The 49162-nt window shown below is 71.8% G+C and carries 43 protein-coding genes and 5 tRNA genes (1 of these 48 running past the window's edge); 24 read left to right on the top strand and 24 right to left on the bottom strand.

Annotated elements, in window-relative coordinates:
- Together BMY89_RS02380 and BMY89_RS02375 are read right to left on the bottom strand one after the other, a co-directional pair.
- On the bottom strand, nucleotides 1–310 hold a 310-nt coding region (locus tag BMY89_RS02380), incomplete at its 3' end, for a LacI family DNA-binding transcriptional regulator (protein ID WP_139217899.1).
- Between the two features lie 88 nt (nucleotides 311–398).
- A complete protein-coding gene (locus tag BMY89_RS02375) occupies nucleotides 399–1691 on the bottom strand; it encodes an extracellular solute-binding protein (RefSeq protein ID WP_092374100.1) in 1293 nt (430 codons plus the stop codon).
- A 257-nt stretch (nucleotides 1692–1948) separates the two neighbouring features.
- Between BMY89_RS02375 and BMY89_RS02370 the strand changes: the two genes are divergently transcribed.
- The 3 genes from BMY89_RS02370 to BMY89_RS02360 all read left to right on the top strand — a co-directional run bounded on the left by BMY89_RS02370 (nucleotide 1949) and on the right by BMY89_RS02360 (nucleotide 5886).
- Nucleotides 1949–3571: a glycoside hydrolase family 43 protein gene (locus BMY89_RS02370; RefSeq protein WP_092375420.1), complete on the top strand. Its 1623-nt coding sequence runs from the start codon at nucleotides 1949–1951 to the stop codon at nucleotides 3569–3571.
- A gap of 357 nt (nucleotides 3572–3928) precedes the next feature.
- Nucleotides 3929–5122 carry an endo-1,4-beta-xylanase gene (locus BMY89_RS02365; protein WP_092374098.1) on the top strand — a complete coding sequence of 398 codons (1194 nt, stop codon included), beginning with the start codon at nucleotides 3929–3931 and terminating at the stop codon, nucleotides 5120–5122.
- 98 nt (nucleotides 5123–5220) lie between these two features.
- Entirely contained in the window at nucleotides 5221–5886 is a 666-nt protein-coding gene (locus BMY89_RS02360) for a polysaccharide deacetylase family protein (RefSeq protein ID WP_092374095.1), read from the top strand.
- 33 nt (nucleotides 5887–5919) lie between these two features.
- Here BMY89_RS02360 and BMY89_RS02355 read toward each other — a convergent pair whose 3' ends face one another.
- From BMY89_RS02355 to BMY89_RS02345, 3 genes are all read right to left on the bottom strand, one after another.
- Nucleotides 5920–6342, bottom strand: a complete 423-nt coding sequence (locus BMY89_RS02355; RefSeq protein WP_092374091.1) for a zinc finger domain-containing protein — start codon at nucleotides 6340–6342, stop codon at nucleotides 5920–5922.
- Between the two features lie 11 nt (nucleotides 6343–6353).
- Nucleotides 6354–6428: transfer RNA gene (locus BMY89_RS02350), tRNA-Val, on the bottom strand.
- Nucleotides 6429–6465: 37 nt separating this feature from the next.
- Nucleotides 6466–6538: transfer RNA gene (locus BMY89_RS02345), tRNA-Gly, on the bottom strand.
- 150 nt (nucleotides 6539–6688) lie between these two features.
- Here BMY89_RS02345 and BMY89_RS02340 point away from each other — a divergent pair.
- Nucleotides 6689–6931, top strand: a complete 243-nt coding sequence (locus BMY89_RS02340) for a DUF6458 family protein (protein ID WP_092374088.1) — start codon at nucleotides 6689–6691, stop codon at nucleotides 6929–6931.
- A gap of 61 nt (nucleotides 6932–6992) precedes the next feature.
- Here BMY89_RS02340 and BMY89_RS02335 read toward each other — a convergent pair whose 3' ends face one another.
- Nucleotides 6993–8222, bottom strand: a complete 1230-nt coding sequence (locus BMY89_RS02335) for an FAD-dependent monooxygenase (RefSeq protein WP_092374085.1) — start codon at nucleotides 8220–8222, stop codon at nucleotides 6993–6995.
- Nucleotides 8219–8815 carry a PadR family transcriptional regulator gene (locus BMY89_RS02330; RefSeq protein WP_092374082.1) on the bottom strand — a complete coding sequence of 199 codons (597 nt, stop codon included), beginning with the start codon at nucleotides 8813–8815 and terminating at the stop codon, nucleotides 8219–8221. The genes BMY89_RS02335 and BMY89_RS02330 overlap by 4 nt, the downstream gene beginning before the upstream one ends.
- Nucleotides 8816–8939: 124 nt before the next feature.
- Between BMY89_RS02330 and BMY89_RS02325 the strand changes: the two genes are divergently transcribed.
- Complete coding sequence (locus BMY89_RS02325) at nucleotides 8940–9272, top strand: nuclear transport factor 2 family protein (protein WP_092374079.1); 333 nt, start codon at nucleotides 8940–8942, stop codon at nucleotides 9270–9272.
- A gap of 65 nt (nucleotides 9273–9337) precedes the next feature.
- Here BMY89_RS02325 and BMY89_RS02320 read toward each other — a convergent pair.
- The 3 genes from BMY89_RS02320 to BMY89_RS02310 all read right to left on the bottom strand — a co-directional run bounded on the left by BMY89_RS02320 (nucleotide 9338) and on the right by BMY89_RS02310 (nucleotide 9602).
- Nucleotides 9338–9412: transfer RNA gene (locus BMY89_RS02320), tRNA-Val, on the bottom strand.
- Between the two features lie 12 nt (nucleotides 9413–9424).
- Nucleotides 9425–9495: transfer RNA gene (locus BMY89_RS02315), tRNA-Cys, on the bottom strand.
- 34 nt (nucleotides 9496–9529) lie between these two features.
- A tRNA-Gly gene (locus BMY89_RS02310) sits at nucleotides 9530–9602 on the bottom strand.
- 313 nt (nucleotides 9603–9915) lie between these two features.
- On the opposite strand from BMY89_RS02310, the gene BMY89_RS02305 reads away from it, so the two are divergent.
- A complete protein-coding gene (locus tag BMY89_RS02305) occupies nucleotides 9916–10518 on the top strand; it encodes a TetR/AcrR family transcriptional regulator (RefSeq protein ID WP_092375417.1) in 603 nt (200 codons plus the stop codon).
- Nucleotides 10519–10599: 81 nt separating this feature from the next.
- On the top strand, nucleotides 10600–11175 hold the full coding sequence (locus tag BMY89_RS02300) for a TIGR03086 family metal-binding protein (RefSeq protein WP_092374076.1): 576 nt from the start codon (nucleotides 10600–10602) through the stop codon (nucleotides 11173–11175).
- Between the two features lie 81 nt (nucleotides 11176–11256).
- Here BMY89_RS02300 and BMY89_RS02295 read toward each other — a convergent pair whose 3' ends face one another.
- Nucleotides 11257–12171, bottom strand: a complete 915-nt coding sequence (locus BMY89_RS02295) for a hypothetical protein (protein ID WP_232521007.1) — start codon at nucleotides 12169–12171, stop codon at nucleotides 11257–11259.
- A 176-nt stretch (nucleotides 12172–12347) separates the two neighbouring features.
- On the opposite strand from BMY89_RS02295, the gene BMY89_RS02290 reads away from it, so the two are divergent.
- The 4 genes from BMY89_RS02290 (at nucleotide 12348) to BMY89_RS02275 (ending at nucleotide 15983) form a co-directional block, all read left to right on the top strand.
- Nucleotides 12348–13016 (top strand): class I SAM-dependent methyltransferase, encoded by a 669-nt coding sequence (locus BMY89_RS02290; protein WP_092375412.1) that lies wholly within the window; start codon nucleotides 12348–12350, stop codon nucleotides 13014–13016.
- Nucleotides 13017–13025: 9 nt separating this feature from the next.
- Nucleotides 13026–14219, top strand: coding sequence for a cytochrome P450 (locus tag BMY89_RS02285; protein WP_372433333.1), 1194 nt, complete (start codon nucleotides 13026–13028; stop codon nucleotides 14217–14219).
- Nucleotides 14220–14304: 85 nt separating this feature from the next.
- Complete coding sequence (locus BMY89_RS02280) at nucleotides 14305–15234, top strand: ATP-binding cassette domain-containing protein (protein WP_092375409.1); 930 nt, start codon at nucleotides 14305–14307, stop codon at nucleotides 15232–15234.
- The gene (locus BMY89_RS02275) at nucleotides 15231–15983 is read left to right on the top strand and encodes an ABC transporter permease (RefSeq protein WP_092374073.1); all 753 of its coding nucleotides are present in this window, start codon (nucleotides 15231–15233) and stop codon (nucleotides 15981–15983) included. The genes BMY89_RS02280 and BMY89_RS02275 overlap by 4 nt, the downstream gene beginning before the upstream one ends.
- A gap of 21 nt (nucleotides 15984–16004) precedes the next feature.
- On the opposite strand, the gene BMY89_RS02270 is transcribed toward BMY89_RS02275, so the two are convergent.
- The 4 genes from BMY89_RS02270 to BMY89_RS02255 are packed head-to-tail and all read right to left on the bottom strand — an operon-like array spanning nucleotide 16005 to nucleotide 20295.
- On the bottom strand, nucleotides 16005–16682 hold the full coding sequence (locus BMY89_RS02270; RefSeq protein WP_092374070.1) for a response regulator: 678 nt from the start codon (nucleotides 16680–16682) through the stop codon (nucleotides 16005–16007).
- Nucleotides 16679–18373 carry a sensor histidine kinase gene (locus tag BMY89_RS02265; RefSeq protein WP_232521006.1) on the bottom strand — a complete coding sequence of 565 codons (1695 nt, stop codon included), beginning with the start codon at nucleotides 18371–18373 and terminating at the stop codon, nucleotides 16679–16681. The genes BMY89_RS02270 and BMY89_RS02265 overlap by 4 nt, the downstream gene beginning before the upstream one ends.
- A 60-nt stretch (nucleotides 18374–18433) precedes the next feature.
- On the bottom strand, nucleotides 18434–19171 hold the full coding sequence (bioD, locus tag BMY89_RS02260; protein ID WP_175510264.1) for a dethiobiotin synthase: 738 nt from the start codon (nucleotides 19169–19171) through the stop codon (nucleotides 18434–18436).
- Nucleotides 19159–20295, bottom strand: coding sequence for an 8-amino-7-oxononanoate synthase (locus BMY89_RS02255; RefSeq protein WP_092375403.1), 1137 nt, complete (start codon nucleotides 20293–20295; stop codon nucleotides 19159–19161). The genes bioD and BMY89_RS02255 overlap by 13 nt, the downstream gene beginning before the upstream one ends.
- A 179-nt stretch (nucleotides 20296–20474) precedes the next feature.
- Between BMY89_RS02255 and bioB the strand changes: the two genes are divergently transcribed.
- The 4 genes from bioB to BMY89_RS02235 all read left to right on the top strand — a co-directional run bounded on the left by bioB (nucleotide 20475) and on the right by BMY89_RS02235 (nucleotide 23264).
- Nucleotides 20475–21470: a biotin synthase BioB gene (gene bioB / locus BMY89_RS02250; protein WP_092374064.1), complete on the top strand. Its 996-nt coding sequence runs from the start codon at nucleotides 20475–20477 to the stop codon at nucleotides 21468–21470.
- Between the two features lie 5 nt (nucleotides 21471–21475).
- Complete coding sequence (gene bsaP, locus BMY89_RS31435; RefSeq protein ID WP_092375400.1) at nucleotides 21476–21676, top strand: biotin synthase auxiliary protein BsaP; 201 nt, start codon at nucleotides 21476–21478, stop codon at nucleotides 21674–21676.
- Between the two features lie 2 nt (nucleotides 21677–21678).
- The gene (locus BMY89_RS02240; protein ID WP_092374061.1) at nucleotides 21679–22188 is read left to right on the top strand and encodes a GNAT family N-acetyltransferase; all 510 of its coding nucleotides are present in this window, start codon (nucleotides 21679–21681) and stop codon (nucleotides 22186–22188) included.
- 116 nt (nucleotides 22189–22304) lie between these two features.
- Nucleotides 22305–23264, top strand: a complete 960-nt coding sequence (locus BMY89_RS02235) for an endonuclease domain-containing protein (RefSeq protein ID WP_092374057.1) — start codon at nucleotides 22305–22307, stop codon at nucleotides 23262–23264.
- Nucleotides 23265–23399: 135 nt separating this feature from the next.
- On the opposite strand, the gene BMY89_RS02230 is transcribed toward BMY89_RS02235, so the two are convergent.
- Nucleotides 23400–26366: a glycoside hydrolase family 9 protein gene (locus BMY89_RS02230; RefSeq protein WP_092374054.1), complete on the bottom strand. Its 2967-nt coding sequence runs from the start codon at nucleotides 26364–26366 to the stop codon at nucleotides 23400–23402.
- 388 nt (nucleotides 26367–26754) lie between these two features.
- On the opposite strand from BMY89_RS02230, the gene BMY89_RS02225 reads away from it, so the two are divergent.
- Nucleotides 26755–28323 carry an aldehyde dehydrogenase family protein gene (locus tag BMY89_RS02225; RefSeq protein ID WP_092374051.1) on the top strand — a complete coding sequence of 523 codons (1569 nt, stop codon included), beginning with the start codon at nucleotides 26755–26757 and terminating at the stop codon, nucleotides 28321–28323.
- 95 nt (nucleotides 28324–28418) lie between these two features.
- Here the strand turns inward: BMY89_RS02225 and BMY89_RS02220 are convergent, their stop codons facing one another.
- Nucleotides 28419–29480 (bottom strand): GNAT family N-acetyltransferase, encoded by a 1062-nt coding sequence (locus BMY89_RS02220; RefSeq protein ID WP_092374048.1) that lies wholly within the window; start codon nucleotides 29478–29480, stop codon nucleotides 28419–28421.
- 105 nt (nucleotides 29481–29585) lie between these two features.
- Complete coding sequence (locus tag BMY89_RS02215; protein WP_092374045.1) at nucleotides 29586–30287, bottom strand: ACT domain-containing protein; 702 nt, start codon at nucleotides 30285–30287, stop codon at nucleotides 29586–29588.
- Between the two features lie 148 nt (nucleotides 30288–30435).
- On the opposite strand from BMY89_RS02215, the gene BMY89_RS02210 reads away from it, so the two are divergent.
- Nucleotides 30436–31509, top strand: coding sequence for a phosphotransferase family protein (locus BMY89_RS02210; protein WP_092374042.1), 1074 nt, complete (start codon nucleotides 30436–30438; stop codon nucleotides 31507–31509).
- Nucleotides 31509–32729: an acyl-CoA dehydrogenase family protein gene (locus tag BMY89_RS02205; RefSeq protein WP_092374039.1), complete on the top strand. Its 1221-nt coding sequence runs from the start codon at nucleotides 31509–31511 to the stop codon at nucleotides 32727–32729. The genes BMY89_RS02210 and BMY89_RS02205 overlap by 1 nt, the downstream gene beginning before the upstream one ends.
- Nucleotides 32730–32769: 40 nt before the next feature.
- On the opposite strand, the gene BMY89_RS02200 is transcribed toward BMY89_RS02205, so the two are convergent.
- The 6 genes from BMY89_RS02200 to BMY89_RS02175 all read right to left on the bottom strand — a co-directional run bounded on the left by BMY89_RS02200 (nucleotide 32770) and on the right by BMY89_RS02175 (nucleotide 39356).
- Nucleotides 32770–33816 (bottom strand): LacI family DNA-binding transcriptional regulator, encoded by a 1047-nt coding sequence (locus BMY89_RS02200; RefSeq protein WP_092374035.1) that lies wholly within the window; start codon nucleotides 33814–33816, stop codon nucleotides 32770–32772.
- An 82-nt stretch (nucleotides 33817–33898) separates the two neighbouring features.
- Nucleotides 33899–35332: a GH1 family beta-glucosidase gene (locus BMY89_RS02195; RefSeq protein WP_092374032.1), complete on the bottom strand. Its 1434-nt coding sequence runs from the start codon at nucleotides 35330–35332 to the stop codon at nucleotides 33899–33901.
- On the bottom strand, nucleotides 35329–36171 hold the full coding sequence (locus BMY89_RS02190) for a carbohydrate ABC transporter permease (protein ID WP_092374029.1): 843 nt from the start codon (nucleotides 36169–36171) through the stop codon (nucleotides 35329–35331). Before BMY89_RS02190 ends, BMY89_RS02195 begins: the two co-directional genes overlap by 4 nt.
- Nucleotides 36172–36181: 10 nt before the next feature.
- A complete protein-coding gene (locus BMY89_RS02185) occupies nucleotides 36182–37153 on the bottom strand; it encodes a carbohydrate ABC transporter permease (RefSeq protein ID WP_092374026.1) in 972 nt (323 codons plus the stop codon).
- Between the two features lie 111 nt (nucleotides 37154–37264).
- Nucleotides 37265–38554 carry an ABC transporter substrate-binding protein gene (locus tag BMY89_RS02180; protein ID WP_092374023.1) on the bottom strand — a complete coding sequence of 430 codons (1290 nt, stop codon included), beginning with the start codon at nucleotides 38552–38554 and terminating at the stop codon, nucleotides 37265–37267.
- Between the two features lie 256 nt (nucleotides 38555–38810).
- Entirely contained in the window at nucleotides 38811–39356 is a 546-nt protein-coding gene (locus BMY89_RS02175) for a plasmid pRiA4b ORF-3 family protein (protein ID WP_092374020.1), read from the bottom strand.
- Nucleotides 39357–39507: 151 nt separating this feature from the next.
- On the opposite strand from BMY89_RS02175, the gene BMY89_RS02170 reads away from it, so the two are divergent.
- The 6 genes from BMY89_RS02170 to BMY89_RS02145 all read left to right on the top strand — a co-directional run.
- Nucleotides 39508–40254, top strand: a complete 747-nt coding sequence (locus tag BMY89_RS02170) for a pyrimidine reductase family protein (protein ID WP_092374017.1) — start codon at nucleotides 39508–39510, stop codon at nucleotides 40252–40254.
- A gap of 111 nt (nucleotides 40255–40365) precedes the next feature.
- Nucleotides 40366–42648: a hypothetical protein gene (locus tag BMY89_RS02165; protein ID WP_232521005.1), complete on the top strand. Its 2283-nt coding sequence runs from the start codon at nucleotides 40366–40368 to the stop codon at nucleotides 42646–42648.
- A gap of 183 nt (nucleotides 42649–42831) precedes the next feature.
- Nucleotides 42832–44583, top strand: a complete 1752-nt coding sequence (locus BMY89_RS02160; RefSeq protein ID WP_092374014.1) for an ATP-binding protein — start codon at nucleotides 42832–42834, stop codon at nucleotides 44581–44583.
- Nucleotides 44584–44595: 12 nt separating this feature from the next.
- Nucleotides 44596–45744 (top strand): exonuclease SbcCD subunit D, encoded by a 1149-nt coding sequence (locus BMY89_RS02155; RefSeq protein ID WP_092374011.1) that lies wholly within the window; start codon nucleotides 44596–44598, stop codon nucleotides 45742–45744.
- Nucleotides 45744–48218, top strand: coding sequence for an AAA family ATPase (locus BMY89_RS02150; RefSeq protein WP_092374008.1), 2475 nt, complete (start codon nucleotides 45744–45746; stop codon nucleotides 48216–48218). The genes BMY89_RS02155 and BMY89_RS02150 overlap by 1 nt, the downstream gene beginning before the upstream one ends.
- Nucleotides 48219–48225: 7 nt before the next feature.
- A protein-coding gene (locus tag BMY89_RS02145; RefSeq protein WP_092374005.1) for a hypothetical protein crosses the window boundary here: on the top strand, nucleotides 48226–49162 show its 5' portion. Its footprint extends 32 nt past the window's final position; the window shows 937 of its 969 coding nt (coding positions 1–937); the start codon lies at nucleotides 48226–48228; its stop codon lies off the right edge, out of view.

Raw genomic sequence — 49162 nt, 5'->3', positions numbered from 1 at the left:
GGCGGTGGATGGCCGAGACCACCGTGCCGACCCCAGAGGCGTGCGCCACGTCCTCCACACCCCGAATGATCTCCACCGCCCACGGGCTGTCCAGATCGTTGAACACCAGATCCACCAGACCCGAACTCGCCCGCATGCTCGGCGGACGACGCCGATAACCATGCCGCGTCAGCAGCTCCTCCACCCGCTCCCGGGTCTGCGGAGCCACATCCGAACGACCATTGATCACCCGCGACACCGTCGGCACCGACACCCCGGCCAGGCGCGCTATCGCCGCGATGGTCACCGTACGGTTGTCGTTGGTGGCCATGCGTCCTCCCTTTTCTCGCTCATCCTCGACGCCGGCGGACCGCCTCGCCGACAAGCTGTCGTTCGGCGACGGCGTAGACCTCGCGGGATCACTGCCGTTTCGCCACCCTGGTGATGTCCTTGACGATCTGGGCCGGCCCCTTGGTGCCGGCGACCAACTCGGCCGCGCTGTTGTTGATCTGCTGGCCCACCGCCGGCGGGTACGCCTGGTCGAGGTAGAGCTGGAAGCCGGTGGCGATGCCCAGGTTGGCGGCCACGACCTGGTTGTTCAGGTCCTTGATGCCGCCGGTCGCAGCCTGGTTGGTGGGCAGCACCGCGCCGGTCTGTGCGGCCCTGCGCTGGTTCTTGGCCTGCAGCAGGGTGCGCAGGAACTCCACCGTCGACGCCGGTGCGTCGCGACCGACCGCGAAGCCGTTGCCGCCGCCGAACGCGTCCGTCGCCGCGCCTTTGCCGCCCTCGACGGCCGGGAAGGGGAAGAAGGCGAGCCGGTCACCGAGACCTCGCTGGCTGGTCGACGACGACGCCTGCACCGACGGGGCCCACTGCCCCATCAGCTCCATGGCGGCGCCCTCGTTGCCCATCGTGGCGGCCTGCCCGTTCTCGGATCCGTACTCCGCGCGGAGGAAGCCCGGCTGGAACGGCTGCATGTCGACCAGTTCCTTGAAGTGTTCGCCGGCGGCGACGAAGTCCGGGGTGTCGAAGTTCCGGTCCTCGGCCGCGCGCGCCAGCGCCTCGAGGCCGCCGATGCGCATCGCCAGGTACGCCCAGTAGTAGTGCCCGGGCCACTTGTCCTTGCCGCCGAGCGCGATCGGGACGATGCCGGCCGACTTGAGTTTGCCGACGGCCACCAGCAGCTGGGCCCAGGTTGCCGGCGGCGTCTCGATGCCGGCCTTGGCGAAGTGGTCCCGGTTGTACCAGAAGCCGACCATGCCGATGTCGAACGGAATCCCATAGATCCGGTTGTCCACCGTGTACGGCTGCACCGCGGCGGGCAGCAGCTGCCCGATCCACTCCTTGACGTCCTCGGTGATGTCCTTGACCAGGCCGGCCTCGACCTGCTGCTGCAGCGCGCCGCCGCCCCACGACTGGAACAGGTCCGGCGGCGTCTTCTTCTCGACAGCGGCGTCCAGCTTGGTCTTGAACGCCTCGACCTCCAGTGGCTGGACCTCGATGGTGACGTTGGTGTGGCTGCCTTCGTACTGCTTTGCGAAGTCCGCCCAGACGCTGAGCATCGGTTCGGCGTCCTGGACATGCCACCAGTTGATCGTCTGCGGATCGCCCGGCGTGTCGGTTCCGTCATCCCCACAGGCGCCGAGCAGGAGCGTGCCGGCGCCCAGGCCGGCCAGACCCAGCAGCGACCGGCGGGAGATGTGCGCTGTCATGGTTCGTCCCTTCGAGAAACGGAGGAGGAACACGGAGCACCGCCGAGATCGACGGCAGGCTATAGGACTGCGAGTCGCAAGTTTCGGTTCAGTACCGATATTTTCGATGTGATGGCGGGCACGTTACGACGCGTTTGCGTCGGCGGTCAAGGGGCTGTCGCGAGCGAACGCCAGCCGATACCGTGAGCGCAATCTTGAGGCTCCCGGTACGCATATTTCCGGGAATGCACCGGGATCAGAACATGAAGGAGTCGAACATGTCGACCGAGATCGCAGACGTGGCCACCGCCCGGTCGATCCGCAACCCTGTGCTCACCGGCTTCCACCCAGACCCGTCCATCCTGCGGGTCGACGACGACTATTACCTGGCCACGTCGACCTTTGAGTGGTACCCGGGGGTGCGGGTACACCACTCGAAGGACCTTGTGCACTGGCAGGCACTGGGTGGCATCGTCACCGAACGTCGCCTGCTCGACCTGCGCGGCTGCGGCGACTCCAACGGGATCTGGGCACCGGACCTCACCTACCACGACGGGTTGTTCCATCTCGTCTACAGCGATGTGGCCAGCTTCGCCAGCGGCTACTGGGACGCGCAGAACTTCCTCACCACCGCCCCCGCCATCACCGGCCCGTGGTCGGACCCGGTGCGGCTGCACTCGCACGGCTTCGACGCCGCGCTGTTCCACGACGACGACGGCACCACCTGGCTGCTGGCGATGAGCGCCGACTGGCGGCCCGGGCGCGACCGCTTCGGCGGCATCGAGATCCAGCAGTACGACCGGGCCCGAGGACAACTGGTCGGCAAGCCCCGGATCATCTTCACCGGCACCGAGGTCGGTCTCACCGAGGGACCGCACATCTACCGACACGACGGCTGGTACTGGCTGGTCACCGCCGAGGGCGGCACCAGTTGGGAGCATCAGGTCACGGTTGCCCGGTCCCGGGATCTGTTCGGGCCGTATGAGGTCGACCCGGCCGGTCCGCTGCTCACCTCCGTCGGCCGGCCCGATCTCACCCTGCAGAAGGCCGGCCACGGCAGCCTGGTCCGCACCCCGCAGGGCGACTGGTACCTCGCCCACCTGGTGGGCCGCCCCTACACCCCGCTGGGCAACTGCGTGCTGGGCCGGGAGACCGCGTTGCAGAAGGTCGACTGGTCACCCGGAGGCTGGCCGACCATCCCCGGCGGCGTTCCGGCCGACGAGATCGCCGCTCCGGACCTGCCGGCCCACCCGTGGCCCGACGAGCCGGCCACCGACGACTTCGACGCCCCGGAGCTGGCCACCTGGTGGTCGACCCTGCGCCGGCCGGCCACCGACGACTGGATCGACCTCCGCTCGCGCCCGTCGCACCTGCGCGTACACGGTGGCCAGTCCCCGGTCGGCCTGCAGACGCCGAGCCTGGTGGCGCGGCGGGTGGGGGCGACGCGCTGCTCACTGGAGACCGTGGTGGAGTTCGAGCCGGGCGACCATCGGCACCTGGCCGGGATCACCGGCTACTACAACACCCAGAACTGGCACTACCTCTACCTGACCCGCGCCGATGACGAGCGGGTCGTGCTGGAACTGCTCAGCTGCGACAGTGGCCGCCGTACCGCGTACCCGCAGCACACCGTCGACACCGGCGACGCCGGCCGGGTCGGCCTGCGGGTGAGCTTCGACGGCCCGGCGCTGCGCTTCGCGTACGACCTGGGGGACGGCTGGCAGCAGGTGCCCGTCGAACTGGACGCCACCATCCTCTCCGACGAGCACGCGGCCCAGATCATCGACGGTGAACCGGCCGCCTGGGGCTTCACCGGTTCGCTGCTCGGGCTGTGGGTGCAGGACATCGGCGGCGACGGCCGCTATGCCGACTTCGACCACGCCACCTATCTCGAGCACTGATCCGGCGTCGGTCACGCCCGCCACCCGCACCACCCGCCACCCGCCCGGCCGTCCTGATCGGCCTGGCGGGTGGCGGTGTCATGCCCGCCAGATCCGGAAGTTCCCGGTTCGGGGGTGGATGGCACGAGCAGGGCACACGGCCGAGTTCCGGAAGTATTCGCGGTTGACTGTGGTCATCGATGGCCTTAACGTTTCGGCAAAGTTACCGATCGCTCTCCGGAAGATATCGGCGCCGCCGCGACCGACTCGACTCGTCCGAGCCTCGACGCCGATCACCACTGCCAACGCGCTCAACCCCGGACCCGGACCCTGCACTTCATGATCGACGGATGTCGATCAGACACGAAAGGACGGCAGATGAAGGTGAGACGGTGGATGACCGCCGGCGCGGTCGCCGTCGCGACCGTGGCGGCGTTGAACACGGTGCCGGCCACCGCTGGCAAGCCGTACGACCCGACCGCGCAGACGCTCGGCGCGCTCGGCCTCCGCCATGGCCTCCAGGTCGGCACCGCGGTCAACATGGACGCCCTCAACGACGCCGACGATCCGCAGTACCGCAAGATCGCCGCGACCGAGTTCGCCTCGGTCACCGCCGAGAACGTGATGAAGTGGGAGAGCCTCGAACCCACCCGCGGCAACTACAACTGGGGCCCTGCCGACCAGTTGGTCGACTTCGCCAAGCGCAACAGGCAGAGCGTACGCGGCCACGTCCTGGTCTGGCACAACCAGCTGCCCGCGTGGCTCACCAGCGGCGTCGCCGACGGCTCCATCAGCAAGCAGGAGCTGCGCGAGCTGCTGCGCAAGCACATCACCACGGTTGCCAAGCGCTACAAGGGCAAGATCTGGCAGTGGGACGTGGTCAACGAGGCGGTGAGCGACCCCTGGGACACCCCACCCACCCTGCACTACAAGGGCTTCTGGGCGGAGAACCTCGGGCCGGGCTACATCGCCGACGCGTTCCGCTGGGCCCGCGCCGCCGACCCGAAGGCACTGCTGTTCTACAACGACTACAACATCGAGGCGTTCGGCTCCGGCAACCCGGCCGACGACAAGACCCAGTTCGTCTACGACATGGTCAAGAAGCTGCGCGCCCAGGGCGTGCCGATCGACGGTGTCGGCGCCCAGGGTCACCTCGGCACCCAGTACGGCAACTTCAACACCTTCCAGGTCACCGAGGCGCTGAAGAAGTTCACCTCGCTCGGGGTCGCCACCGCGTTCACCGAGGTCGACGTCCGCAGCCAGATGACCGAGGGCGTGCAGGCCGGCAACTCGGAGGAGATCAACCCCAGATTGCAGGCGTCCGCGGCCAACTTCAGCGTGCTGATGAAGGCCTGCCTCGCGGTACGCAGCTGCCTGTCGTACACCGTCTGGGGCTTCAGCGACAACCACTCCTGGGTGCCGGGCTGGTTCGACGACCCGCCGGAGGGCCTGGCCACCATCTACGACGAGAACTACCAGCCCAAGCTCGCGTACCACGAGATCAAGTCCGATCTGATCTTCGCGGGTCCGCCGTTCGTCCTGCCCCGCCTCGCACCCAAGCCCCGCCGCTGACCCTCGTCACGACGGGCGGACCAGCCATCCACCACCAGCGGGCCGTGTGGGGCGCGTCGAGCGCCCCACACGGCCCACCCACCCGGAAGGTCCGACCGATGTCGTCAACCACGCAGCCCCTACGACTCCCGCGTGCCGCCGCCGGGTTCGGGCCGGGCGCCGGACCGCCACCGGTACGCCCCACCGAGGTGATCGGCACCGACCGTGCGGTCTGCCTCACCTTCGACGACGGACCACACCCGGAACACACCCTCCGACTGCTCGATGTGCTGGCCGCCCAGCAGGTCCGGGCGGTCTTCTTCCTGCAGGGCAATCACGTCATCGAACACCCCGAGGTGGTGCGCCGGATCGTCGCGGCCGGCCACGCGCTGGGCAACCACGGGATGCGTCACGACGACATGGGCACCTGGACCGCCGGACGGATCGCCTCGGACCTGCTGGAGACCAACGCGGTGATCCGGCACGCGGTGCCGCACGCCCGCATCCCCTACTTCCGGGCACCGTACGGGGCCTGGGGGCAGACCCCGTCGGTGGCGACCGCGCTCGGGATGCGGCCGATGGGGTGGCGGCTCGCCGTTACCGACTGGGAGCCGCCCGGCACCGACGAACTGCTGCGGAGGATCACCGAGGGCGTCGCGCCGGGTGCGGTGGTGCTGCTGCACGACGGCGGCGGCGACCGCAGCCAGACAGTCGACGCCGTCGAGCGCGCGATCCCCGTGCTGCGGGCGCACAGCTGGCGTTTCGCGCTGCCCGACGGCGACTGAACCCCCTCCTGCGACAGTCGCGGCTCGGGGGCTTTAGAGCCTGTTCCGTTCCGGGTGCGTCCCGTCGACCATCTTGTGGCCCGGCATGTTCACGCAGTGCGACGCGGGCTCGGCCCCGCAGACCGGGCACGGCCGCCACTCCTGGACCGGGCCGGCGTCATGGCCCAACATCATGGCGATCTCGCTGATCTCGTCGGCCAGGTTGTGCAGGCGGGGATCACGGTGCCGGACGGCAGCCTGGTGGATCTCTTGAACCGTCTGTCGCGCCCGCTCCAGCCTGTGCCGCGCCGTGCGCCCAGGGTCAGAAGACATGCGCGCCGGCTTCCCGGGAGGGCAGGAATGAAACCGACCGACTCGGGACAACGCGTGGTGCTCGGCCTGCTTGTCAGTGATCTTGAGCGGCCAGGTCAAAGACTGAATGCCCGGCTCGAAGAGCGGGCATTCAGTCGACAGCATCCGAATTGTCTTGGTGGGCGATACTGGGTTTGAACCAGTGACCTCTTCCGTGTCAAGGAAGCGCGCTCCCACTGCGCCAATCGCCCGTGGTGATCGCCACACCCCAAGGTGTGACTAACCGCGAGCGGACGACGGGATTCGAACCCGCGACCCTCACCTTGGCAAGGTGATGCGCTACCAGCTGCGCTACGTCCGCCTGCCCCGGCTGGCGGGGACGGGGCAACTCTACCCGATGACAAGATCGCCCGGGCGACGGCCCCGGCGTTGCCGTGATTGCGCCGCTCACCGCCGGGGTACAGACATCCCTCGACAGCACACCGCATCCCCTGCTCATTAGGAGGCTGTCATGGGTATCGGCACCAGTATCTTCCTGCTGGCGCTCGGCGCCATCCTCACCTTCGCGGTCAACGCCAGCATCGGCGGGCTCGACCTGGACGTGGTCGGGTGGATCCTGATGGCCGCCGGCGTGCTCGGCCTGATCTTGACGACCCTGGTCTGGGGCCGCCGCCGTCAGGTGGTCGCCGCACCGGAGGAGCCGGTGGAGTACCGCCGGGTCGAGGAGCGCCGGGACGTCACGCCGCCGCTGTGACCAGCCTGAAAAGGTCGCGCCGCAGATGATGGTGCCGGTCACCGGACGGTGACCGGCACCATCATCTGTCGACTCGGGAGGGCCGGCCGGCCAGCTCCGTGGCCACCGTGGTCTCCCAGTCGATCCGGTACCGCTGCTCCGGGCCGAGTGTCCGTTCCGGATTGAGGAACGTACGCAACGCCAACGGCATCATGATCCGCATCATCCGCGTCGCGATCGGCCCGGCCGTCTTGGTGGAGGTGGTCTGCCGGCCCCGCCGGACGACCTTCTCCACCCGCGCCCGACGCAGCCGCTCGTAGGCGGCGAACGCGGCCGGCACCTCGGGAAAGTCGCGCAGGCACCGGGACAGTTGCACCGCGCTCTCCACGGCCAGTGACGCGCCCTGGCCGGAGCTGGGCGAGGGCGCGTGCACCGCGTCACCGACCAGGACCATCCGGCCGGCGTGCCAGCGTGGCACGGGGGGCATGCTCTCGATGGACCCGATGGCGACCAGGTCCTCGGGGTCGGTGTGGGCGAGCACCTGCCGGGCCGGCACGTCGTCGGCGAACACCGCGCGCAGTCGGCGCAGCCACTGCTGCCTCGGGATCTGGTTCGCCTCCGCGTAGCTGACCGGCTGCCGGTCCGGCACGTTGGCGAACCAGGCGGTCCGGCCGTCGGGCTGCACCCAGTAGCCGAAGAACGCCCGGGATCCGAAGACGAAGTACATCGCCTCCGGGTCGGCGTCGGGCACCGCGTACCGGGCGGCTCCACCGAGGTTGAGCAGCGGCAGCACCTGCGGCTCGGGTGCCTGAGGGTCGATCAGGGTACGCACCCGGGACCGGATGCCGTCCGCGCCGATCAGCACGTCGGCGGTGGCGGTGGAGCCGTCGGCGAACCGGGCGAGCACGCCGTCGTGGCTCTGCTCGGCGTCGACCAACCGCTTGTCGTACCCGATCCGTACACCCTGTGCCTGCGCCCGCTCGCGCAGCACCCGGGCCAGGTCGTCGCGCCAGAGCCCGAGCGTCACCGGCTCGACGGCGACGTGCGGGAACGCGCCGATACGGCCGCCCCGGCCGTCGGTGACGACGGTGCGCCGCATGGGTAGGCCGACGCCCCGGACGGCCTGCTCGGCGTCGACGCAGCGCAGCGCGGCCAGCCCGTTGGGCGCCAGGGTCAGGGTGACACCTCCATCGGCGGCCGGCGGGTACGCCTCGTGGACTGTCGCCTCGATCCCGGCGCGGCGCAGCGCCATCGCGGTCACCGGACCGGCGATCCCTCCGCCGATCACCAGCGCGGTTCGGACAGTGGTCATGTACGACCCCCCATGGTCTCCTGCCAGGACTGTGCGTAGTCCGGCTGCTTGAGTGACTCGACGAGTTCGGCGACGAACCGGCGCTCCGCCTCCAGCAGTGCGAGCGCGTACTGCTCCTCGACCAGGAAGATCCACGCGACGCCGTCGGCACGGGCGTCGTCCATGGTCGTGCGGGTCTCCTCGATCCGGCCGGCCAGCGCCGCGCTGCGGCGACGGAGCACCTCGACGGCCTCGTCGGGCGGGAGCAGGCTGAGCAGCGACAGGGCGACAGCGAAGTGCGGATACTCCTCGCGCGGCTGGGCCAGCAGGGCACGCAGCCAGTCGTGCACCTCGTGCCGGCCCTCGTCGGTGATCGCGTAGACCGTGCGCTCGGGGCGGGCGCTGTCCCGGACCGTCTCCTGTGGCGCGACGAAGCCGGCCCGGGTGAGCTGCTCGATGACCATGTAGAGCGAGCTGCGGGTGTACCGGATGTGCCGGTCCTTGCCGGTCTGCTTCAGCCGTCGCCCCAGCTCGTACGGGTGCATCGGCTCCCACAGCAGCCAGGCCAGCACGGCCAGGGCGAGCGGGTTGGGGACCCTCCGGCGTCGTTCCAACGAGAACTCCTTTAGTCAGTACTGACTATGCGGCGTTGACTATCTGGTGTCAATCTCCGCGAAAGTCGGAGCGGTCATGAAGGATCAGCACCGTCCACCGTCTGGACTCACGAGGAGGTCACCGATGCCCGAGACCACGAACGCACCCGAGATCATCCGTCGGTACTTCGAGCTGGCGTCCCAGCCGGATGCCGAGACGTACTTCGCGCTCTTCGCCGACGACGCCGTCGTCCAGGACGAGGGCCGGACGCACGTCGGCCTCGACGCGATCCGGGCCTGGCGTGCCGACGTGCCGCTGGTGACGTACGAGATCACCGACGTCGAGCAGACCCCGGTCGGCACGGTCGTGACGGCCACCATCAGCGGCGACTTCCCCGGCAGCCCGGTTGCCGGCCTGCGGTTCCGCTTCGAGGACTACGACGACCGGCGTATCCGTCGGCTCCGCATCGCGCCCTGACCGCAAACGGCGCGAAGGCCCGGCTCGGTGAGCCAGACCTTCGCGCCGTACCGATATCCATCTTGTGGTGGGCGATACTGGGTTTGAACCAGTGACCTCTTCCGTGTCAAGGAAGCGCGCTCCCACTGCGCCAATCGCCCTAGCTATTACCGAGGTGGGGACGGGATTTGAACCCGCGTACACGGCTTTGCAGGCCGTTGCCTCGCCTCTCGGCCACCCCACCGAGGTTGCCCCCGTCATGCGTGGCGGCAGCTCCGAGCGGACGACGGGATTCGAACCCGCGACCCTCACCTTGGCAAGGTGATGCGCTACCAGCTGCGCTACGTCCGCACGCCCCCGAGTTAACCGGGTGACGGATGAGAACTCTAGCCGAGGGGCCGAACGGTTGCCAAATCGGGTTCCGCCCCCGGCGAGTCCGAAATCCCCGAGTTGGTGAGCGGAATCCCGCCCCTATAGCTTCCTAGGCAGCTGGGTCACTTTCTGGCGGACGCCCTTTCCCGGGTCGGCGAAACGCCGCCGCCCGCAACCCAGGCCAGGTGGAATATGAGTGCTCGGCAACTGTCCGGCTTCCGACTGTCGCAAGCTGGATCTACCGAGGTTCGGTGACGGCCCGTGTCCGTTTCGATGGGCTACGGTGACGGACGTGACGAGACGTGCGGCCGAGATCCGCCTGGATGCCCTGCTGCGCACCGCATGTGACGTGATCGCGCAACGCGGGTTGGCGAACACCCGCACGGCGGACGTGGCCCAGGCCGCCGGCGTGAGCCAGGCCCTGGTCTTCTACCACTTCGCAACGAAGGAACGGCTGCTCGCCCAGGCGTTCGCGTACGCCGTCGAGCAGGACCTTGCCCGCCTCGACGCGGTGACCCGTTCCAACGCCCCGCCCCTGACCAAGCTCCGGCGGATCCTGCGCCTCTACACCCCGGCCGGGCGACCCACCTCCTGGTCGATGTGGATCGACGGCTGGTCGGAGTCGTTGCGCACCCCCGAGTTGGAGAAGGTCTCCCGCAAGCTCGACCTGCGCTGGCGGCAGGATCTCGCCACGGTGATCTCCGACGGGGTCCGCGAGGGCATCTTCGACTGCGCCGATCCGGCCGGCGCGGCCTGGCGGATCAGCGCCGTGATGGACGGCCTGGCGGTGCAGCTCGCGGTGCACGACCGGGTCATCTCCCGCCGACAGTTCACCGACTGGGTGCGCCTGGTGACCGCGCGCGAACTGGGGCTCGAACCCGCCCAGCTGGAGTAGCCCACCGCCCGGATCCGGCAGGGCCTGTCCCGATGGGCCGAACCGGCCGCCGACCGCTCCGCTGACGGCAACAATGGCGGCATGGAGCTGCTGGAGACGTACCGCCGCAGCCTGGCCGAGTTCATCGACCGGGTGGAACAGGTCAGCCCTGCCCAGTGGTCGGCCCCCACCCCCTGCCCCGGCTGGGACGTGCGCACGGTGGTCGATCACGTGGTCAGCGAGGAGCGCTGGAGTGTGCCGCTGCTCGCCGGACGCACCATAGAGCAGGTCGGCGACCGGTACGACGGCGACCAGCTCGGTGCCGACCCGGTCGAGGCCGCCCGTGACGCCGCGGCGCAGGCCGAGCTGGCCGCCGCCCACCCCGGTGCCCTGGCCCGGACCGTGCACCTGTCGGCCGGTGACACCCCCGCCGAGGAGTACCTGCACCAGCTGCTGGCCGAGCACCTCGTGCACGGTTGGGACCTGGCCGTGGCGATCGGTGTGGACCCCGTGATGGACGCCGACGCGGTCTCCCTGGCCGCCCGCTGGTTCTCCCGCCACGTCACCGACTACCAGCGCGACGGGCTGGTCGAACCCGAGACCGAAGTGTCCGCCGGGGCCGGCGAGCAGGACCGGCTCATCGCCGCCTTCGGCCGCGACCCCGACTGGGCCCCATGACCGTCCCGACCGGCGACCATTGCCGTCCTGACGGAGGCCCCGGCGGGACGGCCGCAGCCGACCGCTCCGCCGGGGCCGATGTCAACTGAGGTAGCCGCCGTCCCGGGGCACCGTCCGCCACCGGCTCCGCGCGCCGGGTTGGCGCTCCCAGCGACCGGCGGTGGCGGCGACACCGACGCCGTCGACCACCGGCTCGGGTTCCCGGGTCAGCTGCCGCAACCGCAGCAGCAGGCCGACCCCGAGGAACAACAGCAGACCACCGAGCAGGAAGGCGGCCTCGGTGAGGCCGATCCCGCCGTTGCGGGACACCTGGTTGCCGGCCGCGCCCGCGTCCGGCGGGTCGGCCGCGCCACCGGCCGCCGCCACGTCGTCGGCGGAGCCGCTCTCCTCCTCGGCCGGATCCACCGTCGGCACCTCGACCGGCTCATCGGTCGGGTCGACCGTCGGCACCGACGACGGGGTCGGCGCCGCGGTCGTGGGACGGGCCGCACCGCCGCGACCGACCACCTCGCGGGTCGCCGTCTGGCGGGACAGCAGCTGCAGGTTCTGGTCGTACGCCTCGGCGGCCAGGCTGACCCGGCCCTGGTCGACGTCACCGGCGAACGCGATCCGGTACTGGGCGGTGACCGTCCGGCCCGGACAGAGCGTGCCCGGATCCAACTCACGGTCGGTCAGCCGCGCCGCGGCACCCTCGGTCCGCACCTCCACCGGGAACGAACCGGTCTCCTCGATCCGGTCCACCCGCACCTGGTCCAGCCGCAGCCCCCGCACGCTCATCACCATCGACCAGCGAACCTTGATGCAGCCACCCTGATCCGTGCGGGACACCACGGCGGAGACCGTCTCCACCCGCCCGCCGGCGGTGAACTGGTCCGGCAGGCCGCCGAGTTCGGTGGCGAACGCCGCCTGCGCCGGCGCGGCCATGGCGACGTCCACCCCGGTGAGACATGCCAGTACCACTCCGATCCGTAGCGCGTTCCGCCACAGCCTCTTCACGATCAGTCCTCCCGTTGGTTGCCTCCATTCGCAACGCTAGGAGCGCGCAAGGCCACCCGGTAGACGGGCGTGTTGGCACGGACCGTGAAGCAAGATGCCCGATTTCACGCACGGTATTGAACCGACTACCAACAACCCGCGACACGCCGTCCCGGGTGACGGTGCACAATCAGCCGGTGTCCGCGCTCTCCGCTGCCTTTGTCCGACTGCACGCCCGGCTGGCGCCCGTCGCCTTCGTACCCGAGGTGCGGCTGCACCAGGCGGACGAGCCGATCGGCCTGTGGGAGCTGACCGAGGGCGAGTTCCGCAGCGACCGGCCGCCACCGTTCTGGGCCTTCGCCTGGGCCGGCGGTCAGGGCCTCGCCCGCCATGTCACCGACCATCCGCAGGTGGTCGCCGGCCGCCGGGTGCTCGACCTGGCCTCGGGCTCCGGCCTGGTGGCCATCGCCGCCGCCCGGGCCGGCGCGGCCCACGTCCGCGCCGTGGAGGTCGACGAGCTGGCCGTCGCGGCGGTCACCCTCAACGCCGAGGCCAACGGGGTACGCGTCGACGCCGAACTCGGCGACATCCTCGACGGCGACGCGGGAGACGCCGAGGTGGTCCTCGCCGGTGACGTGTTCTACAGCGCGGCGATGGCCAACCGGGTACTGCGGTTCCTGCTGCGCGCCGCCCGGTCCGGTGCCTCGGTGCTGGTCGGCGACCCGGGACGGGCCTTCCTGCCCCGGGACCGCTTCGACGAACTCGCCCGCTACGAGGTGCCGGTCAGCGAGGCGCTGGAGAGCGTACGGGTGAAGCGCACCACGGTGTGGCAGCTGCGCGCGGGCCGGCCGAAGTCGGACGGCTAGCGTGACGCCGTGCTGTTCCGCAGCTGGGAGCAGGCCCCGCAGGCCACCGAGGGTGCCGGGGCCGGTAGCGACATGCTCCGGTGGCCCGACGTGGCCCGCGTCGCCGACCAGGTGGGCGTCGAACACCTGCTGGTGACCCGGCACGCGCTGGTCCGCCAGGTGCTCACCGATGCCGCGACGTTCCGGCCGGACAACGCCCTGGACGCGATCACCCCGATGCCGGTGGCCGCGCTGCGGGTGCTCGCCGCCCACCGCTTCCGGTTGCCACCGACGCTGGCCAACAACGGCGACGCCACCCATCCCGGCATCCGCGCGCTGGTCGCCGATGCCCTACACCCCACGCGGGTGGCCGCCCAGCGGGACTGGTTGGCCGGGCTGGTCCGGCAGCGGGTGAGCGAGCTGACCGCCGCCCTGGACCGGGGTACGCCGGTGGACCTGCACGCCGACCTCGCCGCCGACCTGCCGCTGCTGGTGCTGGCCCGGCTGGTCGAGCTGCCCGACGCCCCGGTGACGGCGGTCAAGCAGTTCGCCCGCGCGGCGCTGGAGCTGTTCTGGGCACCGCTGGACGCCGACCGGCAGCAGGTCCTCGCCGCCGAGGTGGGCCACTTCCACCAGGTGCTGCGGGAGTTCGCGGCCACCGGCGGCGGGCTGGCCGGGGAGCTACGGGCCGCCGGCCACCCGCCCGACGTGCTGGTCGGCGCGCTGTTCTTCCTGCTGGTTGCCGGCCAGGAGACCACCTCGCAGTTCCTCACCCTGCTGCTGCACCGGCTCACCGGGGAACCGGCCGTCCTGGCCGGGCTGCGTGACGGCTCGGTGAACGTCGGCGATGTGGTCGAGGAGGGGCTGCGACTCGAACCACCGATCGTCACCTGGCGGCGGGTCGCCGCCGTCGACACCACGCTGGGCGGGATCGCGGTGCCGGCGGGCACCAGTGTGGTGCTGTGGCTGGCCCGAGCCGGACGGGACCCGGCGGTCGTGCAGTCGCCGGACGAACTCCGCCCAGGGCAGCGTGGGTCGCGCCGGCACCTGGCCTTCGGGGCGGGCGTACACCGCTGCGTCGGCGACCAACTCGCCCGGATGGAAGCCGCCACGCTGGTGACCGCGGCCGCACCGCTGCTGAGCGGGGTACGCGTGGTTCGCCCGCCCCACTATCCCGACAATCTCACCTTCCGGATGCCCGACACCTTCGTTGTCCGCCGCTGAACAAGGCGTGAGTTGACGAAAGTCAGTGCCGGGTGGTGCCTTTCGGGCACGGCGGGCCGAGCCGTCGCGGACCTACCGTCCGGACATGATTACGTTACGTGCGTTGACCAAGCGGTTCGGGGAGACCACCGCGGTCGACGAGCTGACCGTCGACATCGGTCCCGGCCGGGTCACCGGCTTCCTCGGGCCCAACGGCGCCGGCAAGTCGACCACCATGCGGCTGATCCTGGGCCTGGACCGCCCCACCGGCGGCCAGGCGCTGATCGGCGGGCAGCCGTACCGCAAGCTGCGCCGGCCGCTGCACGAGATCGGTGCGCTGCTGGACGCGCGGACCCTGCATCCCGCCCGGTCCGGCCGGGCTCACCTGTCCGCGATGGCCGCCAGCAACGGCATACCCGACCGCCGGGTGGAGGAGGTACTCGCCACCGTCGGGCTCGACGATCGGGCCGCGGCAAAACCGGCCCGCGCGCTCTCGCTCGGCATGGGTCAGCGGCTCGGCATCGCCGGTGCCCTGCTCGGCGACCCGCCGGTGCTGATGTTCGACGAACCGGTCAACGGCCTCGACCCGGACGGCGTGCGCTGGATCCGGCAGCTCAGCCGGTCCCTGGCAGCCGAGGGCCGGACCGTGCTGATCTCCAGCCACCTGATGAGCGAGATGCAGCAGACCGCGGACTGGTTGGTGGTGCTGGGCCAGGGCCGGCTGATCGCCGACGCGCCGACCGCTCAGGTGATCGCCGGCAGCGGGCTCGCCGTGCGGGTCCGCAGCCCGCGACCGACCGAGCTGGCTGCCCTCGCCGATCGGCTGACCGCCGCCGGTGCGGTGGTCGAGTCCGGCGGAACGGGCGAGCTGACCGTCACCGGCAGCACCGTCGAGCGCGTCGGCGAGCTGGCGTACGAGCTCGGGGTGCCGCTGCACGAGTTGGCCTCGCACGAGGCATCCCTGGAGCGGGCCTTCATGGCGCTGACCGCCGACCACGTCGAGTACCCGGCCGGCACGGGAGGTGCGTCGGCATGACCACGATCCGCGCGGAGTGGACCAAGCTCCGGACGGTACGCGCCACCTGGTGGACGGTGCTCGCCGCGGTGGTGCTCATGGCCGCCACCGCCGGACAGCTGGCGATCTACGTCGCCAACGGCAACACCAACGACGATCCGAGCGACGACGCCGGGGTGGTCCCGCTGGGCAGCGTCCTGATCGATTCGCTGGAGCTGGTCCAGTACGCCGTACTGGCCCTCGGCCTACTCATGATCACCAGCGAGTTCACCACCGGGACGATCCGCACCACCCTGCAGTGCACGCCGTCGCGGGGTCGCGTACTGCTGGCCAAGGCGGCGGTGGCGGCGGCCGTGACCTTCGTGCTCGGGTTGCTGCTCGGCGCGGTCGGCGCGCTGGTCGCCTCGCTGGTGCTCGGTGAGTGGGGTGCCGCGCCGGTGGCCGGCACCCTCCGCGACGTCGTCGCCCTGGCCACCTACCTGGCGTTGATCGGTGTCCTCGCGCTCGGACTCGGCGCCGTGCTGCGCAGCGCGGTGCTGACGTTGACGGTGCTCCTCGCGGTGCTGATGATCGTGCCGCTGTCGTTGCGTGAGCCGGACATCACCGCGCTGCACCGGATCGCCGACGCCTTCCCGGGCGAGGCCGGGCAACACCTCCTGGCCGGCGACGGGCAACCGTACCCACCGGCGGTCGGGCTGCTGCTGCTCGCCGGCTGGGCCGCCGTGGCGCTGCTGGGCGGGCGAGCGGCGCTGCGCAGACGCGACGCGTGAGAGGTCGGGCGGGGCTGGTTCCTACTCGACCGGTTCGACCAGCCCCGCCTCGTACGCGAGGATCGCCGCCTGCACCCGGTTACGCACCTCAAGCCGGGTGAAGATGCTGGTCAGGTAGGTCTTCACGGTGCCCTCGACCAGATGCAGCCGGCGGGCGATCTCGGCGTTGGACAGTCCCGCCCCGACCAGCGCCAGCACCTCCCGTTCCCGGCTGGTCAGCCCGACCAGCCGGTCCCGCGCCAGCGGTCGGCGGGCGACCCGGTCGCCGCCCAGCTCGATCACCCGGCGGGCCACCGTTGGGGACAGGTACGCGCCGCCACCAGCGACCGCGTGCACCCCGGCGATCAGTTCCCGCGGATCGCCGGACTTGAGCAGGAAGCCGCTGGCCCCGTGCCCCAGCGCCCGGGCCACCTGGTCGTCCTCGCCGAACGTGGTGAGCATGATGGTGGCCGTCTGCGGCACCGACCGGCGGATCTCGGCAGCAGCGGCGAGCCCGTCCAGCTTCGGCATCCGGATGTCCAGCAGGGCCAGCCGAGGCCGGTGGGCACGGACCAGTTCCACGGCCGTCCGGCCGTCGCCGGCCTCGGCGACGACCTCGATGCCGGGGTCGGTGGCCAGGATCGCCCGGACCCCTGCCCGGATCATCGCCTCGTCGTCGGCCAGCAGCACCCGTACCGGCTCCAACGGGATACCCGTCATTCGTTCATCCGCTCCTTGCTGACCAGCCGCCCGTCGGCGAAGCACAACCGCCACGTCGGCTGGGCCAGCGGGAAGTTGCCGTCGGTGTAGTACTCGCAGTCCGGCCGCGCCCCGGCGGGCCGGTCGACCTGCCGGGGCGGCAGGCCAGCCAGGTCGCCCCGGGCCGCACCCACCGGCAGTTGCTCGAAGGTGCTCCGGTCCAGCACCGCGCCGACGGTGGCGACCGGGTAGTAGATCAGCGACAGTGCCAGCGCGAGGCCGACCGGTGCGCCGAGCGCCACCAGCAGGCTGCGCCGGACCTGCCGGCGGGCTGCCGCGCCGACCGGCTGGCCGCCGGCAGCAGCACCCGAGCCGGCCAGGCCACCGGCCGGAGCCACATCGGGCCGGTCAGCCACGTCGGGCCGGTCGGCCACATCGGGCCGGTCAGCCATATCGGGCCGGTCGGTCACGTCGGGCCGGGCCACCGTTGCGGCGTCATGGTCAGTAGCGGTGGGGGTCGGCACGGGTAGCCGGGCTCGGACGGCGAAGCCGCCCTGCGGGCATGCCCCGGCACTGAGCGAGCCACCGGCGAGCCGGACCCGTTCGGCCAGGGCGAGCAGGCCGGAGCCGGTGGCGGGCGGTCCCGGCAGCGGACCGGCCGGCGGCGACCCGTTCACCACCTCGACCACCACGCCGTCCACTCGCCGGACCAGGCTGACCGTCACCTCGGCTCCGGGCGCGTACCGGGCGGCGTTGGTCAGCGCCTCGCGGACCAGCCCGTACGCGGCGTGCCCCGTCAACTCCGGCAGGGCCTGCGGTACGTCCAACCGGCCCGGCGGCACCTGACGCGGATTCGGCGGCATGTCTCGCAGGTCCAGCCGCACCGCCATGCCGGCCTCCCGCGCGCCGTCGACCAGGTCGGCGATGCCCTCCCCGGCGGGACGGGTGGTGACCGCAGCGGTCTCCTCACGGAGCACCCCGATGATTCCGTGCAGCCGCTCGGTCGCCTCGGCCACACTGGCCCGCAGCTCACCGGCGGCGGCGCGGTGCCGGGGATCGAGGCCGTCGGCGAGTTCCAGCGCGGCGGCACGCAGCGCGATCAGGCTCAGCGCGTGCCCGAGCGAGTCGTGCATCTCCCGCGCGATCCGGGCCCGCTCACGCAACCGGATCCGTTCCGCCTCCCCCTGTCGCTCGTGCGCGCGGGCCTGCTCGTAGCGGCGACCGGCGTCGACCAGAGCAGTCTGTTGCCGCCGGTACCTGCCGATCAGCCAGGGGAAAACGCCCGCGAAGAGCAGCACCGTGGCGAGCAGGAACCAGGTGGCCATGCCGGTACCGAGCAGCCCGAGGTTGAGCACCGTGCCACCGGCCGCGATCACCGCGAACACCACGGCCACCGGCAGCGTACGCGGACTGCGTCGGCCGGCCAGATAGCTGAACACCGGGATGGCGAAGACGAAGTTTCCGTCGAGCAGCGTACCGAGCACCACCACGATCAGGGCGGCTAGCGGCAGCCGTCGACTGACCGCGACCGCGACACCGGCCCCGCCCAGGCCGATGAGCAGCGACACCACGGCGTCGCGGGAGTACGGCGGAGTGGCACCGACGTACCCGAACGGCGCCGCCAGCACCGCCCAGAGCAGCAGGTCACGCCACCTCTCGAAGCTTCTGCCCGGATTCAGGCGGCTCCGCCACCGGTTTCGCACGGGGGTCACGCTACCCACCCCCGGGCCGGGGTCGACACTGACGAAAGTCAGCAGGTCGGCGGGTTCGGTTCAGGTGGTCTCGTCGGCCCAGGAGCGCCAGTCGTCGAGCACGCCGTACAGGGCCGGGGTCAGCCAGCCCGGCGCGGAGCGCCGGAACACTCCCGGGTCCATCGACCCGGCGCCGGCCGGCAGGGCGCCGAGCAGGTTGGGCAGCAGGTCGCCCAGGTTGGCCCAGTGCACCAGCTCGGGTTCGGCCGGCCACGCACCGATCACCACGCCAGCCGGTACGGCCCGCCGGTCCAGGGCCTCGAGGGTGAGCGCGGTGTGGTTGAGGGTGCCGAGCCCGGCACGCGCCACCACCACGGCCGGCGCGCCCAGCGACACGGCCAGGTCGGCCACCGTCCACGCCTCGCCCGACGGCCGCAGCCCCATCGGTACGAGCAGCCCGCCGGCCCCCTCGACCAGCACCAGGTCGTGCTTGTCGGCCTCCTCGCGGACGGCGTCGACCGCGCTGTACAGCTCCAACGGCGGTAGTTCGGCGACCCGGGCGGCGGCCAGCGGGGCGAGCGGGTCGGGAAAACTGGCCAGGGTACGCCCGGTCATCGGGGCGGCCAGCCGGGTGACCGCCTCCACGTCGCCGGGTACCCCGGTTGCCGTACCGGTCTGGCCGGGTTTGACCACCGCGACCCGCAGCCCCGCCGCCTGCGCGGCCGCGGTTATCGCCGCGGTCACCACGGTCTTGCCGACCTCGGTGTCGGTCCCGGTGACCAGCACCGGTCCCCGCCACTGATCCGTCATGGGGCACATTCCACGATGACCTCCAGGGCCCGTTCGAACTCCGCCTGCGACACCCCGGCACTGATGGTCAGCCGCAACCGGGACCGGCTGTCCGGGGTGGAGGGCGGGCGGAAGCAACCGACCGCCACCGCCCGGTCCCGGCAGGCGGCGGCCCAACCGGTCGCCGCCTCGGGGCCGGGGGCGGTGACCGAGACGACGGCGGCGTCGGGGGTGGAGACGTCGAGGCCGGCGGCGCGCAGCCGACGCACCGCGAGGGCGGCCCGCCGCGACAGGTCGGCGCGCAGGTCGTCGCGGGTGCGGGCCAGCCCGACGGCGGCGTGCACCCCGGCGGCCACCGCCGGTGGCAGGGCCGTGTCGTAGATGAAGGTCCGCGCGGTCTCCACCAGATGCCGGACGAACTCGGCCGGGCCGGCCACCACGCCGCCCGCCCCGCCGAGCGCCTTGGACAGGGTGGCGGTGAGCACCACGTCCGGCTCACCGGCCAGCCCGGCGGCGGCCACCGCACCGGCCCCGGCCGGACCGGTCACGCCGAGCGCGTGCGCGTCGTCGACCAGCAGCAACGCGCCGTGTTCGCGGGCGGTGGCGTGCAGGCGCGCCAGCGGAGCCAGGTCACCGTCGACGGAGAAGACCGACTCGGTGACCACCACCGCGGGGCGGCCCGGCGCGGCTGCCAGAGCCGCCGCGACCGCGGTGACGTCGGCGTGCGGGGTCACCACCGTCTCCGCGCCGGAGACCCGGCAACCGTCGATCAGCGAGGCGTGGTTGTGCGCGTCGGAGACCAGCAGCGTGCGGGGGCGTACCAACGCCCGGACCGCACCGACGTTGGCCAGGTAGCCGGAGGAGAACACCAGCGCCCGGTCGGTACCGAGCCACCCGGCGAGCGCGTCCTCCAGCGCGTGGTGCGCATCGGTCGAGCCGCGGACCAGCCGCGATCCGGTCGCCCCCAGCCCGTACGCGGACAACGCCCGAGCCGCGGCGGCGACCACCTCGGGATGCGTGGCCAGGCCCAGGTAGTCGTTGCCGGCCAGGTCGACCACGTCGTCGCCGGCGGCGCGCGGATGTAGCCGGCGGGTCAGTCCCGCCTTCGCCCGCAGCGCGGCACGGCGGTCCAGTGCCGCCAGCCAGTCCGCCACCGCCACGTCCCTTCCCCGCCGGTCCCCGCCCGTCAGGCGCTTCCGCCGGGCGAAGTTACCACCCGGCCGGCCTCCCCCGGCGTGGCGTGGTGCGGCTCGCCGCAGCACGCCGACCCGGGTCCGGGCCCGCCGCCCGCGCTCGTTTCCCGCCCGCAAAGTGGCCTTGTAGGGTACGTGCCATGCCAGAGATCCTCGACCAGGCCCGGGACCAGGTGCTGCACAACGGCGTCGGTCTCGACGAGGCCGGTGTCCTCGCCGTGCTGAACCTGCCCGACGAGCATCTGCCCGCCGCCCTCCAGCTCGCCCACGAGGTGCGGATGCGCTGGTGCGGCCCGGAGGTCGAGGTCGAGGGCATCGTGTCGCTGAAGACCGGCGGCTGTCCGGAGGACTGCCACTTCTGCTCACAGTCCGGCCTGTTCACCTCGCCGGTACGCTCGGTCTGGCTGGACATCCCCTCGCTGGTCAAGGCGGCGAAGCAGACCGCCGCGACCGGGGCGACCGAGTTCTGCATCGTGGCCGCGGTGCGCGGTCCGGACGCCCGGCTGATGAAGCAGATGCGCGAGGGCGTCGCCGCGATCAGGGCCGAGGTCGACATCCAGGTGGCCGCCTCGCTCGGCATGCTCACCCAGCAGCAGGTCGACGAGCTGGTGGAGATGGGCGTGCACCGCTACAACCACAACCTGGAGACCTGCCGGTCACACTTCCCGAAGGTGGTCACCACGCACTCGTGGGAGGAGCGCTGGGAGACCCTGCGGATGGTCCGGGAATCCGGCATGGAGGTCTGCTGCGGCGGCATCCTCGGCCTCGGCGAGACGGTGGAGCAGCGGGCGGAGTTCGCCGCGCAGCTTGCCGAGTTGGACCCGCACGAGGTGCCGCTGAACTTCCTGAACCCCCGCCCCGGCACCCCGCTCGGCGACCAGCCGGTGGTCGAGGGCAAGGACGCGCTGCGGGCCATCGCCGCGTTCCGGTTGGCCATGCCGCGCACCATCCTGCGGTACGCGGGCGGCCGGGAGATCACCCTGGGTGACCTCGGCACCCGGGACGGGCTGCTCGGTGGCATCAACGCCGTGATCGTCGGTAACTACCTCACCACCCTGGGCCGGCCGGCGACCGACGACCTCAAGCTGCTCGACGAGCTGAAGATGCCGGTCAAGGCGCTCTCGGCGACCCTGTGACGCTGATGGGCGATCGCCAGCCGCCGGCCCCGTGGTGCGACCGGTGCGGTGCAGCCGCCGCGACCGGTACGCACGACAGGTGCGCGGCTGCCCGGTCGTTGGAGCCGCCGCGCTTCTGCTCCCACTGCCGACGCCGGATGAAGGTGCAGGTGCTGCCGGTCGGCTGGACCGCGGCCTGCGTCGAGCACGGAGAGTCACGGGGTTGAGCATGGAGCTGCGCGGACAGACGGTGACGCTGCGGCCGGCGGGCCCCGAGGACGTACCCGCGCTGGCGGCGATCCGCGCCACGCCTGAGGTACGCCGCTGGTGGCGCGGCGGCGACGACCTGGTCGCGGCCGTCGAGGAGAGCCTTGCCGAGGAGGACACGTCGGTCTACGTGATCGAGCACGGCGGCCGGGTGGTCGGGGCGATCCAGTGGCACGCCGAGGAGGACCCGGACTACCGACACGCCGGCATCGACATCTTCCTGGATCCGTCGGTACACGGCCGCGGGCTCGCCGGAGACGCCATCCGCACCGTCATCCGGCACCTGATCGACGCCGACGGCCACCACCGCTTCACCATCGACCCGGCGGCGGCCAACACCGCCGCGATCAGGGCGTACGCGAAGATCGGTTTCCGTCCGGTCGGCATCCTGCGCCACTACGAGCGCGGCGAGGACGGCCGCTGGCACGACGGCCTGCTGATGGACCTGCTCGCCGCCGACCTGTCCGACTGACCGGCCCGCCAGGGTCGTGCCCACCCGGCGAATCTTGGAGAGTTTCCGTCAGGACGTGACGGAAACTGTCCAAGATCTGGTGGCACCGGGTGTGGTGGCGCGGCCAGAGTCGCCAGATGCCTCCCGCCATCCCCGACGATCGGTCCGATCCCCTGCAGTGGCTGGCGTTCGAGCAGGCCGGCGTCCTCACCAGCACCCAGGCCCTCAGCGTCCTGCCCGAGGGAAAGGTGCGCGGCAGGATCCGCACGGGCGGGTGGCGCTCGATCAGTCACGGTCTGCTGCTCACCGGCAACGGGCGGCTCACTCGGGACCAGCAACTGTGGGTTGCGGTCCTCGCCGCCGGGCCGGGTGCGGTGCTCGCCGGTGTCACCGCAGCCCTCGAAGCGGGGGTACGAGGCTTGCGTTCCGAGCCTCTGCACGTGCTCATGCCGGCGGCCCGACGCGTCAGCCGTAGCGTCCTGCGTCGGTTGCCGATCGACATGCCCGCGGTGTTGGTGCACCGGACGTCGGTGCTGCCCGAGGCGCATCTCCAGGTCGGCCGGCCGCCCCGGACCACGACCGCACGCGCGTTGGTCGACGCGGCCAGCTGGGCACCGTCGGCGCGGGCGGCGCAGGAGGTACTCGCCGCGGGCTGCCAGCAGCGGCGGGTGCTGCCCGAGGAGCTAGCCGCCGTGCTCGACGTACTGCCCCGGGCGCGCCGACGGGCGTTGATCCGGCAGACCATCGACGACATCGCCGGGGGCGCCCAGGCGCTCAGTGAGATCGACTTTGTCCGGCTCTGCCGCCGCGCTGGTCTGCCCCGCCCCGATCTGCAGGAACCTCGGACCGACGCGGCCGGACGCACCCGCTGGTTGGACGCGTACTGGCGGGAATGGGGGTTGCACGTGGAGATCGACGGGGCGCATCACATGGACGTACGCCAGTGGGCGGACGACATGCGGCGACAGAACGACGTCTGGACGACGGGCGACCGCATCCTTCGCTTCCCCGCGTGGCTGGTCCGGTCCCGACCGGACGAGGTCGCCGACGCCGTCCGCCGCGCCCTGCTCGCTGCCGGCTGGCGGCCGGACGGGTAGGAGCCCGCGCTGTCTGCGCGGCTCCAATCTTGGAAAATTTCCGTCAGGAGCTGACGGAAACCTTCCAAGATCTGGTCGACACGCCCAACGGGCGGCGGGTCCGGGTGGGTGCACCCGGACCCGCCGTCGCTGAGGTCAGGAGATGGTGCAGGTGGAGCCGTTGAGCGTGAAGGTGGTGGGCCTCGGGTTGCTGCCGGTGTGGGTGCCGTTGAAGCCGATACCGACCGACGCGCCCGGAGCCAGGTTGCCGTTGTACGACAGGTTGGTGGCGGTCACCGCCGCCCCGGTCTGGGCGTAGGTGGCCGACCAGCCCTGGCCGACCCGCTGCCCGGCGTTGGGGAAGCTGAACGCCAGGGTCCAGCCGTTGATCGCGGTCGTGCCGGTGTTGGTGATGGTGATGTTCGCGGTGAAGCCGGTGCTCCAGTCGTTGCTGCCGTAGGAGACCCGGCAGGGCGAGGTGGGCAGCGGCGCCGAGGTGGTCACCGTCACCCGTTGCGACGGCGGCGAGGTGTTGCCCGCGGCGTCGACCGCCACCACGTAGAAGGAGTACGTGCTCTGGGGTTGCAGGTCGGTCGCCGCGTACGTGGTTCCGGTGACCGTGGCGACCAGCACGTCACCCAGCGCCGGCCCCCGGTAGACCCGGTACCCGGTCACCCCCACGTTGTCGGTCGACGGGGCCCAGCTCAGCGTGGCACCGGTCGTGGTGATCGCCGAGACCGTCGGCGAGCCCGGCGTTGTCGGCGGGACGGTGTCACCGTCGTCGACCGCCGGGACGGTCACGGTCAGCTTCGGCGACGCGGGCGAGGTGTTGCCGGCCCTGTCCCGAGCCTGCACGGTGATCTCGTAGGTGCGGGCCGGGGACACGTTGAGCACCAGCGAGTTCGTGCTGGAGGGGTACCAGCTGTAGGTGTCGCTGCCGAGAACATGGGTGTTGACGAGGTAGACGTCGATCCCACTGCCCGCGTCGGTGGACGCAGCCCAGGTCAGGTTCACCGAGCGGGAGGTGACCGAGGTCGCCACCGGCGTGCCGGGGACGGTCGGCGGCGTGGTGTCCGTGCCGGACGCCGGCTCCTCACCCCACACCCGCGCGCCGCCGACGTAGAGCGGCACGTTGCGGTTCGGCCCGGCGGCGGCCTGGTACGACGGGTCGTCGCTCGGATCCCAGGCGACGCCCTCGGGCACGCCGACCTTGAACTGCACCTCCATCCGGTGTTGTGACTGGCCGGCGGGGGCGATGGTGTGCCCGGTGCAGTCGACCTCGACGTACCAGAGATCGCCGCTGACGTTCCGGGCGGAGCTGGGCGCCGGGCAGCCCTGGGTGTAGCCCGGGGTGACCTGCAACGGTGAGAGACCGAGCCCGGGGACCCGGACGTAGTAGCGGAACTTCGCGTCGGTCAACGCCCGGGCCGGGAAGGCCGACTTGTTGTAGATGATGGCCTTGATGCCGGTGGACCGTGGCTCGTTCTGCATCACCGTGGTCTCCACGGTCAGCTCGTCGATGTCGGGCTGCTCGGGGACGGGGAAGTTGGCCAGCGGCGTGCCGCCGTACTCCTGGGTCAGCCGGGCCAGCGCGGAGGTGAAGCCGGCGTTGTAGTCGGTGGCGACCTCGTTCATCACGTAGTCCGACCGGCTGTCGGTGTACGCGTCGTTCGGCGAGGACGGGCCGCCGACCAGCGCGCCGTACAGGGTGTGCCGGGTCTCGGTGGGCACGGTCATGCTGTCCCACCAGGAGCCGTGCGCGGTGCGGTGGTGCGGGTTCTTCGGCGGGTTCGCCCCGAATCCGATCACGTAGCTGGAGTTGCGCGGGTTGTCGCCGAGCGCGTAGTTGATCTGCCGCACGGCGAAGTCGTGGTAGCGGGTCTTGCGGGTCGCGTCGGTGGTCTTGTCGCTGTAGACCAGCGCGGCGAAGGCGGTGTTGGACGCGTAGCGCAGCGCGCCCCAGGAGTCGAGCACGGCCATCCCGCCCGGCGAGTACCGGACCCGCTCCCCACCCACCCCGACGGTCCAGAAGTCCAGCCACCGGTTGGCGTCGTCGACGTACTTCTGCTTACCGGTCAGGTTGGCCAGCAGCACGTACGCCCCGAACTGCTTGTTGTCCCAGGCCACGGTCCACTTGTAGGAGCGGGTCGTGGTCTGCGGCTCGGTGCCGAGCCGGTCGTACTCGCTCTCCGCCTTGGCCAGGTACGCGGCGTCGCCGGTGGCCCGGTACAGCCAGATCGCTCCCCAGACCAACTCGTCCTGGTAACCGCTCCAGGAGCGGTAGAAGCTGGTCGCGTCGGTGATGCACTCGTGGTAGTTCTTGCGCACCGTGTCGGCGAACGTGTAGAGCTGCCGCGCGTGGGTCAGCAGCCGGTCGGCGTAGGCGGCGTCGGTGGGCCGGAAGACCATGGACGACGCCGCCATCGCCGCGGCCGTCTCCCCCGCCAGGTCCGCGCCGCCACAGCTCGCATCGATCTTGTACGCGGGCCGGGCCATCGGCATCACCTCGGCCGGTCCCCACCACTTGTGGTCGGCGTCGCCGTTGCCGACCTGTCCGTAGAGGACGTTCGGTGACGGGTGGGCCTTGACGAAGTAGTCGTTGACGAAGCGCAGGTTGTTGAGCAGGTGGGTCAGCTGGCCCGAGGCGGCGTACCCGGACCGGTACTCCACCGCGCCCCAGGCGAGCATGGTGGTGCTGAACGCCATCGGGAAGCCGAACTTGACGTGGTCACCGGCGTCGTACCAGCCCCCGGTCAGGTCGACCCCGACATCGGCACCGTCGCGCAGGGCGGAGTCGTCGCGCCAGGAAACACGGTTCCACTCCGGCAGCGGCCCGGACTGCTGCGCCTCGTAGAAGAGCAGGGACTTCTGTAGCGCCTCCGCGTAGTTGAAGGCGGGTGCGGCGGCGGCAGTTGTCGCCGCCCCGTCGGTCGGCGCGGCGGCGGCACCGGCAGCGGGTACACCGATCGCGAGCGCGAGCCCGGCGGCCAACGCCGTCGCGGCGCTGCGCAGACGACGCGGCCAGGGCTGGTCGGGGCGGTGTGGTGGCCGGGGCTGGTCGAGGCGCGGCCGAGGTCGGCGCTGGTTGCCGTGGGCGGGGCACGGCCGTCGGTGGTGGTGCATGCGACTGCTCCTGTCGATGCGTGGCGGGCAGCTCCAGCAGGACCGGGAGCGCTCCCATGGATACTCAGCAATGTATCGGGCAGGTCACCGCCTTGTGAAGAGCGAGGTCGCGCCGGATGACACCGGAGTGCGGCACTGCCGTACTCGTCAGTAACAAAGGGGGAATCATCACACTATCGATTTTCATCGATAGACACGGAGACGGATCGGCAGGTGGGAGCAGATTGACCGAAGGGACGTCAGATCGTCCACTGAGGAGACAGTCACGCCCGATGTCCTGCGATACGGAACGTGCTGTTGCCGTCGCGCTCAGCGGCACGCGACAGTACCCGGCACCTGGCGGCACCCGTCGATGCCGCCGCCGGCCCGTCCACCTGAGGAGATCGCGATGGCTCTACGACTCGCCGACGGCACCTCCTGGTCCGACACCCTCGCCCGGGCGGTGGCCGCCACCCCGGAGGCGTTCGACCACCCGGTCAACGGCGTCACCACGCTGCACAACCTGGTCACCGGCCGGTGGCGGGCGATCGGCGAACCCACCCCGGTGCGTACCCCGGTCGACAACACCGTGCTGGTCAACCTGCCCCGGTTGGACGCCCAGACCGCCCGCGACGCGGTCGCCCACGCCGCGGCCACGCACGCCGCCTGGGCGCGGACGCCGCTGGCCGAGCGCAAGGCCCGGGTCACCGACGCTCTGGACGCCCTCACCGCGCACCGCGACCTGCTCGCCCTGCTGCTGGTCTGGGAGATCGGCAAGCCGTGGCGGCTGGCCCGCGCCGACGTGGACCGGGCGCTGGACGGTGTGCGCTGGTACGTCGGGGAGATCGACCGGATGCTCGCCGACGGCCGCGAACCGCTGCCCGGCCCGGTCAGCAACATCGCCTCGTGGAACTACCCGATGAGCGTGCTGGTGCACGCCGAACTGGTGCAGCTGCTCGCCGGCAACGCGGTCATCGCCAAGACGCCATCCCAGGGCGGCGCGGTGTGTCTGACCGTGGCACACGCGTTGCTGCACCGCGCCGGGCTGCCCGCGACCCTGATCTCCGGCAGCGGCGAGGCGCTCTCCGAGGTGCTGGTACGGGCCCTGGAGATCGGCGCGGTGGCCTTCGTCGGCGGACGCTCCAACGGTGGCAAGGTCGCCGCCGCGCTGCTCGACTCGAACAAGCGACACTTCATCGAGCAGGAGGGCCTCAACGCCTGGGGCGTCTGGAACTTCTCCCAGTGGGACCTGCTCGCCGCCCACCTGAAGAAGGGCTTCGAGTACGGCAAGCAGCGCTGCACCGCGTACCCCCGGTTCGTGGTCCAGCGGGACCTGGTCGACGAGTTCCTCGACATGTACCTGCCGGTGGTCCGATCGATCCGATTCGGCCACCCACTGGCGGTGCAGGAGGCCTGGCACGCCGGGGACCCACTGCCCGAGCTGGACTTCGGCCCGCTGATCAGCGCCGCCAAGGCCGACGAGCTGCGTCGCAAGGTCGACGAGGCGCTACGCGGCGGTGCCGTCCCGCTGCACCGGGGCAAGCTCGACGGTGCGCCGTTCCTGGCCGGACAGGACACCTCGGCGTACGTCGCGCCGTCGGTCCTGCTCGCGCCGCCCGGCCGGTCCCGGCTGATGCACGCCGAGCCGTTCGGCCCGGTCGACACCATCGTCGTGGTGGACACCACCGACGAGCTACTGGCCCAGATGAACGCCTCCAACGGCGCGCTGGTCGCCTCCCTGGCCTGCGACGACACCGACGAAGCGGCCAAGCTCGCGGTCGACCTGCAAGCCTTCAAGGTGGGTATCAACAAGCCACGCTCCCGGGGCGACCGGGAGGAGCCCTTCGGCGGCCGGGGGGCGTCCTGGAAGGGCGCCTTCGTCGGCGGCGACCTGCTGGTCCAGGCCGTCACCGTGGGCGGCGACGACCGCCTCTACGGCAACTTCCCCGACTGGACGGCGCTGCCCCCGAACATCTAGCCCTCGGACAGGGCGGTGGGCGGGGCACCCGCACCGGGAGCCCCGCCCACCTCACCGTCCTCCGCACCGGAGGTCGGTCGTCTGCTGCACCGGCCTCAGCCGGCGCTCTCCACCGCCGCCGGCACCTCGGCGACCAGCGGCACGGTCATGGTCAACAGGGGGCCGTCCCGTTCGACCGCGGTCGGTCGGGACAGCCGGCGCAGCGTACGCACCATCGGCGCGTTGTCCGCCTGGACGTGCAGCACCATGGCCGCGTAGCCGGCCGATTCGGCCTGCCGGGTCAGCCGTCGCAACAGGGTCGAGCCCAGTCCGCGCTGCTGCCAGTCGTCCCGCACCAACAGCGCCAGCTCGGCCTCGTCGCCCTCGGCCAGCAGATTCGCCATCGCGACGACCGACTCCGCCGCCCCGCCGGAGCCGGTCGTCACGGCGACCAGGGTCAGCCCGCGGGCCGGCTCCAACAGCCGGCGCAGTCGGGCCGGTGAGGGCTGTGCCGCGCCGCCCAGGTAGCGACGCTGGCGGCTGCGCGCCGAACAGGCCTGGTGCAGCTCGACCACCGCCGTCAGGTCATCCGCGACGGCGGGCCGCACGATCAGTTCAGCGCCGTCCGGCAACACCACGGTGACCTGCTCGCCGGAGCGCCGCGCCGCCGTGGCGCCCAACTCCAGCAGTGCCTGTGCCCGGGCGTACTCGGCCGGTGTGAAGCTCGGCGCGACGCGGCGCAGGGTGTAGGAACCGCCGTTCGGGTCGGCCAGCAGCATCGTCGTGCCGTCGATTCCCGGGCGGGCCACGGCCGGCGCGGGCCGCCAGGTCACCTCGTCGGCGCCGAGCAGGGCGCGCAGCACCTCACCGGTCGCGTCCGGGTCGTGGACCAGTCGGGCCGCCAGCCCGAGTACCCGGGTCGGCTGGTCGGCCAGGCCACGCGCCTCGCTGCGCGCCACCCAGCAGTCCCGGCCCCGGCCCCGCTCGACGGCGGCGATGAGATCCGCCTCGTCGATGGTGTCCGGCGCGTCGACGAGGAAGTCGTCGACGGCACCGCGCTCGGTGGTGTGCACCTGCACGGTGAGGATGTTGACTCCACGCAACGCGAGGCTCGCCGTGAGCACCGACAGGTAGCCCGGTCGGTCGTCCACGGTGGCTCGGATCCGCCACAGCGTCATCGTTGCCTCCCTTCCCGTGCCACCCTCGCCTGCGGCTGTTGCCGGGTGGTTGCCCCACCATGTCCGGCGGCGATCGGCCCTGCGGTCTGCGTCACACCCGGCTGGTCAGGGGTTGGTGGCGATCGACGGGGTGCCGACCAGGTCCAGCCGGTCGCCGAGGATCACCGCGCTGGCCCGGACCAGCTGAGCGAGCCGGTCGACCTCGGTGGAGTGGAACGCGGCCGGGGCGAGCGTCTCGCTGTAGTCGCGGGAGACCACCAGAACCAGCCCGGCCCGACCGAACGGGGCGACCGCGAAGTGGCCGCCGTCGGGCATGGTCATCGACCGGGCCCGCAGCGGAGTCACCTCCGGCAACGGCGGTGGTACGGGCGTACGCCAGCTGGCGTGTCCCACCGTCGCGCCGCCGCCGCCGGTGCGCGACGCCCAGTCGACCGGCACCATCGCCGCCACCGCCCAGTCGGCGGCGAGCAGCCCGGGCACGGCGTCGACCAGGGTGGCCAGCCCGTCGGCCGGGTTGGCGGCGACCTGCGCCAGCAACTCGGCGTCCTGACCGGTGGTGGTGGGCGCGCCGATCGCCCGCCACACCCCGTCCACCCGTACCCCGGGGATCGCCGCCAGGCCGGCCAGCAGCCGTTCCACCCGTGCGGCGCCCGGCCAGACCACGGTGAAATCGTCGACTGCCCGCCCGCCGAGGCGTTCCAGCACGACCACCTGGACGATGTCCGCGCCGGACACACCGAGGGTGCGCGCCACCTGGCCGAGGGTGCCAGGACGATCTGGCAGAGTGACCCGAACGCGCAACAACATCTCAAACCCCTCCGCTCGGCGGGCCGGCGCAGTGGCCGGCAGGCTGGTCCCAGCCTGGCAGTTGACCATTTCGTCCCTGTTGCGGCGGCATGTCCCTAGGGTCAAACCTGACCTTGACAACCCGCCCGAGCTGCCATGAACTGTCTGGATGACCGATCCGGCCGAGGGGAACCCCGCTCCCGCCACCGACTCCCCCGCCGGTCTAGATCTTGATCGGCTCCGCGGCTTCCTGGCCGCGCACCGGCCCGAGTTGGCCGCCGGGCCGCTGCGGGCCGAGCTGGTCGCCGGCGGTCGGTCGAACCTGACCTACCTGCTCCAGGCCGGCGGACAGGAGCTGGTGCTGCGCCGCCCGCCGCTCGGGCACGTACTGGCCACCGCGCACGACATGGCCCGGGAGTTCCGGGTGATCTCGGCGTTGGCGCCGACCGACGTGCCGGTGCCGCAGGCCCTGCTGCTCTGCGCCGACACCGACGTGCTCGGCGCGCCGTTCTACCTGATGGAGCGGGTCACCGGTGAGGTGTTCCGCGACCGGTCCCGGACGGACAGGCTCACCGGCGACCAGCGGCGTGCGCTCGCCATGGCGATGATGGACACCCTCGCGGCGCTGCACGTGGTCGAACCGGCCTCCGTCGGTCTGGCCGACTTCGGCCGCCCGGAGGGGTACCTCGCCCGGCAGGTCCGCCGCTGGGCCGCGCAGCTGGACCGCTCCCGGAGCCGGCCCCTGCCCGGCATCGACGAGCTGCGCGACCAGCTCGCCGCCACCGCGCCGGAGGGGGCCAACGCCGGCCGGATCGTGCACGGCGACTACCGGCTGGACAATCTGCTGGCCACGGTCGACCCGGTGACGGTGACGGCGGTACTCGACTGGGAGATGGCCACCCTCGGCGACCCGCTGGCCGACCTCGGGCTGCTGCTGACGTACTGGACCGTGCTGGGCGGAGGCGACATAGCCGACGGCAACCCGGTCGCCGACGCTCTGGGCCCACGCGCCGGCTTCCCGGACGGCAGCGAGCTGATCGACCGGTACGCCGGCCGCAGCGACGTCGACGTCGGCCCGCTGCACTGGCACGTGGCGCTGGGCTGCTTCAAACTCGCCGTGATCTGTGAGGGCATCCACTACCGGCACACCCTCGGGCAGACCCTCGGCGAAGGCTTCGACACCATCGGCCACCTGGTGGCTCCGCTGGTCGCAACTGGACTGACCTCGGTAAAGGATGCCTGATGGATTTCGCGTACGACACCCGGACCGAGCAGCTGCGCGCGGAGCTGATGGAGTTCCTGGAGCAGCACGTCCACCCGGCCGAAGCGGTGCACGCCGCGCAGGTGGCCGCCGCCGGTGACCCGTGGGCCCGCCCGCCGGTGCTCGCCGAACTGAAGGCCGAGGCCCGCCGGCGCGGCCTGTGGAACCTCTTCCTGCCCGACCCGCGCCACGGTGCCGGACTGACCAACCTCCAGTACGCCCCGCTGGCCGAGTTGACCGGGCGCAGCCCGCACCTCGCTCCGGAGGCGCTGAACTGCGCCGCGCCGGACACCGGCAACATGGAGTTGCTCGCCGAGTTCGGCTCCCCCGCCCAGCAGGAGCGCTGGCTGGCTCCACTGCTGTCCGGGGAGATCCGCTCGGCGTTCTGCATGACCGAACCGGAGGTCGCCTCCTCCGACGCGACGAACATCGCCACGTCGATCCGCCGCGACGGCGACCACTACGTGATCGACGGCCGGAAGTGGTGGTCCTCCGGGGCGATGGACCCGGCCTGCGAGATCTTCATCGTGATGGGCAAGACCGACCCGGACGCCGACCGGCACAAGCAGCAGAGCATGATCCTGGTCCCCCGGGACACCCCGGGGGTCACGGTCCGCCGGGGTCTGACGGTCTTCGGCTACAGCGACGCCCCGCACGGCGGGCACGCCGAGATCGACTTCGACGGCGTACGGGTGCCGGCGGAGAACCTGGTCGGTGTCGAGGGGGCTGGTTTCGCCATCGCCCAGGCTCGGCTCGGCCCGGGCCGGATCCACCACTGCATGCGCCTGATCGGGATGGCCGAGCGAGCCCTGGAGCTGCTCTGCCGGCGGACCACCGAACGGGTCGCCTTCGGCCGGCCGCTCGCCGAGCAGGGCGTGATACGCGAGTGGATCGCCGAGTCCCGGGTCCGCATCGAGCAGGCCCGACTGCTGGTGCTCAAGACCGCCTGGTTGATGGACACCGTCGGCAACAAGGGCGCACACACCGAGATCCAGGCCATCAAGATCGCCACACCGGCGATGGCCGAGTGGGTGATCGACAAGGCGATCCAGGCCCACGGCGGCGCCGGCGTCAGCCAGGACACCCCGCTGGCCGCACTCTGGTCCCAGGCCCGCACGCTGCGCCTGGCCGACGGCCCCGACGAGGTGCACCGGTCCAGCCTCGCCAAGCGCGAACTGCGCCGCTGGGCCGCCTCGGCCTGAGTACGGCCGTCGAGCGCACCAGCAACGGCCGGCGCGGAGATCAGGCGGAGGCGCGTTCGACGAGCTGGGTGTCCAGGACGACGTGGGGTGCGGGGATCTCGTCGCCACGGATCCGGGCCACCAGTAGCCGCGCCATCTGCCGGCCCATCTCGTCCACCGGCTGGAACACCGAGGTCAGCGGCGGGTCGGCCCGCCGGGCGATGGGCGCGTCGTCGAAACCGATCACGGCGACGTCCTCCGGCACCCGCCGGCCGGCGTCGCGCAGGGTGTGCAGCGCGCCGAAGGCCATCAGGTCGGCGGCGACGAAGACCGCGTCCAGGTCGGGGCAGCGGTCCAGCAGCAATCGCATGGCGGCGGTGCCGCTCTCCTCGCTGAAGTCGCCGTACGCGATCAGGTCGGGGTTGATGCCGAAGCCCGCGGTGCGTACCGCGTCCCGGTATCCGGACAGCCGGGCCAGGCCCACGCCCATGTCCTGCGGCCCGGCGATGGTGGCGATGCGCCGCCGCCCCCGGCCGGTGAGGTACTCCACGGCCTGCCGCGCCCCACCGGCGTTGTCCACGTCGACGAAGGAGGCCGGTTGGGCGTCGGGGTGCAGCATCCGCGCCGGCCGGCCGCCGAGCACCGTGGGCAGGCCACGCTCCTCCAGCAGGGTCGGCAGCGGATCGGCGTCGTGCAGCGAGAGCAGCAGTACGCCGTCGACGTGCTGGTTGGTCAGGTGGTGCTCGACCCGCTCGCGTTCCAGCGGGGACTGCGCCATGGCCAGCCAGAGCTGCAACGGCGTCTCCAGCAGCACCGAGCTGACGCCCCGCACGATGCCGGCGAAGAACGGCTCGGCGAAGAGCCGCTCACCGGACTCGCTGACCACCAGCGCCACCGAGTCGGTCCGCTGGGTGACCAGCGCCCGGGCGGCCCGGTTCGGCACGTACCCCAGCTCCGCGATGGCCTGCTGGACGGCGGCGCGGGCCTCCGGACTCACCTGAGGAGAGCCGTTGACCACGCGGGAGACCGTCCCGCGGCCGACGCCGGCGCGGGCCGCGACCGCGTCCAGGGTCGGGCGCCCGAGCGACCGGGTGCGCTGCGTTGTCATCGTCTACTCCTCCGACGTCGGGCGGCTCCGGCACCTGGTACAGCGTCGGTGCCGGGCCGCCCATTACTGGCTGGTCATCGCCCTATTGTGCGGCCAGACCGTTGCGTCGGATCACCTCGGCGTACCACCTGGCACTGGACTTGGGGATGCGGGTCTGGCTGTCGTAGTCGATGTAGATCATGCCGAACCGCTTGGTGTAGCCCCAGGCCCACTCGAAATTATCCATCAACGACCAGGCGAAGTATCCCCGCAGGGGGACGCCCGCGCTGATCGCCTCGTGGCAGGCGCGCAGGTGGGCGTCGAAGTAGGCCAGCCGATCCGCGTCATCGACCCGCCCGTCGACCACCGCGTCGACGAAGGCCGAACCGTTCTCGGTCACGTAGAGCGGCAGGTCCGTGTACTCCTCGTGCACCCGCCGCAGCGTCTCCACCAGACCCGGGGCGTCGATCTCCCAGTCCATGTCCGTCACCGGGACACCTCGGGTGACGAACCGGACGTCCTCGCTGCCCGGCCAGTTGGACGGGTCCCGCCAGTAGCTCTCCGGCGTTTCGCCGGGGATCGGCGCGGCCACCACGTGGCGGCTGTAGTAGTTCACGCCCACCACGTCCATCGGCGTGGCGATGGTGGCGAGGTCCCCGTCCCGCACGTGCCCGAAGTCGGTCACCTTCGCCAGGTCGGCGACCAGGTCGGCAGGGTACGACCCGCGCAGCAACGGGTCCAGGAAGAACCGGTTCGCCAGCCCGTCGATGCGTCGGGCCGCGTCGGCGTCGCCGGGCGAGTCGGTGGCCGGGGTCACCGGGTAGAGGTTGACGGTCACCCCGAGCTGCGCGGTCGGCATGACCGTGCGCAGCGCCTGTACGGCGAGACCGTGCCCGAGCATCAGGTGATGCCCGGCGCGGACCGCGTCGGCCCCGTCGGAACGACCGGGGGCGTGCACCCCCGAGCCGTAGCCGAGGAAGGCCGAGCACCAGGGCTCGTTGAGCGTCGTCCAGTACTTCACCCGGTCGCCCAGCGCGTCCGCCATCAACTGGGCGTAGTCGGCGAACCGGGCCGCGGTGTCCCGGGCCGGCCAGCCGCCGGCGTCCTCCAACTCCTGGGGCAGGTCCCAGTGGTAGAGGGTGAGCCAGGGCTCGATCCCGTTGGCCAGCAGTTCGTCGACGAGCCGCCGGTAGAAGTCGAGCCCCTCGGCGTTCGCCGGACCCGACCCGCCCGGCTGCACCCGCGGCCAGGAGACCGAGAACCGGTACGACTTCAACCCCAGCTCGGCCATCAGCCGCACGTCGTCGCCGAGCCGGTGGTAGTGGTCGCAGGCAACGTCGCCGGTGTGCCCGGCGACCGTCCGGCCCTCGGTGTGGCTGAAGGTGTCCCAGATCGACGGGGTACGGCCGCCCTCGGCCGCCGCGCCCTCGATCTGGTACGCGGCGGTCGCCGCGCCCCAGAGGAAGCCGGGCGGGAAGGCCAACGGCGCGCGTTCGTCGAGGACGCCCACGGCGGGTGGGGTGGCGGGGTTGCTCACGACTTGACTGCACCTTCCATGATCCCGCCGATGATCTGGCGGCCGAACAGAATGAAGACGAGCACCAGTGGAATGGTGCCGATCGCGGTGGCCGCGAAGACCTGGGAGTAGTCGGTGTAGTACGCGTACGACAGGAAGGAGAGCGAGACCTGCAGGGTCGGGTTCTCCGGGGTGAGGATCGCGTACGGCCAGAGGAACGAGTTCCAGGTCTCCATGAAGGTCAGCAGACCCAGCACGCCGGCCGCCGGCCGCAGCGCGGGCAGCACGATGTTCCAGTAGATCCGGAAGGTGCTGGCGCCGTCGACCCGACCGGCCTCGATCAGCTCGTCGGAGATCGCCTGGCTGGCGTACTGCCGCATGAAGAACACCCCGAAGGCGCTGACCAGGAACGGCACGGTCACCGCGTACAGGGTGTCGTACCACCCCAGGTCCTGCATCATGCTCCAGAGCGGGATGATGCCCATCTGGGTCGGGATCATCATGGTGACGACGATCCCCAGCAGCAGGATGTTGCTGCCCCGGAACCTCAGCTTCGCGAAGGCGAACCCGGCCAGCGAACCGGTGATCACCACCGACACGGTGACCACCGAGGAGACGATGATCGAGTTCATCAGGCCGGTGAGGAAGTTGGCCGCGTCGTTGTCGAGCACCCGGCCGAAGTTGTCGTTGAACGCTCCGCCGGGGGTGAGCGGCGGCGGCACGTCGTTGATTGAGTCCAGGCTGCGGGTACCGATCACCACCATGTAGTAGAACGGGTAGATCGACAGCAGCACCGCCAGGACGAGCGCGATGTAGGTCAGCGGGCTGGTGCGCCACAGGCGCTGGGAAGCCGAGATCATCGATCTCTCCTCACTTGGCCGAGCGGCGGACGAGTAGGAAGTTGAGCAGCGAGAGCAGCACAATGATCATGAAGATCGCCCAGGCGACGGCGGCGCCGTAGCCGGCGGTGTTCAGGTTCTCGATGCCCATCTCGTACATGTACATGGCCAGCGTCTGGAACTCCCGCTGGTTGCCGCCGATGATGTTGCCGTTGGCGAAGAGCAGCGGCTCGGTGAAGAGCTGCATGCCGCCGATGGTGGAGAGGATGATCACGAAGAGCAGGGTGGGCTTGAGCATGGGCACCGTGATCCGCCAGAACTGCCGCCACTGACCGGCGCCGTCGATCGCGGCCGCCTCGTACAGATCCTTCGGGATGGCCTGCATGCCGGCCAGCAGGATCAGCGTGTTGTAGCCGGTCCACCGCCAGTTGACCATGGAGGCGATCGCCGTCCAGGAGCTCCACCGCTGCCCGTCCCAGTCGACCTGGTCGACCCCGACGAAGCTGAGCAGCCAGTTGAACAGGCCGAACTCGCGCTGGTACAGCATGCCGAAGACGATCGCGACCGCGGCCACCGAGACCACGTTCGGCATGAAGATGGCCATCCGGAAGAAGGTCTTGGCGCGCAGGAAGGTGCGGTTGAGCAGGTTCGCCAGGAAGAGCGCCAGCAGCAGCTGCGGGATGGTCGACATCGCGAAGATGCCGAAGGTGTTGACCAGCGCGTTCCAGAAGTAGTCGTCGGAGAAGAGCCGGGTGTAGTTGTCGATCCCGATGAACGAGTGGTCGCCGATCATGTCCCAGTCGTGCAGCGACATCCAGGCGGTGCGCAGCATCGGGTACAGCCCGAAGGCGCCGAAGATCAGAAAGAACGGCGCGATGTACAGGTACGGCGAGTACTTCAGGTCCAGGCGGTTCAGGAGGGGACCCCGGCGGCGCCGGGAGGCGGCATCGGGGGGTGGTGGTGCTGCTGGTGACGGCGGCGCCGTCGTAGCCGACAGGCTCATGCGAAATTCCTTTCCCGGCGAGGCCCGGGGGCCCTCGCGCGGGTGCTACGCGGTGGGGGGACCGACCGGTGGCGTCCGGGTCAACCCCGAACGCCACCGGATGGGAATCACTCAGAAAGCACCCTGAGTCTTCGCGTCCTTCGCGAACTGCTCCCAGGCCGCATCCTTACTGGCCTGCCCGTTCTCGAACGCCCGCAGCGCGGGCTCGAACGCGTTCTCCTTGACCGCCTGGTGCTTCGGGCCCAGGTGGACCGGCTCGATCTTGGCGACGCTCTCGCCGAAGATCTTGCCGGTCGGCGCACCGCTGAAGTACTCGTTGGTGTAGCTGAGGAACTCCTCGTTCTTCAACGCCTCCAGGTTGGTGGGCAGCGGGCCCGACTGCTTGAAGGCCGCCACCTGGCCGGCGGCGTTGGTCAGGAACTCCGCGAGCTTCGCCGCCTCGGAGGGGTACTTGCTCTGCGCCGGCACGGCCAGCCACGAGCCACCCCAGTTGCCGGCACCGCCCGGCACGGCCGCCACGTCCCACTTGCCCTTGTTGGCCTCACCGGAGTTCTCCTCGACGATGCCGAGCATCCAGGAGGGGCAGAAGGTGGCCGCGAAGGTGCCCTGCTTGAAGCCGCCCGACCATTCCGGCGACCAGGTGGCCGCCTTGGCGGAGATGTCCGCCATCGAGGTCGCGGTCTCCCACGCGGCCTTCACCGCCGGGCTGGTGTCCGCGATGACGTTGTCTTCCTTGTCGTAGAACAGGTCGCTGCCCTGCTGGAAGAGCACCGCGTTCGACACGGCGGTGATCGAGTCGATGAACGCCTTGCCGCCGCTGCCCTGCTTGTAGGTGCGACCGGCCTGGTGGAAGCCGTTCCAGTCCGGCCAGAGCGCCGAGACGGCGTCCCGCTCGGTGGGCAGGCCGGCGGCCTCGAACAGGTCCTTGCGGTAGCAGACGGCGAGGCTGCCGACGTCGGTCGGCAGGCCGATCAGCCGACCGTCCGGCGCCTTGCCCAGCTCCCACTTCCAGGGCAGGTACTCGGTCGAGTGGTCGGCGACCAGCGGGGTGAGGTCGGCCCAGTTGCGCGCGTTGGGCTTGAACTCGTTGAGGATGCCCTCTTCCAGGGCGGTCACGTCGGCCGCGCCCTTGCCGGTGGCCAGGTAACGGACCAGCTTGGGCCGGTACTCGCTGAGCTGTGCGGTCTTGCGCAGCTCGACCTTGATGCCGGTCTGCTGCTCGTACTGCTTGACGAGCTCGTCGTAGCCCATTTCGCCAAACGTGTCGACGACCAGCTTGGCGGGCTTCTCGCCCTCGGCGGGCGTGTCGTCGTCGTTACCGCAGGCCGCGAGACCGCTGACGGCGGTGATCGCAGCCAGGGCGGTCGCCGCCATGCGGGTACGCCGCGTGGTGAGGCTCATCCTGACCCCTCTTTCGATGGTGAGGCTTGATTACGTGTGGTGGGGGGTGCCGCAGCGCCTGCCGGCACCGACTAGGTCGGCCGGTGTCGGCGCCCAAGCTGGGCGGGACTGTGATCCACGCCTCTTGGGAACGCTCCCATGAGATTGCCGGCAGGTGTCAGGAGTGTCAATAGGCCGCTGGGAGCGTTCCCAGATCGTTACCGCAAAATGCGTTTGAATTGCGGTATGGAGCGGCGCGCGCACTGCGCGCCAAGAGTCAGCAGAAGCGGCGCAGGAGCGTGCTGACCCGGCCCGCGTCGAAGGCCGTCGGATCGAAACCGGCACCCACCCAGTCGCGCATCGACCGGTGCTCCGGGTGGCTCGGATCGGCCAGCGCGGCAAGCAGCACCAGATACCCCTGCGGCCCACCGACGTCCTCCGGCGGACCGGCCCGTTCCCCGTCGACGCAGCACGGGTAGCGCCCGTCCGCCTCCGCGGTGAGGACGTCCTCCACCACCAGGTCGTGCTCCCACCAGTCGCCGAAGTCGTAGGTGTAGTGCAGTCGGCTGCCCTTGCCGGCCACCGCCTCCAGCCGGACGTCCAACTCGTCGAGCACCGGCAGGTCGCCGTCGGGATCAGGCTCGCCGTACTGCACGCCGTCCATCTCGAACGAGTGCAGGTGACAGTCCCGCCAGCCCATCGCGTGCTGCACCACCCGGTGCAGCCGGTCCAGGGTGTAGCCGCCGGGCACCAGCACCCGACGCCAGATCGCGGGACGAACACCGGACAGGGAGATCCTCAGCTGGAAGATCTGACGTGGCATGGGGGCGTCATCCTCCCTCGGCATAGGCTGCGAGCATGATCTGCCGAGCGTGCCGGACACGGCGGCACGACGACTGCCCGGGCCGGAACTGGTGCGACTGCCAGCACCGTACCCCCCGACCGACGCCTCCGGTCACCGGTCCGGCCAGCGAATGAGCGTCGGAGCACCGATTTCTGAGCTCTGGCCGAACCCGTCACCGGGGCCGCTCGACGACGACACGCTCACCGCCCGGTACGGCCGCGCCGACCTGCCGCATCTCCGGATGAACTTCGTGACCAGCATCGACGGCGCGGTCAGCGTCGACGGCTACTCCGCCGGGCTCTCCGGCCAGCCCGACAAGCGGGTCTTCGGGCTGCTGCGGATGCTCTGCGACGCGCTGCTGGTGGCGGCCGGCACGCTGCGTCACGAGGGCTACCGGGCGATCCGCCTCGACGAGCGGCGCCGGGCCTGGCGGCGCGCGCAGGGACTGGCCGAGTACCCGACCCTGGTGGTGGTCTCCGGCACCGCGAACCTCGACCCGGCCCAGGCCGCCTTCGCCGACGCACCGGTCCGTCCCGTGGTGCTCACCCGCACCGGCGCGTCCGCACCACCTGGCCTGGCCGAGGTGGCCGATCTGGTGGGCTGCGGCGACGACCGGGTCGACCTGGCCGCCGGCCTCACCGAGCTGCGCCGACGCGGGCTCGACCAGGTGCTCTGCGAGGGTGGCCCGCAACTGTTCGGCGCGCTCACCGCCGCCGACCTGGTCGACGAGGTGTGCCTCTCGGTCGCTCCACTGCTCGCCGGCGCCGGCCCCGGCCGGATCAGCGCGGGTGACCCGAGCCCGGCCCGCGCCCTGCCGCTGCGTCACGTGTTGCTCGCCGGCGACGGCACCCTGCTGCTGCGCTACGCCCGACGGTGACCGACGCCTCCCGCCATCGCGCCGTGCGGTCGAATTGACCAGTTCAGCCCGGTGCCGGCCGATCCGTTCACTACCGTGAACCGGGTCGGCGGCTGCCGGAGAGGCGGGGCATTGGCGCACCAGGTGGTCGAGCTACGGATCCACGGGGTCTCCGGCGCCTCGGCCGAGGCGCTGCTGGACCACCCGGTCGTGATCCGGGTGGCCGGCGACGACAACGCCGGCTTCTACCGACCCCGCCCCGGGTTCGGGATCAGCGACCGGCCGCAGACGCTGCGGGTGGAGGCGTACCGCTGGGGGGCGCTGACCGCCGGCAAGGCCGTGCGTACCGTGTCGCTGCTCTTCCTGCTGCCGTTCATGCTGGTCAACCTCGCCGTCTGGACCAGGCCGGCGACCGGCGGCGCGGGTGGCCTGATCGGCCCGCTGTGCCGGCTACTGGCCGCCACCCTGACCGCCGCGTACGTGCTCTCCATCCTGGGCGTGACGGTCGACATCGTCGGTTGGCAGTGCGTTCCCTACCAGCCCTGCCTGACGGGACGTGGCTATCTGTCGTGGCTCGGCGATCTGCCCCTCGGGCCACGCCTGGCGCTGCTCGCGCTGGTGCCGATCGCCGCGCTGCGGCTGCTCTGGTGGCTCGGGGAGCGCTCCGCCCGGGCGTTCGAGGCCTTCCCGGCCGCCCGCAGGCAGGACCGCACCCAGGGCGGCGAGGACCGCGTCGACGCTCCCGGCTTCTGGAACGACGCGCTCGTGGTGCAACGGCTACGCGTCATCCACGTCGCGGTCGGGCTCGGCGTACTCGACGCGAGCCTGCTCTTCGCACTCGTCCACGTCCATCCGACACCGGTGGGCTACCTGCTCCTCGGCGCCACGTGGCTGCTGCTGGCGGCCTGCGTCGTGCTGCTGACCCAACCCGCCCGTTCCGCATCGAGCGGCCCGGGTCGGGGGCCGGTCGACCTGCGCGGCATCCGGCCGCTGCGCACCGCCGCCCTCGCGCTCACCGTGCTGGCCCTCGCCTACAGCACGCTGACCCTGGAACCGGAGCCGCCGCACGGGCAGCTACCCGGCTACGAGGGTGCGGTGGCCGGACTACTCGCGGTCCAGGCCGTCCTGCTCATCGCCCTGGTCGGCGCCGTCTGGCACCAGCGCCGACGCAGCCGCACCACCGGTGCGTCCTGGCTCGGTGGGTTCGCCTCCCCGGTGCTCGCCGGCGCGGCGGTCGCCGCCGCCTACGGGTTCGCCGCCGCGCTCGTCTACCGCGTCGCGGACCTGCTCGACCGGGGAGACATCCCCAACCCTGCCCGGCCGGACCGGCCCGACGCGCCGCCTCTGGAACCGCCGGTCTCCTACCGCTGGGCCGCGTTGGCCGGGCTGGCCACGATCCTGGTCGTCGCCGCCACGGTGCTCTGGCGGATCGCGGTGACCCGGCGACGCCGCCGCCAGTTGGCCGAGAAGATCGTCCGACAGGACTTTCCCGACCCGCCATCGGAAGCCCTGCCCCGGCGAGACGCCGTCCGGGAGATCATCGCCCGGGCCGCGATCGGCGAGCACCTGGGGCCGGTGTTCACCGTCTTCCTGATCCTGTCGCTGCTCGGCATCACCACGGTCGCGCTCGACCTGATCGGCATCGGACCGTCGCAACTGAGCACCCGGCTGGCCGGCACCGACGGTCAGGCGACCACCAACCTGGCCCTCGCGACCGACGTCGGGATGTACGTCATCGGCCTGGCCGCGCTCGGGATCGTCGTGCTCGCACTCTTCTCCTACCGCTCGGACGAGACCCGGCGCACCGTCGCCGTGGTCTGGGACCTGGGCACCTTCTGGCCGCGCACGGTGCACCCGTTCGCGCCACCCTGCTACGCCGAGCGGGCGGTGCCGGAGCTCGCCAAGCGGGTCACCGGGCTCACCGCGCACGGCGGGGTGATTCTCTCCGGCCACAGCCACGGTTCGGTGCTCGCCACCGCCACCCTGCTCCAACTGCCGCCCGAGGTGCTGCCCCGGGTGGCGCTGCTGACCCACGGCAGCCCACTGCACCGGGTCTACGCACGAGTCTGCCCGGCCTTCTTCGGCGACCCGACCCTCTACGAGGCGGGCGAGCGGATCGGCTGGCGGTGGGTGAACCTGTGGCGGGACACCGACTCGGTCGGCGGCCCGCTCTTCTCGGCGCACCAGCCGGGACAGCCGCCGGGGGTCAGCGGACCGGCCGGCACGGTCGACCGACGGCTGCGTGATCCGAGGGGAATCACCGTCCCGCCCGACGACACCGTCCCGCCGCCGATCAACCGACACTGGCCCTACCACACCGACGAGGCGTACGAGGCGGCCGTGCGTGAGCTGGTCGGGCGGCTCGGCGCGCCCAGCGGGCCCGGTTCCGCTCCCGCCGCGGCATCCGGCGGGTGACCTGGAGATCACGGGCACGCGCCGTCAGAGCCCCGTCGCGGTACGCGGTCGTCGTACGGTCGCAGCGTGCTCTGCGCCGCGTCGCGTGGCGGCCTGTCGTACTCCTCCGGCAGGATGCAGTGCGTGTGTGCCGACCGCGACGACCAGCTGACCGGAGCTGACCGATGACTGGCGAGGGATCCGATGACTGACGAGGGATCCGACAGCCCCGGCGAGGGGGTGGGCCGGGTGCTGGGCACCGCCGACGCCACTCCCCTGCAGTTCTGGACGGCGGTCTCCCCCGGCAGCTACCTCCAGCTCGACGACGTGGTGGTGACCCGGCGGGAGCTGCCCGACCGGGAGCCGGTCACCATCGCCGGCGTGGTCACCCAGGTCCGGGCCCGGCACGAGGGTGCGCAGTTCGACTCCGATGTCTTCGCCATCGCCGACGGCACCCTGCCGGCGCAGGTGCAGGAGGCCGCCGAGATCACCACCACCCGGGTCGACCCGGAGTTGTACGTGCCGCCGCAGCCCGGCGCGGTGGTGCACCGGGCGGAGGGCGACGCCCGCGCCCGGGCGTTGCACTTCGACCGGATGGAACGGCGGATCCCGATGGGCACCGGCCGCGACGGGGTGCCGGTCTACCTCAACGCCGACTTCCTCGACGGCACCCGGGGCGCCCACGTCTCCATCTCCGGCATCTCCGGGGTGGCCACCAAGACCAGTTTTGCCACCTTCCTGCTCTACTCGGTGTTCCGCTCCGGCCAGCTCGGCGGCGACGCGGTCAACGCCAAGGCGCTGATCTTCAACGTCAAGGGCGAGGATCTCCTCTTCCTCGACCATCCGAACGCCCGGCTGGACGACCCCACCCGAGCGGCGTACGCCCGGCTCGGGCTGGTCGCCGACGCCTTCCCCGACGTCCGGGTCTACGCTCCGCCACGGGTCGGCGACGCCTCCGGCACGCCGGACGTGAGCAGCCGGCTGACCGGCGTGGACAGCTTCTACTGGACGCTCACCGAGTTCTGCGCGAACGGCCTGCTGCCGTACGTCTTCGCCGACGCCGACGACGAGCGCCAGCAGTACACGATGGTGGTCCACTCGGTCGCCGCCCACCTGGCCCGCCACGCCCAGCCCGCCGACGGCGGGATCAGCATCGACGGGGTGCGGCTCGGCAGCTACGCCGACCTGGTCGACCACATCGTGGAGCAGCTCAGCGACGACGAGACCCGCAGCGGCTGGGCCGGCAGCGCGGTCGGCCTGGGCACGGTCAACGCCTTCGCCCGCCGGCTGATCGGCAGTAAGAAGGACCTGTCCCGGTTGATCCGTGGCGACCTGGCCACCCGGCGACCGCACTCGATCAACACCTCGGAGTCCGCCCAGGTCACCGTCGTCGACCTGCACAACCTGCCGGACCGCGCGCAACGCTTCGTGGTCGGTGTGACGCTCAAGAGCGAGTTCGAGCGCAAGGAGAAGGCCGGCACCGCCAAGCCGCTGCTGTTCGTGGTGCTCGACGAGCTGAACAAGTACGCCCCCCGGGAGGGCTCCTCACCGATCAAGGAGGTGCTGCTCGACATCGCCGAGCGGGGCCGCTCACTCGGGGTGATCCTGATCGGCGCGCAGCAGACCGCCAGCGAGGTGGAGCGGCGCATCGTCACCAACTCGGCGATCCGGGTGGTCGGCCGGCTCGACCCGGCCGAGGCGTCCCGCCCGGAGTACGGTTTCCTCCCTCCGGCGCAGCGACAGCGGGCGCTGCTGGCCAAGCCGGGCACGATGTTCGTCAACCAGCCCGACATCCCGGTGCCGCTCTGCCTGGAGTTCCCGTTCCCGGCCTGGGCGACCCGGGTCTCCGAGGCCGGGGCCGCGCCGTCGCAGACCCTGCGTTCCATCACCCAGTCCGCCGACCCGTTCGCGGTGGTCGGGTCCGGCGGCGGCGCCGACGACGACATCCCGTTCTAGGAGGGATTCCGCTTGAAGATCCTGCACACCTCGGACTGGCACGTGGGCAAGGTCCTCAAGGGGCAGTCGCGCACCGAGGAGCACAAGCAGGTGCTGGCCGGGGTCATCGAGATCGCCCAGCGGGAGCGGCCCGACCTGGTCGTCATCGCCGGTGACCTCTACGACACCGCCGCGCCGACCCCGGAGGCGACCCGCCTGGTCACCCGGGCGCTGACCGCGCTGCGGCGTACCGGCGCGGACGTGGTGGCCATCGGCGGCAACCACGACAACGGCCCGGCCCTGGACGCGTTGCGACCGTGGGCGGAGGCCGCCGGGATCACCCTGCGCGGCGGCGTCCGGGAGGACCCGGCCGAACACGTCGTCGACGGCACCACCGCCGGTGGTGAGCGCTGGCGGCTGGCCGCGCTGCCGTTCCTGTCCCAGCGGTACGCCGTCCGCGCGGTGGAGATGTACGAACTGACCGCCGCCGAGTCCACCCAGACGTACGCCGACCACCTGGGCCGCATCCTCACCCGGCTGACCGAGGGCTTCACCGAACCCGACCGGGTGCACCTCGTCACCGCCCACCTGACCGTGGTGGGTGCGGCCACCGGCGGCGGTGAACGGGACGCGCACACCATCATGGGTTACGCGGTGCCGGCCTCGGTCTTCCCCGGCACCGCGCACTACGTCGCGCTCGGCCACCTGCACCGCGCCCAGCGGGTGCAGGGGCCGTGCCCGATCCGCTACAGCGGAGCCCCCCTCGCGGTGGACTTCGGCGAGCAGGAGAACGTCCCGTCGGTGACCCTGGTCGAGGTCACCGCGACCACGGCGGCGCGGGTCCGGGAGGAGCCGGTGACCGCCGCGGCGGCGCTGCACACGGTACGCGGCACCCTGGCCCAGCTCGCCGAGATCACCGCGCCGGAGGGCTGGCTGCGGGTGTACGTACGCGAGCAACCCCGGGCCGGGCTGCGCGAGGAGGTGCAGCAACTGTTTCCCCGCGCACTGGAGATCAGGATCGACCCGGAGCTGGTGCCCACGCCCGGCAGCGGCACCCGGGTCGCCCAACGCTCGGGCCGTTCGCCCCGGCAGCTGTTCGCCGACTACCTGGACAGCCGGGGTCACGCCGACGAGGGCGTCCAGGAGCTCTTCGACGAGCTGTTCGAGGAGGTCGATCACTGATGCGGCCGATGCGGCTGGACATGGCCGGTTTCACCGTCTTCCGCGAAGAGACGACCGTCGACTTCACCGACGCCGACTTCTTCGCCCTGGTCGGGCCCACCGGTTCGGGCAAGTCGACGGTGCTCGACGCGATCTGCTTCGCCCTCTACGGCACGGTGCCCCGCTGGGGTGGCGCACGCGGGCTGGGTAATGCGCTCGCCCCGTCGGCGACCGAGGCGCGGGTCCGGCTGGTCTTCGAGTCCGGCGGCGCCCGCTACGTCGCCACCCGGGTGGTGCGCCGGGACAGCCGGGGCAACGCCAAGACCGCCGGGGCCGGGTTGCAGCTGATGCCGGACGGCTTCGACGCCACCAAGCTCGACACCGGGCTCAGCCCAGAGGATCTCGGCGAGGTCCTCGCCGGTACCCCGGCCGAGATGGAGGCCGCGGTGCTGGAGGCGGTCGGCCTGCCGTACGAGCAGTTCACCAGCTGTGTGGTGCTGCCGCAGGGGCAGTTCGCCGACTTCCTGCACGCCCGGCCGGCGACCCGGCAGCAGATCCTGGTCAACCTGCTGGGCCTCGGCGTCTACGAGCGGGTGCAGCAGCAGGCCACCGCCCGGGCCGGGCAGGCCGACGCGAAGCTGGAGGCCGTCGACCAGCTGCTCGCCGGGCTCGCCGACGTCGACGACGCCACCCTGGAGCGGGCCACCGGCCAGCTCGAACGGGTGGTGACGCTGGCCGAGGCGGTGGCCGTCGCCGTACCGGAGCTGGAGGCGGCGCGCACCACGGCGCGGGAGGCGAGCACGGCGCTGGCCGCGCTCGACGCCGAACTGGCCGTGCTCGGTGAGGTGCGCGCCCCGGCGGGGGCGGCCGAGGTGGCCCGGGCCGTCACCGACGCGCGGGCTGGGGCCGACGCGGCGGCCAGCGCGGTGTCGCTGGCCGAGGAGCGGGAGGAGAAGCTGCGCGGCGAGCTCGCCGCGAGCGGCGACGAGAGCGCGCTGCGAATGCTGCTGCGGGCGTACGGTGACCGGGAGAAGCTGGTCGGCCAGGCCGACGCGGTGCGGGCCGCGATGGAGGCGGCCGACGCCGAGCACGATGTCGCGGTGCGGGCGCTGACCGAGGCGCGGGCGGAGGCGGAGCGGGCCGAGCAGGAGCTGGCCGCCGCGTTCCAGGCCCACGAGGAGGCGAAGGCCACCGACCAGGCGGCGACGCTGCGGGCGCACCTGTCGGCCGGGGACTCCTGCCCGGTCTGCGAGCAGACCGTCACGCGGGTGCCGCCGATGCCGGCCGGTTCGGCGGTGGCGCGGGCGGTGGCGGCCGGCAAGGCCGCCCGGACGGCGAGCGAGGTCGCCAAGCGGGTGGTGACCGAACGTGACACCGCCGCCCGCGAACTGGACCGGGTACTGCTGCGTGCCCGCGCCGAGCACGACGGGATCGCCGGCCGGCTGGCCGAGCTGGACGAGCGGCTCGCCGGCGCGGCCACCGCCGAGGCGCTGCGGGCCACGCTGGCCGAGCAGGCCCGGCTGCGGCAGCAGCTGGACGAGGCGACCGCGGCGGTACGCGCCGGCCGGGACGCCGCACGGCGGGCCCGGGGCGCGGTGGACGCGGCGCAGGAGCGACTGCGGGCGGCGTGGCGACGCTTCGACAGCACCCGCGACGCGGTGGCCCGGTTCGGGCCGCCGGCCGCTGACCGGGACGACGTGGCCGCGGCCTGGACCACATTGGCGGACTGGGCCACGGGGCAGGCGGATCGCCGCCGGTCGGAGCGGGCCGGGCTGGCCACTGCGGTGGCCGAGGCGCAGACGGCGGCCGGCGCGGTGACGGCCCGCATCGCCGGCATCTTCGCCGAGGCCGACCTGCCCGCCCCCGACGACCCGGTCCGCGCCGCCACGGTGGCCGTGGAGCGGGCCGAGGCCGACCGGCGGCGGCTGGTCGAGCGCCGCGAGCAGGCCGCCGAGCTGCGCGAGCAGCGGGTCGAACACGAACGCCGGGCGCAGGTGGCCCGGGCGCTCGCCGGGCACCTGCGGGCCAACAACTTCGAGCGGTGGCTGCTGGCCGAGGCGCTGGATCTGCTGGTCGACGGCGCCTCGGGGATCCTGCGGGAGCTCTCCGGCGGCCAGTACGACCTGGTCCACGACAAGGGCGAGTTCTTCGTCGTCGACCACCACGACGCCGGCCTGCGGCGCGGGGTGCGGACACTCTCCGGCGGCGAGACCTTCCAGGCGTCGCTGGCGCTGGCGCTGGCGCTCTCCGAGCAGTTGGCCGGCATGTCCACCACCTCGGCCAGCCTGGAGTCGATCGTGTTGGACGAGGGCTTCGGCACCCTCGACGCGGCCACCCTCGACACGGTCGCCGCCACCCTGGAAAATCTGGCCGCCCGGGGTGACCGGATGGTCGGCGTGGTCACCCACGTGCCGGCGTTGGCCGAACGCATCCCGGTGCGCTTCGAGGTACGCAAGGACGCCCGCTCGGCCCGCATCGAACGGACGGGCCGGTGAGCAGCGCGTGAGCCGGTTCTTCGTCGACGCGTGGGATCCGGCCTACGGGGCGTCGTTCGAGGCGTCGCCGGGCGGTCCGGCGGCGCCGAGCAGCGCGCAGGTGGAGGCGGAGCACGAGCTGCCGGTGGTGGACTGGCGAGCGATCGGCCCGCGTCCCGGTGTCCGGGCACCCGACGTGGTGCTGCTGGTCGACGGGGTACGCCGGATCGACGCCAGCGTCTGGACGGCCGAGGAGGACGGCGGCTCGTTCCCCGGTCTGGCCGCCTCGTACGCCGCCGGGGTGGTGCGCTGTGACCTGGAGCGCGGTGCCGCGCAGCTGGCCGGCGCCACCGTCCGGCGCGGGCTGTTCACCGCCAGCCCGGCGGCGACGGACGTGGTGGCCGGCAATGTCCGCTACCCGGTGCACCGGGTCAGCGGCAGTGGGGAGTTGGCCAAGCTGCCGGCCGCGGTGCAGGGGCCGTTGACCGCCCTGGAGGTGGAGGTGTCGGCCGCCGCCCGTACCGACGGTGACCTGCTGGTGGTGGATGGGCCGCTGCGCAACCGGCGGCAGCTGCCCCGCACGCTGGGCTACATCAAGACCCAGCACAGCCAGTACCTCGACGCCCGGCTCACCGCCGTGGTCACCGGTCTTCCGTCGGGCCACCGCTCACCGGTGTTCCGGCTGGGCACCGCCTGGGGTGGCTGGTCGTGGTATCTGCGGCTGCCGGTGGCCCCCGGTGCGCCCTGGGCGGGCATCGTGCGGCTGGAGTGCTCGGCCGACCTGGAGATCTCCGACGCGGTGCGGCTCGCCGACCTGTCGCTGGTCACCCTGCCCCGGTTCGCCTCCACCCCGTACAAGGACCCCCGGGCCCCGCAGAACCTGGTTCCGATCGCCGGGCTGGAGCGCCAGTTGCGTTCCCGGCTGGGTGACGCCCGGCTGCTGCACCGCGCGCTGACCGCCGCCG

The organism is Micromonospora phaseoli (assembly GCF_900109115.1).
Classification (GTDB): domain Bacteria; phylum Actinomycetota; class Actinomycetes; order Mycobacteriales; family Micromonosporaceae; genus Micromonospora; species Micromonospora phaseoli.
This window is presented reverse-complemented; position numbering and strand designations above follow the sequence as displayed.

Coding starts and splice junctions, on each gene's coding strand:
- BMY89_RS02325 (WP_092374079.1), top strand. CDS start 8,940: ATGCCCGAGACCACGAACGCACCCGAGATCATCCGTCGGTACTTCGAG.
- BMY89_RS02150 (WP_092374008.1), top strand. CDS start 45,744: ATGCGGCCGATGCGGCTGGACATGGCCGGTTTCACCGTCTTCCGCGAA.
- BMY89_RS02185 (WP_092374026.1), bottom strand. CDS start 37,153: ATGAGCCTGTCGGCTACGACGGCGCCGCCGTCACCAGCAGCACCACCA.
- BMY89_RS02275 (WP_092374073.1), top strand. CDS start 15,231: ATGACCACGATCCGCGCGGAGTGGACCAAGCTCCGGACGGTACGCGCC.
- BMY89_RS02335 (WP_092374085.1), bottom strand. CDS start 8,222: ATGACCACTGTCCGAACCGCGCTGGTGATCGGCGGAGGGATCGCCGGT.
- BMY89_RS02160 (WP_092374014.1), top strand. CDS start 42,832: ATGACTGACGAGGGATCCGACAGCCCCGGCGAGGGGGTGGGCCGGGTG.
- BMY89_RS02235 (WP_092374057.1), top strand. CDS start 22,305: ATGCCTCCCGCCATCCCCGACGATCGGTCCGATCCCCTGCAGTGGCTG.
- BMY89_RS02190 (WP_092374029.1), bottom strand. CDS start 36,171: ATGATCTCGGCTTCCCAGCGCCTGTGGCGCACCAGCCCGCTGACCTAC.
- BMY89_RS02280 (WP_092375409.1), top strand. CDS start 14,305: ATGATTACGTTACGTGCGTTGACCAAGCGGTTCGGGGAGACCACCGCG.
- BMY89_RS02205 (WP_092374039.1), top strand. CDS start 31,509: ATGGATTTCGCGTACGACACCCGGACCGAGCAGCTGCGCGCGGAGCTG.
- bsaP (WP_092375400.1), top strand. CDS start 21,476: ATGGGCGATCGCCAGCCGCCGGCCCCGTGGTGCGACCGGTGCGGTGCA.
- bioD (WP_175510264.1), bottom strand. CDS start 19,171: ATGTGCCCCATGACGGATCAGTGGCGGGGACCGGTGCTGGTCACCGGG.
- BMY89_RS02225 (WP_092374051.1), top strand. CDS start 26,755: ATGGCTCTACGACTCGCCGACGGCACCTCCTGGTCCGACACCCTCGCC.
- BMY89_RS02230 (WP_092374054.1), bottom strand. CDS start 26,366: ATGCACCACCACCGACGGCCGTGCCCCGCCCACGGCAACCAGCGCCGA.
- BMY89_RS02180 (WP_092374023.1), bottom strand. CDS start 38,554: ATGAGCCTCACCACGCGGCGTACCCGCATGGCGGCGACCGCCCTGGCT.
- BMY89_RS02300 (WP_092374076.1), top strand. CDS start 10,600: ATGGAGCTGCTGGAGACGTACCGCCGCAGCCTGGCCGAGTTCATCGAC.
- BMY89_RS02270 (WP_092374070.1), bottom strand. CDS start 16,682: ATGACGGGTATCCCGTTGGAGCCGGTACGGGTGCTGCTGGCCGACGAC.
- BMY89_RS02370 (WP_092375420.1), top strand. CDS start 1,949: ATGTCGACCGAGATCGCAGACGTGGCCACCGCCCGGTCGATCCGCAAC.
- BMY89_RS02340 (WP_092374088.1), top strand. CDS start 6,689: ATGGGTATCGGCACCAGTATCTTCCTGCTGGCGCTCGGCGCCATCCTC.
- BMY89_RS02360 (WP_092374095.1), top strand. CDS start 5,221: ATGTCGTCAACCACGCAGCCCCTACGACTCCCGCGTGCCGCCGCCGGG.
- BMY89_RS02375 (WP_092374100.1), bottom strand. CDS start 1,691: ATGACAGCGCACATCTCCCGCCGGTCGCTGCTGGGTCTGGCCGGCCTG.
- BMY89_RS02365 (WP_092374098.1), top strand. CDS start 3,929: ATGAAGGTGAGACGGTGGATGACCGCCGGCGCGGTCGCCGTCGCGACC.
- BMY89_RS02175 (WP_092374020.1), bottom strand. CDS start 39,356: ATGCCACGTCAGATCTTCCAGCTGAGGATCTCCCTGTCCGGTGTTCGT.
- BMY89_RS02355 (WP_092374091.1), bottom strand. CDS start 6,342: ATGCTGTCGACTGAATGCCCGCTCTTCGAGCCGGGCATTCAGTCTTTG.
- BMY89_RS02200 (WP_092374035.1), bottom strand. CDS start 33,816: ATGACAACGCAGCGCACCCGGTCGCTCGGGCGCCCGACCCTGGACGCG.
- BMY89_RS02220 (WP_092374048.1), bottom strand. CDS start 29,480: ATGACGCTGTGGCGGATCCGAGCCACCGTGGACGACCGACCGGGCTAC.
- BMY89_RS02240 (WP_092374061.1), top strand. CDS start 21,679: ATGGAGCTGCGCGGACAGACGGTGACGCTGCGGCCGGCGGGCCCCGAG.
- BMY89_RS02215 (WP_092374045.1), bottom strand. CDS start 30,287: ATGTTGTTGCGCGTTCGGGTCACTCTGCCAGATCGTCCTGGCACCCTC.
- bioB (WP_092374064.1), top strand. CDS start 20,475: ATGCCAGAGATCCTCGACCAGGCCCGGGACCAGGTGCTGCACAACGGC.
- BMY89_RS02170 (WP_092374017.1), top strand. CDS start 39,508: ATGAGCGTCGGAGCACCGATTTCTGAGCTCTGGCCGAACCCGTCACCG.
- BMY89_RS02210 (WP_092374042.1), top strand. CDS start 30,436: ATGACCGATCCGGCCGAGGGGAACCCCGCTCCCGCCACCGACTCCCCC.